Genomic DNA, 56,703 nt, shown 5'->3' with positions numbered 1-56,703 from the left:
GCCAACCTGCGCCGTGCCGAACGCAAGCTCGACCTGCTGGAACGGATCGGCGCCACCACGATGCTGGTCTGCTCGTCGGTCTCTCCCGACTGCGTCGATGACGACGATCTGGCCGCTGAACAGCTGCACGAGCTGGCCGAGCGGGCGGGTCGGCGCGGGCTGCGGATCGCGTACGAGGCGCTGGCGTGGGGACGGTTCGTGAACACGTACGCGCGCGCCTGGCGGATCGTGCGCCACGCCGGCCACCCCGCGCTGGGCCTCTGCCTGGACAGCTTCCACGTGCTCTCCCGAGGCGACGACCCCGCCGGCATCCGGGTGGTGCCCGGCGCGAAGGTCTTCCACCTGCAACTGGCCGACGCGCCGCGGCTGAAAATGGACGTGGTCGAGTGGAGCCGGCACCACCGGCTCTTTCCCGGGCTGGGCTCGTTCGACCTGGCGGCGTTCGTCGGGCACGTCCTGGCCACCGGGTACGCGGGCCCGCTGTCGCTGGAGGTGTTCAACGACGTCTACCGCCAGGCGGACCCGCGGAACGCGGCCATCGACGGGATGCGGTCGCTGCTGGCGTTGCAGGAGTCCGTGGAGAGACGGGCGCCGGCGCGGGCACGGTTGCACCTGGCGGGCCTGCCACCGGCGCCCCGCCTGGGTGGGCACGTCTTCACCGAGCTAGCCGTCGACCACGTCTCCGGACCGGTGCTGGCGCGGACGCTGTCCGCGCTTGGCTTCGCCTACGCGGGGCAGCATCGTTCCAAGCCGGTGCAGCTGTGGCAGCAGGGCGACGCCCGGGTCCTGCTCAACTTCGCACCACAGAGGACGGTCGCGCCCGGTACGGCGGCGATCTGCGCGGTGGCCGTGGAGAGCACCGACCCGGCCACGTCGGCCGACCGGGCGCAGCGGCTGCTCGCGCCGGTACTCCCCCGGGTCCGCCAGCCCGACGAGGCCGACCTCAGCTCCGTGGCCGCCCCCGACGGCACCGCGGTCTTCTTCTGCCGCACCGGCTCCGGCACCGACAGCTGGTCGCAGGACTTCGCTCCCACGCAGAGCACGCCGCCGGCCGGCGGGCTGGTGACCCGCACCGACCACATCTCCCTCACCGAGTCGGTCGACGACTTCGACCAGGTCGCGCTCTTCTACCGCTCGGTGCTCGGGCTCCGCGCCGACCCGACGACCGAGCTTGCCGCGCCGTTCGGCCTGATCCGCAGCCGCTCCGCGACCGACCCGGCGCACCAGGTGCGGATCACGCTCAACACCGCACCGCTGCGCCGCGGCGTGTGGGCACCTGCAATCCCGAACCCGCAGCACGTCGCCTTCGCCACCGACGACGCGATCGCGGCCGCCACCGCCATGCGGGCCCTCGGCGCCCCGGTGCTGAAGATCCCCGACAACTACTACGACGACCTTGACGCCCGCCTCGCGCCCCCGCCTGCGACGCTCGCGGCGCTACGCGAGAACTCGATCCTGTACGACCGCGACGAGCACGGCGAGTACCTGCACTTCTACACGGAGATGCTCGGCTCGCGGCTCTTCTTCGAGGTGGTGCAGCGCATCGGCGGATACGCCGGCTTCGGCGCGGCGGGCAGCGCCCCGGTGCGGATGGCCGCCCACCGGCAGCGGCGGCTGGTCGCGCTGCGGGACGGCTCCGACCGCCGCGAGGAGCGGGGGCGCGACTACTCGCTGGCGCACCTGACCGCACTCAGCCTGTCGCCGCCGGAGCTGGTGGAGGCGGCGGCCGAGGCCGGCTACCGGTACGTCGGGCTGCGGCTGACCCGGGTCACGCCGCAGGAGCCGCACTACCCGCTCGCCACCGACCCGGCCCTGATGCGGACCACGAAGGTGCGCCTGGCCGCCACCGGGATCGAGGTGCTCGACGTCGAGCTGGCCCGGATCGGCCCGCACGAGGACCCGCGAGACCTGGTGCGCTTCCTCGAAGCCGGCGCCGAGCTGGGCGCCCGCCACGTCATCACGCAACTGCCCGACCCCGACCGGGCCCGCAAGATCGACCGCTTCGCCGAGCTGTGCCAGCTGGCCCGGCCGCTCGGTCTCACGATCGACCTGGAGTTTCCCTCCTGGACGGAGACGCCCGACCTCACCGAGGCGACCCGGGTCCTGCGCGTCGCCGACCAGCCCAACGCCGGCATCCTGGTGGACCTGCTGCACTTCGCCCGCTCCGGGTCGAGCGTGACCGACCTGCGCGAGCTGCCGGCCGAGTGGTTCCACTTCGCGCACGTGTGCGACGCCCCCGCCGGGGTACCCTCCACACCGGAGGGTCTCATCCACACCGCCCGCTTCGAGCGGCTGTTTCCCGGCGAGGGCGGCATCGACGTGCACGGCATCCTCGCGGCCCTGCCGCCCGGCATCCCCTACGCCCTGGAGATCCCGCGGGCCACGCTCGTGGCGCAGGTGGGCGGCAAGGAGCACGCCCGGATGGCCATCGCCGCCGCGCGGGATCACCTGGACCCCGCACGGCGACGGCCGGCGGCGTAGCGGTCAGTACACCTCGACTTTGCCGGTCGGGCGGGCGCTGTGCGGGTCGTTGAAGAAGTACTCGCCCCTCTTGCGGAACGTGTACCGGTACGACTCGCCCGGCTGGAGGCGGATGTCGAAGAGCCCTTCGAAGAACTGCGTCGCCCCGTGTACGTGCACGTTGTCGGCGGGGTTGACGAAGGTGACCGTGGTGCCGACCGGTACGCGCAGGTGGGTCGGTGCCATCGCGTTGACCGCGGTGGACTCAACGGTGCCGACCTGGCCGGTGGCGGCGTTGTAGGTGCGGGCCAGCACGATGGTGTTGTCGACCGCGCTGCCCTCGACCGGGCCTCCGGAGACCGGGCGGCGCACCACCGGGGGCGGCGGCGCGGGGGCGGGCCGGCCGGTGCCACCGATCCGGAACGCCCACAGGAAGTCGCCGCGCGGGGCCGAGTCGCCGTACGGGATGCCGGTGCCGCCGGCGTACACGGCGACGTACTCGACACCGTCCACTTCGTACGCGATGGGACTGCTGCTGATCGCGGCGCCGGTCTGGAAGCGCCACAGCTCGCGGCCGTTGTGGGCGTCGAGGCAGAGCAGGTTGCCGTCTGGCTGTCCGATGTAGAGCAAGTCGCTGCCGGTGGTGAGGATGCCGTTGCCGTGCGCCAGCGAGTACGGCATGCGCCGCTTCCAGCGGACCCGGTTGGTGCTCGGGTCGACAGCCACGACGCCGCCGGTCATGTACTCTCCCGGCGGGCGCAGCCCGTTGCTGCTCTCGGTCAGCGAGTGGGCGGCGGCGACGTACCCGTAGCCGGTGTAGACCAGCTTGGTGCTGTGGCTGAACGACTGGTGGTTCCAGTCCGCACCGCCGCCGTGGCCGGGGATGGACAGGATGGGCACGTCCCAGTGCGGGTCGTAGAGGGCGCCGCGCGCGTAGTTGGGTACGGCCCGGTTGGGATCGCCAGGCACGGACGTGCCGAGCGGCTGGTCGACGACGCGGTTTTCAGTCCAGCCGCCCTGGCGCGGGAACGGCTGGGTCGGCCAGGTCTTCTGGCGCGGCTCCTGGGGCACCGGCACCTCGTCGATGCCGAGCGGGGCGGTGCCGTCGGCGCGGTCGAGGATGAAGTACATGCCGGACTTGCTGCCGTAGATGACCAGCTTGCGCATCCGGCCGCGGATGCGCACGTCGGCCAGGACCGGGGCCATGCTGTTGTCCATGTCCCAGATGTCGTGGTGCACGGACTGGAAGTGCCAGCGGTACTCGCCGGTCTTCAGGTCGAGGGCGACGATCGAGTTGGCGAAGAGGTTCTGCCCACCGCGGCGGGAGCCGTCCTGGGAGGAGTTGTTGCCTCGGGCGTTGCCGAAGGTCCAGTAACTGAGGCCGAGCTCGGGGTCGATCGCCGGATGCAGCCACGGGGTGGCGCCGCCGACCTGCCAGGAGTCGCCTTCCCAGGTGTCGTTGCCGAACTCGCCAGGGCCGGGGGTGCCCCAGAAGTGCCAGACGACGTCGCCGTTGCTCGCGTCGAGGGCGAGGGCGGCGCCGCGCGGGCCGTCGTGCGTGCCGCAGTAGAGCAGCCCGTCGTGGTAGATGACGGCGACCTTCTCCATGTTGCCGTAGCCGGTGACCTGCCGCTCCCAGGCGACCTGGCCGGTCTCCTGGTCGAGCGCGATGATCCAGCTGCCCCGGCCGTGCGTGTAGACCAGGCCCCGGCCGACGGCCACGCCGCGGCGGGTCAGCGTGCCGCGGGTCTGCTGGTACGTCCACTTGGTCTCGCCGGTGGCGCCGTCGACGGCGTGCACGTTGCCGAGCGCGGACTCGATGTAGAGCACGCCGTCGACCGCGACCGCGGTGCCCTGGTTGGTGCCGGTGTCGAGGCCGCCCTCGATCCGGTTGAGCCAGGCCGCGCCGAGCCGCTTGACGTTGCCCCGGTTGATGCGTCGCAGGGACGAGTAGTTCTGGTTGCCGAGGTTGCCGCCGACCTTCGGGAAGTCTCGGCCACCGGGCGTGGTGCACCGCACCGCGGGCGGTGCGGTCGCGGCACCGGCCGGGGCCGCCTGCCCCTGGGTGACGGCCACGCCCACCGCGGTCGCGGCGGCGCCCTTGAGGAGTTCTCTGCGCTGGATCTTTGCCATGGGTCTCCCCTGATCGAAGTGGTCCATCTAGTGGACCTATAGATCCGCTTGATGGTCGCACGCTACGCCCGCCGACACGTCGGTGACAAGAGGCAAATCACTGTCTACAAAGGATGTTGACGGGCCAGCCTCCACCGCAGACCGAGTACCGCGGCCGGCAGCCGCTGCGGCAGCGGCGCCAGCACCGCCGTCGCGCCAGGCTTCTGCCCGGTGGCGAGCGCCAGCGGCGGCACGCCCACGAAGCGGCGGGCGGCGAACCACGCGCCAAACGCGAACACCGCGGCCCCGGCGAGGCCGGCGACCAGGCCGAGCGCGCCGTACCGGCCGAGGACCGGGACCACCGCGCGTACGAACACATAGGACAGGCCGAAGAGCGCGCCGCAGGCGACCAGCGCCGCGACCGAGCCGCGGCGCACCCCTCAGAGGCCGAGGTAGATCTGGCGGACCCGGGGATCCTCCCGGAGTTGTGCGGAGGTGCCGTTCATGGCGACGACACCGTTCTCCATGACGAGGCATTCGGTGGTGACCTCGAAGGTCAGCTTCGCGTTCTGCTCGACCAGCAGGATGCTCAGCCCTTCGCGGTTGAGCTTCTGGAGCACGCCGACGATCTCCTCGACCAGCTTCGGCGAGAGGCCCATCGACGGCTCGTCGAGCAGCATCAGCCGCGGCGCCGACATGAGCGCGCGGCCGATCGCGAGCATCTGCTGCTGCCCACCGGAGAGCGCGCCGGCGAGCCGCTGGCGCATGTCGCGCAGCACCGGGAAGAGCGTGTACACCTCGTCGAGCGTCTCCAGGGTGGCGCCCTTCCACGGCCGGCTGTACGCGCCGAGGAGCAGGTTCTTCTCCACCGGCAGGCCGGGAAAGACGTGCCGCCCCTCGGGGACGTAGCCGATGCCGTACCGGACCATCTTGCGGCCCGGCACGCGGGTCAGGTCGTGCTCGCCGAACCGGATCGACCGGACCGTCCGTGGCACGAGCCCCATCAGCGCCTTGAGCGTGGAGGTCTTCCCCGCCCCGTTGGCGCCGATGATGCCGACCGACTGGCCGGGCGCGACGGCGAAGCCGACGTCCTGCGCCGCGCGGACGCCGCCATAGTGGACGGAGAGCCCGTCGACCACGAGCGAGGCTGTCCGCTCTCCTCGTCGCTCGCGGCCCGCGGTCACGATATTCGCCGAGTTTGACGATTCGCTCGCCAACTCGCTCATATGGCCACCTCCCGGGGCACGTCGATGACAGTGGAGTCGCCGAGGTACGCCTCCACCACGTCGGGCTGCACCGCCACCTCCGCCGGTGTGCCGTCCGCGATGATCCGGCCGTTGGCGAAGACCGTGACCCGGTCGCAGAGCGACATGACCAGCCCCATGTTGTGCTCGATGACGACCACCGTCACGCCAGCGCCACGGATCGAACGGACGATCTCGGCGAGCTGCCGGACCTCCTCGCCGTTGAGCCCGGCGGCCGGCTCGTCCAGCAGCAGCAACCTCGGCGAGGCGGCCATCGCGCGGGCGACCTCGACGCGACGCTGGATGCCGTACGGGAGCGCGCCGGGCAGGCTGTGCGCGAAGTCGGCCAGCCCGAAGCGGGTCAGGATCGCGTCCGCCTCGTGCCGCAGCGCGCGGTCGTGCCGCCAGACCCCGACCTGCCACAGCGCGTACCGCCAGATGCCGCTGGTGCGGGTGCGGTCGAGCGCGACGAGGAGGTTCTCCCGCACGGTGAGCGCCCGGAAGAGGCGCAGGTTCTGGAACGTGCGGGCGACGCCGGCCTGGGCGAGCCGGTACGGCCGGGCGGCCGTCATGTCCCGCCCGGCGACGGCGACCCGGCCCGCGGTCGGCTTGTAGAGCCCACTGACCACATTGAACAGCGTGGTCTTGCCGGAGCCGTTGGGCCCGACGATGCCGCGGATCTGGCCGGCCGGCACGGTGAGCGTGACGTCCTGCAACGCCTTGACGCCACGGAAGTGCTTGCTCACGCCGTCGACCGCCAGCAGGTCGCCGTCCTCGGGCGCCGGCCCCGCCTCGTACGGCTGGAAGGGCCGCAGTGTCCCGGCGGTGGCCGGACCCCCGCGCAGCCAGCCCCGGCGGCGCAGCAACGCGGCCACGCGCGCAGGCAGGCCGGCGAGACCGGTCGGCGCGAAGACGACGGTCAGCACGACCACCGAGCCGTACGCGACCTGGGCGTAGGTCGGGTAGTCGACGAGCAGCTCGCGGACCAGCGCCAGCCCGACCGCGCCGACGACGCAGCCGACCAGGCTCTGCCGCCCACCGATGATCACCATGGCGAGCAGCAGGAACATGTTCGCGATGCTGAACGTCTCCGGGGCGACGTACCGGATGAGCCCCGCGTAGAGCACGCCGGCCAGGCCGCCGTAGACGCTGGCGAGCAGGAACGCGGTCATCCGCAGCATCGGCACCTCGACACCGACCGCCCCCGCGGCGAGGGCGTCGTCGCGCATCGCCCGCATCCGCCGGCCCAGCGAGGTGCGGACCACGAAGATGCCGAACGCCAGCGCCGTGGCGAAGACGACCAGCTCCACGTAGTAGAAGAGGTACTCGCTGGAGAGGTCGACGCCGGGCAGCTCCGGCCGGGGTATCCCCGTGATGCCCTCGGCTCCCCCGGCGATGTGCGAATTGGTGACCCAGTTGGTAAACGCGAGCGCCAGCCCGAGCGTGACGATGCCGAGGTAGTGCGACTGCATGCGCAGCGCGGGCGTACCCACCAGGAGGCCGACCGCCGCGGCGGCGAGGACGGCCACGGCGGCCGAGATCCAGAAGCCGAAGCCGGCCTTGGTGGTGAGGATGGCCGTGACGTACGCGCCGACGCCGAAGAACGCCACCTGGGCCAGGTTGATCTGGCCGGCGATGCCCAGCGCGAGGCCGAGGCCGACGGCGAGCAGCGCGTACAGCAGCATCACGTTGACCACGTGGATCGCGTACGAGTCGAGCTGGTAGGGCAGCAGCCAGGCGCCCACGCCGAGCAGCGCGATCGCGCCGACGCGGTACCTCATGCGCGGTTCACCGTCCTCTCGCCGAAGATGCCGGTCGGCCGGATCATGATGATCACGGTGAAGACCAGGAACGTGACCAGCTCGGAGTAGCCCTGGAAGTGCCCGGCGGAGAAGCCGTCGAGCACGCCGATGCAGAGGCCGCCGATGATGGCGCCGGGGATGCTGCCGAAGCCGCCGAGGATCGCCGCGGCGAATCCCTTGATGCCGAGCGCGCCGCCCATGGCCGGACTCACGTACAGCAGCGGGCCGACCAGGCCGCCGGCGAGCGCCGCCAGGCTGGCCCCGATCATGAACGCGATCGCGTTGCTCCGTCCGACGTGGATGCCGACCGCCGTGGCGGCCTGGTGGTCCATCGCGACCGCCTGCATCGCCGCGCCCCGCTTGGTGCGCTGGAGGAACAGCACCAGCACGGCGGTGGCGGCCGCGGCGATGGCGAGCACCACGAGGTCGTAGGTGCGGATCCGGATGCCGAACACGTCGAGTGGCGCGCCCGGCACCGGCGAGGGCACCGCCCGCCCGGTCGCACCCCAGATGATGATGGCCAGGGCCTCGAGCACGATGCCGAAGCCGATGGTGCCGATCAGCATCAGGTCGAAGTCCTTGTTTTCCAGGGGCCGCAGGACGCGTTCGATGACGATGCCGATCAGGCCGGTCACCACCAGGGCGATCACCATCGCCAACGCGAACGGGAGCGCCGTGGAGAGGTAGAAGGTGGACGCGAAGTACGCGCCGATCATCACGACGTTGCCGTGCGCGAAGTTGACCAGCCCCATGGTGCGGTAGACGAGCGAGAAGCCCATCGCCACCAGCGCGTAGATCGCGCCGAGGCTCAGCCCGCCGATGAACGTCTGGATGGTGACCTGCATGGTTCTCCCTATGGGCGAACCGGGGCGGCGCGACCGCCGCCCCGGGGGCACGACATCGTCACGCGTCCGTGGCGGCGATCAGCTTGCCGCCGGTGATGGTCCCGATCGAGGTTTCGAAGATGCCCACGCCGGTCTCGTCGAACGCGAAGTCGCCCAGCAGCCCGGAGTGCTTGGTGGCGCGGATGGCGTCGGCGAGGCCCTTGCCGGTGGCGACGTTGCTGTTCTTCAGCGCGGTGAGCATGATCTGGGCGCCGTCGTACGCCTTGGCCCCGTGCATCTCCGCTTCCTCGCCGTGCGCCGCCAGGTACGCCGCCGCGAACGTGCGGGACGCGTCGCTGATCTCGTTGCTCAGGTACGGCGAGCTGACGATGGTGCCTTCGGCGTTGGCCGCACCCGCGGTGTCGATGAACACCGGTGTGCCCTGCGGGGCCGCACCCGCGAACGGCGCGGTGATGCCCAGGTCGCGAGCCTGCTTGACGATCAGTCCAGACTGGACCTCCTCGGCGCCGACGAAGACCAGCTGCGGGTTCTTCTGCCGGATGCCGGTCAGCGCGGCGCTGAAGTCCTTCTGGTCCGTGGTCACGACGTGGTCGGCGACCGGTGTCACGCCACGGCTCTGCAGCGCCTTGAGGAACGCGTCGTGCTCGCCCTTGCCGTACGAGCCGTTGTTGGTGATCACCGCGATGCTCTTGATGCCCTTGGTGTCCACGATGTACTTGGCGAGCGTCTCGTCGTACGTCGTGCTGGTCGGGCCGTTGAGGAACAGGAACGGACTCTTCACCGCGACCAGGCCAGGCGACTGGCCGGAGGTGATGTTCGGGATCTCCTCCTGTTGCAGGATCGGCGCCATCGCGATGGTCACCGCGCTCTCGGCCGTGCCGAGCATCGCGATGTAGCCCTCGCTGGCGATCTTGCGGGCCACGTTGGTGCCGACCGTCGGGTCGCCCTGGCTGTCGAAGACACCGAGCTCGATCTGGCGGCCGTCGATGCCGCCAGCCTTGTTCCACTCGTCGACGGCGAGCTTGACGCCCTTGAGCTCCCACGCGCCGAGCGAGCTGAGCTGCCCGCTCTGGGCGTTGACGACAGCGATCTTGATGGGGCCGTCGCCCGACGACTCGGACTCGGCGTTTTCGCCGGGCGCGGAGCACGCGGACAGCACGAGCGCGGCCGCGGTCACAGTGGACAGTATGGCGACACGTCGTTGCGCGAACAGGGACATGACACATCACCTCGTGGGGGTACGTAGGGTGGGTTCAGTCGAAGACGCCTTGGTAGATATCCTTGATGTTCCAGTGCCCGGGGGTCGGCACCGGTTCGTTGACCATCGGGACGTCGAGGACCGCCGGCCGGCGGGCCGCGACCGCCGCGCGGAGGGCCACACCGAGCTCCGCCGCGCTGGCGATGGTGTATCCGTCCGCGCCGCAGGCCCGCCCGTAGGCCGCGAAGTCGGGGCTGTAGGGCTGGCCGTCGTGGTCGAGGAAGTCGCAGCCGAAGCTGCGGCCGAAGTTGCTCGCCTGGAGGTCGGAGATCGTGCCGTGGGACCGGTTGTTCATCACCACGAAGATCACCGGCGCGCCCTGCTCCACGGCCATCGGCACGGCTGGCAGTTGGGCGCTCATCCCGCCGTCGCCGACGAGGGCGACGACCGTGCGCTCGGGCTGGGCGATCTGCACGCCGATCGCGGCGGCCGGGCCGAAGCCCATGGTGGACGCTCCGCCCGGCGTGACGAACCGGCCTGGCTCGGGCAGTTCGTAGCACTGCGCGACGCCGTTCTTGTTCCATCCCACGTCGGTGACGAGGACCGCGTCGGGCGGGAGGGCCTCGCGCAGGTCGGTGAGGATCCGCTCGGGGCGCAGCGGAAACTGGTCGCTGCGCCCGCGCTCGCGGCTCTCGGCGAAAAGGGTGGTGCGGGCGGCGTGGATCCGCTCCCGCAGGCCGGGCCGGCGGACCGGCTCGGGCCGCAGGTCGGGCACCGCGCCGGCGATCGCCTCGACCGCCTGGTTGACATCGGCGACCGCGCCGATCTCCACCGGGAAGTTGCGGCCGATCTCGGCCGGGTCGAGGTCGATCTGGATGAGCCGGCCCGGCGGGAAGCGCCAGGTGTGGCGGCGGTCCCAGGAGCTGGCGTCGGTCTCGGCGAAGCGGGTCGCCAGGGCGAGCACGACGTCGGCCTCGCGGGCGTACTCGTTTGTCAGCTCCAGCCCCCAGAAGCCGGGCATGCCCAGCAGCAGCGGATGCCGGTCGGGCAGCGTGCCCTTGGCCATCAGCGAGTGGGCGACCGGGATGTCGAGGTGCTCGACCAGCGCACGGAGCGCGGCGACGCCGCTCTCCCGGCGCAGGCCGCCGCCGAGGTAGACCAGGGGCCGCCGCGCCCCGACCAGCGCCTCGGCGATCCGCCGGGCCACGCTCCTCGCCAGGTGCGGCGCGGGGGCGTCGGCGACGAGGGGGTACGCCGCGGCGGGCGCCGGCCGGGAGAAGTGGTCCATCGGCACGTTGAGCAGCACCGCGCCGGGCCGGCCAGAGGTGGCGGTCCAGAACGCCCGCTCGGTGAAGCGGGCCAGGTCGCGCACGTGGTGCACGTTCCAGGCGCGCTTGACGAACGGGCGGAGGATGGCCGCCTGGTCCGCGTCGGCGTGCAGGTTGACCTCCTGGTGGGGGTGGCGGCCGTAGTAGTACGACGGGATGTCGCCGGAGATGACGACCATCGGCACCGAGTCGAGCGCGGCGGTCAGGACGCCGGTGACCGCGTTGGTCAGGCCCGGCCCGACGTGGGTCAGCAGGACGCCCGGCTTGCCGGTGGCCCTCGCGTACCCGTCGGCGGCGTGCGCGGCGGCCTGCTCGTGCCGGCTCATCACGAACCGGATGCGGCTGCGGCCGAGCGCGTCCAGCAGCGCGATGTTGGTGTGTCCACAGAGGCCGAACACGTACTCCACGCCGTACGACTCCAGCTGGGCGACCATCGCCTGCGCACCGGTCAGCACCGGCTCGCGCACCGCGCTCTCCGGTATGTAGTCGAGCGTCATGACTGTCCTTCCTGGCCGGTCCAGAGCGAGATGCCGCGCAGCATCAGCGTTTTCACGACCGTGTAGTCGTCGATCATGAAGCGGGGTGACTCGCGGCCGAACCCGGAGTCCTTGACCCCGCCGAACGGCACATGGTCGAGGCGGTAGTTGGACGAGCCGCCGACGACCAGGCCACCGACCTCCAGCTCCCGCCAGGCGGTGACGATGCGGCGGATGTCCGATGTGAACAGCCCGGCCTGGAGCCCGTACCGGCTCTCGTTGCAGGTGGCCAGCACCGCGTCGAAGTCGTCGTACGGCAGCACGCTCACCAGCGCGCCGAAGACCTCCTCGCGGACCACGAGGGCGTCCGCGGGCGGCCCGGCCACGACCGTGGGGACGACGGTGGCGCCGTCGCGCCGCCCGCCGGTGGTGACCGTCGCGCCGGCCCCGGCCGCCTCGGCGGTCCAGCGGACGACCCGCTCGGCGGCCTCGTCGTCCACCATGGAGCCCACGTCGGTGGCCGGATCGAGCGGGTCGCCGACCCGTAGCGCCTCGACCGCAGCGGTGAACGCGGCGACGAACTCCTCGTACCGGGAGCGGTGCACGTACACGCGCTGCACCGAGATGCAGCTCTGCCCCGAGTTGGTGTAGCCGGTGCGGGCGCAGACCCCGGCGGCGTGCGGGATGTCGGCGTCCTCGCACACGATCGTGGCCGCGTTGCCGCCGAGCTCCAGCACGAGGCGCTTGGCCCCGGCGGCCCGGGCCACCGCGGCTCCGGAGGCGGCGCTTCCGGTGAAGCTGATGACCGCCACCTCGGGTGCGGCGCACAGCTCGGCGCCGACCCGGGCGTCGCCGTGCAGCACCTGCACCGCCTCGGGCGGCATACCGGCGTCGAGCAGCAGCTCGACCAGCGCGGCGGAGACCGCGGGCGCCTGCGGCGGCGGCTTGACGATGGTGCTGTTGCCGGCCGCGAAGGAGGCGGCGAGCTTGTGCGCGAGCAGGTTGGCCGGGGCGTTGAACGGGGTGATCGCGAGCGCGACGCCGGCGGGCGCCCGGTACGTGAACGCGGTGTCGCCCGCCCCGCGCGGCCAGCCGGCGACCGGCAGCACCTCGCCGTTGATCTGGCGCGCCTCGGCGGCCGAGACCGCGAACGTGTCCGCGACCCGGTCCATCTCGCCACGCCCGTCCTTGAGCGGCTTGCCCAGCTCCAGCGCGAGCAGGCGGGCAAGCTCCTCGCGCCGGCCGGCGACCAGGCCGGCCGCGCGCTCCAGCACGGCGGCGCGGGCGGCCGGGGCGAGCCGGGCCACGACCTTCGCACCGCGCCGGGCGTACGCGCGTGCCGCCAGGACGTCCTCCTGGTCCGCCTGACGGGCGCGGCTGACCACCGCGCGCACCCACGGCCCGGTCCGCTCCGACTGCCCGCCTTCGGTGACCCACTCGCCTGCGATAAGGCATCCCACGTCGCTGACGCGGTGCTCCGGGAGGAGCTCGGGTGGGCTGTGGCGCATCGTCCATCCTCCAGATGAGATCCACTAGCCGGTCCTTCTGGACCACAGTACGGACTAGGTGTAACGTACGGGCGGCGAGGCCCGCTGGCAATAGCCGGTTCCGAAACCGTTACGGGGATGTGAATCCGTCCCGGGAGGCACGAGAACATGGAGTCCGTGACCAGACAGCAAGCACACGCATCGCGGTCCGACGCGGCCGACGCGTCCGAGGCCGGCGGCGTTCGCAGCGTGCAACGGGCCATGGACATCCTGTCGCTGCTGACCGACGCCCGCCCGGTGGTGAGCATCCGCGAGATCGTCGACGAGACCGGCCTGGCCAAAACCACCGTCATCCGGCTCGTGCAGACTCTGGAGCAGGCCGGCCTGCTCTGGGCCACCGCCAAGGGCTACACCGCCGGTCCCGGCCTGTGGCGCTGGGCCCACCTGGCCCGGCGCAGTTGGGAGCTCCCGCCAGAGACCCAGCAGCTCATGCGCGACCTGGCCGGCCGTCAGCGGGAGACCGTCAACCTCTACGTGGCCCGAGACATCTACCGGGTCTGCGTGGCCCAGCAGGAGAGCCCGCAGCCGCTGCGGCACGTCGTGCAGGTCGGCGACGAGCTGCCGATGTGGGCCGGCGCCTCCTCCAAGGTGCTGCTGCGCGACGCGTCCCCCGCCCTGCTCGCCCGCGTCGCCCGCAGCTCGCCCTACGGCGAGTCGCATGTGGACACGCTGCGCGAGTGGATCGACGGCGTCGCCAAGACCGGCTACGCGACCAGCGCCGGCGAGCGCGAGGCCGGCCTCTCCGCGGTCGCGGTGCCGGTCACCGGCCGGTCCGTGGCCGTGGTGGCCGCGCTGTCGCTCAGCGGCCCCACGATCCGCTTCACCGACGACCGGATCGCCGAGTTCGTCGACGACCTCAAGCGGGTCGCGGCGCGCATGTCGGAGCGGGGCTTCGACCATCCACTCGCGACCGCCTGACCCGCCGGCCCGGGCCCCCGCCCGCGGCGCCCCCGAAGGAGTACGCGAATGCCTGACCGTCCGCTCAGCGGTGTCCGGGTCCTCGACCTGACCAACGTCCTCGCCGGGCCGTACTGCAGCTATCAGCTGATGCTGCTCGGCGCCGACGTGGTCAAGGTGGAGTTGCCCGGACACGGCGACCTCGCGCGGCGCCTCGGCCCTGAGCCGGAGCTGAACGATGCGGGCATCGGCGCCTCGTTCCTGGCCCAGAACGCCGGCAAGCGGTCGGTCGAGCTGGACCTGAAGGACGCCGCCGGCCGGCTCCGCTTCGAGGAAATGCTGCGCGACGCGGACGTGCTGCTGGAAAACTTCCGGGCCGGCACTCTCCAGCGCATCGGCTACGGCTGGGACCGGCTGCGCGAGCTCAACCCTCGGCTGGTCTACTGCGCCATCTCCGGCTTCGGCCAGAGCGGACCGATGAGCCAGGCGCCCGCGTACGACCAGGTCATCCAGGGCCTGTCCGGGATGATGAGCATCACCGGCACCTCGGACACCGCCCCCCTGCGGGTCGGCTTCCCGGTCTGCGACTCGGTCGGCGGGCTGGTCGCCGCGCTGGCGATCACGGCCGCGCTCGCCGGCCGGGCCCGCACCGGCGAGGGCAGCCATCTCGACGTGTCCATGCTGGAGGCTTCGCTCTCCGCGATGGGCTGGGCGGTCTCCAACTACCTCGTCAGCGGCGTCGCACCCCAGCCGATGGGCGACCAGAACGCCACCGCCGCCCCCTCCGGCACGTTCGACGCCGCGGACGGCCCGCTGAACATCGCGGCCAACAAGCAGGAACAGTTCGAGACACTGTGCCAACTCGTGGGACGGCAAGACCTTCTGCGCGATCCGCGGTTCGCCGAGCGGGACGCCCGCAAGCGGCACCGGAGCGCGCTCAACGCCGAGCTGAACACCGCGCTGCGGGAGCGCCCGGCCGCGGAGTGGGAGGCGCTGCTCTCCAGCGCGGGAGTGCCTGCGGCCCGGATCCTCACCGTGCCGGAGGCCGTCGAGCTCGACCAACTGCGGCACCGCGGCTTCTTCACCGAGCTGCCGTTTCCCGACGGGTCGGCCCGGCGCCTGCGGGTCAGCGGCAACGGCGTGCTCGTCAACGGCCGTCCGCTGCGCCCGACCACACCGCCGCCCCTGCTGGGCCAGCACAACGCCGACCTGCGTCATCCCGCCACCTCCGGAGAGGCCGCATGAGCGAGCTGCGCGACGTTTCCGACTGGTGGGCCACCGGGGTCTCCCGGATCGAGCCCGGCGTGATCGAGCTGCGGGGGCGGCCGGTGCAGGAGCTGATCGGCACGACGAGCTTCGCCTCGGTGATCTGGCTGATGCTGCGCGGCCAGCCGCCCACCGAGGGGCAGGCGCGGCTGCTCGAAGCGGCGCTGGTCGCCTCGGTCGACCACGGCCCGCACGCGCCGTCGATCGCGGCGGCACGGATCGCGGCGACCTGCGGCGTCGGCCTCAACAACGCGGTCGCGACCGGCGTCAACCTGCTCGGCGACTCGCACGGCGGCGCCGGCCAGCAGTGCGTGGAGCTGCTCGGTGATGTGGTGCGCCGCCAGGCCGAGGGCGCCGAGCCGGCGACGGCCGCCGCTGACGCGGTCGCCGCCTGGCGGGTCCGGTCGCCGTACGTGCCGGGCTTCGGCCACCGCTTCCACACCGTCGACCCCCGTCAGGATCCACTGCTGTCCCTTGTGGAGGTGGCGGTGGCCGACGGCACTGTGGAGGGTGCCTACCTGCGCGCCGGGCGGGCGGTGGAGGCGGCGCTCAACACCGGTCGCGCCCGGCCGATCCCGATGAACATCGACGGCGCCACCGCGATCATCTACGCGGAGCTGGGCTTTCCGGCACCGCTGGCCCGAGGGCTCTTCGTGCTGGGGCGGAGCGTGGGGATCCTCGCCCACGCATGGGAGGAGAGCCAGCAGGGCCGGCGCAACAAGGGCCCCATGCCGCCCGACATCCTTCCCACGTACCTGGGGCCGGCGGTCACAGAGTGAGCGTGAGCCCGTCCTCCGCAACGTCCTCACCTCCCCCGACCGCGAGCGGGTTGGTGTTGTTGAGGTGGGTGTAGAGCAGCCGCCGTCCGGGCCGGGGCGGCAGTGCCCGTCGCGAGGCCGCCACCGGCAGGTGCCCCATCGCGCTCGCGGTGCGGCCGCCGCCGGTCCCCACCACCATCTCGTCCTCGCGCAGGAACGTGCCGTCCAGCACGGCACAGTCGGCACCGTCCACGAGCGACGGTACGAGCGCCGGTAGGCGGGGGGCGTACACCAGCGTGCCGCCGGTGCGCGGGTCGGTGATCCGGTACGCGACGACCCAGTCCGCGCCACCGGAGGCCGCGGCGTAGCGGGGGCGCTTCGAGCCGACCACCGTGGCGACCGCGCGCGGCCCGCCGCGGATCGGCGTCTCCCGGCGGCCGGGGCCGGGCGCCAGCTCCGGCGTGGCGAGGATCTGCGCGCGCAGGTCCGGTGAGGCGTTCAGCAGGTACCAGTGACGGCCGTCGCCACTGAGGGCGACGCAGTCCTGGGTCCGGCTCACGCCGGCCGCACGGGCGGCCGCGCAGCCGTCGCAGGCGCAGTTCCACTGTGGAACGCCGCCGCCCGCGGCGGTGCCGAGCATTCGCAACCTCATCGCGGGGGCCTCGGCATCGCCAGCGGGCGCGGTCCGCCTTCCGGAGCCGCGGCGCCGAGCCGGTCGGCGCAGCGGTGAACTCCTCCCGGCTCAGCGGTCGCGGACCGGTAGCCACGGTCCGGTGTCCCCGGAGTACGCGGTCACCTCGCGCCTGGTCTCCAGGCACTCGATCCGCCGACGCTGCCACGCTCGCCGCGCCTTGGGGTCTCGCTTTGTGGCCGCCACGGCCATCACCTCCAAGCAACAGAACCGACTTGGATCCGCTAGGTGGTGCGGTAGATCCGCTGGACGGTCTCACCGTACGGCCGCTCATGGTCGCCCCACAAGACTCGACCCCGAAACAAATCCTTCATCTCCACGCCTCAGACGCTTGCCGGACAGGTGGGCCAGGGCTATATTCGGCAAACCTCTAGACGGTACGAGCGGTCCATCTAGCGGACCATCCGTGCGACCCCATTCACCGTTGAAGGAGCCCACATGCCTAAGCGGCATACCCTGCTCGGCGCTGCCCTCGGTGCCGTGCTGACAGCCACCGTCCTGCTGCTGAGCACCGCGATCCCCACATCCGCCAACAAGCCCAAGCCCGAGGACCGCGGCGCCCAGAACCTCGGCTACTCCGACTACGGCGTCTGCCGGGGCACCAACCCCGCCTGCTACCACGACTGGGGCAACTTCGACCCCGCCAACGGGTACCGGGTGCTGGTCTACAGCCGCACCGTCGGCCCGCGCCACGCCCACCTCGGCCCAGCCCTTGGCCCCGGCCTCAATCCCCCGCTCACCGAGGCCAACGCGGCCGTCAACGGGCTGCGCAAGCTCGGCGCGGACAACGGTTTCGCCGTCGACTGGACCGAGGACGTCGCCCAGCTCTCCTCGGCCGGCTCGCTGCGGCGGTACAACGCGGTCATCTTCATGAGCACGACCCGCGACACGCTCGACGACAACGCGCAGACCGCGCTCATGCAGTACATCCGCGCCGGCGGCGGCTTCGTCGGCATCCACAACGCGTTCGGCACCGAGTACCACTGGAAGTGGTACGAAGGGCTGCTCGGCGGCGCCAACTTCTACGACCACGGCCCCAACCAGCCAGGCGTGGTGCAGATCGAGAGCCGCAAGGACGTCTCCACCGAGGGCCTGCCGCGCCGGTGGGCGTTCAGCGACGAGTGGTACAACCTCGTCCCGTTCCCGTCCCAGGTGCGGATACTGGCCACAGTGGACGAGGACACGATGGCACGCGGCACGAGGGGCGGCCTCGGCCACCCCGGGCACGGCGACAAGCACCCGGTCTCGTGGTGCCAGTACTACGACGGCGGCCGCTCCTGGGTCACCACCCTCGGCCACGCCGTCGACGCCTGGACCGCCACGCCCATGGAGGGGGACGCGTACTTCCTCGCGCACGTCCTCGGCGGCATCGAGTCCGCCATGGGCCGCGAACCGTTCTGCCGGTAACCCCGCGGCCGGGGTGTGGGGCACCCAATGGCGTGTGTCCCGCGCCCCGGTCCGGCCGCGCAGGCCGCCCTCACGCACCGCCGGCCCCGGCGTCGACAGTGGTCAGCGACCGGAAGTGGCGCAGCATCCGCTCGGCGTCGGGTGCCACGCCGGCGAAGAGGCGAAACGCCTCCGCGGCCTGGAAGACGACCATCTCCCCGCCGCCGAGCGTCCGGCAGCCAAGCCGGCGGGCGTGGAGCAGCAGCTCCGTCTCCAGTGGACGGTAGACGATGTCGGCGACCCACAGCTCCGGCCGCAGCAGCCCCAGCGGGAGCGGGACGCCCGGATGCCCGGTCATGCCGACCGGCGTCGCGTTGACCAGCCCGTCGGCCTCGCCCAGGCATGCCTCGGTCAGCTCCCGGCCGCCGCCACCGACCCGGTCCGCGCCGAAGCGCGCCGCCAGGGCGTCGACGAGTGCCGCCGCACGGCGGGCGTCCGCGTCGACGACGGTCAGCCGCTCGGCACCGAGCCACAGCACGGCGTGCGCCACGGCGGCACCGGCCCCACCCGCGCCGAGCAGCACCACGTTCTCCAGCGAGGCGCCGGGCAGGCCGCGCTCGAAGCTCTGGGTGAAGCCCGACCAGTCGGTGTTGTAGCCGATCGACACGCCCCCGGACCAGACGACCGTGTTGACCGCGCCGATCGCGGCGGCGTCCGGCGACAGCTCGTCCACGTGGCCCAGCGCCACCTGCTTGCACGGATGGGTGATGTTCAGCCCTCGGAAGCCCAACCTGCGCGCGGCGACCAGCAGGTCACCGGTCGCTCCCACCGGCAACCCCAGCTCGTCGATGTCGATCACCTGGTACAGGTAGCGCAGCCCCTGCAGGTCGGCCTCACGCTCGTGCAGCGGTGGGCTCAGCGACGTACGGATACCCGCCCCGACCAGCCCTATCAGGATCCGCCCCGCGAGGTGGGCTGCCTCCACGCCGCCTCCTAATGTACGAACTAGTACGTTAGTTATCTCGTGCGGCACAATCCTTCGTCAAGACCTCGTCAACGGCTTGGAGCGACGCGATGACGGCACCAGCCCTCCCTGACCGCCAGCGGGACGCCGACCGCACCCGCGCCGAGATCCTCGAGGTCGCCACACGCGAGTTCGCCGACCGCGGCTACAACGGCGCCCGCGTCGACGAGATCGCCGCCCGCACCCGCACCACCAAACGGATGATCTACTACTACTTCGGCGGCAAGGAGCAGCTCTACATCGCCGTCCTGGAGCGGGCATACGCCCAGATCCGCGAGGCCGAGCAAAGCATCGACGTCGACCACCTCGACCCGGTCACCGCGATCCGCCGGCTAGCGGAGATCACCTTCGACCACCACGAGGCCCACCCCGACTTCATCCGGCTGGTCAGCACCGAAAACATCCACCGCGCCGAGCACCTGGCCCGAGCGCCCGGCCTCGTCACCCTCAACACGCCCGCGATCCGCCTGATCCAGGACCTGCTCCGGCGAGGGCGATCCGCCGGCCTCTTCCGCGCTGACATCGACGCCGTCGACCTGCACATGATGATCAGCGGATACTGCTTCTTCCGGGTCGCCAACCAGCACACGTTCGGCACGATCTTCGGCCGCGACCTCATGGACCCGGCCAACCGCGAGCACTACCGCACGATGCTCGGCGACATGATCGTCGGCTACCTCACCGAAGCCCCCGGCCGAGACTCCCCCACGCCGCTAGCCACCGGGACTGAAAAGTAGCTGTGCAGGTCATCGACGACCGGAGGTTGGCGGCCGACCGCGAATGCAAGATGTCGCTCTGCGGTGTTGTAGCCGGCGAGCAGGGAGGCAACGGCTTCCTGGTTCCGACCCGCTCGGGCGGGGGAGCCAGTGGGCCAGGGACGGCATCGCGCGCCGAGTGCGGCACCGGCGCTGAGCCAGTGACCTAGTGTGCTTGGGTCGCCCAGACCGGCTGGTGGGGCTCGTCGTTGTGCACGATGATGTCGACGTGATCGGTCGGGCGGACCGTAGCGAAGTAGAACTGTTGGGAGGGGATGTAACGCTCGCGCCAGCGCCGTTCGACTTCGGCCCGAGATGACACGCGGTGCTCTCGGATCACGGCACGATCCACGGTCTTCTCGAGCGTGGTCGACACGAATATGCGCAAGTCCCACCGATCGATTAGTTCCGGGCGCATGAGGAACACGCCGTCGAAGACCAGCACGGCGCCTGCGGGGGCAGTCGTCATCGACGGGTCTTGGCCAGAGCGTGTGCTTGGCGCGCGGTGCCGGCAGTTTCTGACCTGATCGGCGGCTCAGGCGACCGCGCCGTGCAGGACCACGTGGGCGGGCGGGTCGCCGCCGAACACGACATCGCCGTGGAACGTGGCCCGGCCTTCCGGCCCGCCCAGCGTGAACGACGCCTGGCCGAACCGGCTGCCGTCGAACCGGGTCGTGCCGTGGAACTGGGCGCCGGTCAACTCGACGAACTGAGCCTCGCAGCCGCTGAGGTCCAGGTCGACGAGCGTGGCGCCACTGAGCCAGAGGTTCATGCCTGGCCACTGTCCCGGGCCGGGCCGAAGCCGCCGCGTGATGATCTCCTGTGCCTGCTGCCGCAGGCTCAGCAGCGCGACCTGCTCGGCGGTGCGGCCGTTCGCGCGCAGGTCGAACGGGATGGGGATCCGCAGAAACGCGCAGAGCGTGGCCAGAACCCGCTGCCGCAGCTCTGGCCGGTCGTCGCCGAGCTGGGCCAGAATCCCCAGGCCGGCCGCGCGGACGGCGGGATCGGCGACGGCGAGCTGCCCGGTGTACGGCGCGACCGAGGTGTCTGGGACAAGGTCACCGCCATCGGCCGGCCGCACCGTCCAGCCCAACGGCCACACCGACTCGCCGTCTTCGTTGCCGCCGGCCCAGTACGCGCCGGTGAGGTCGACGGCGGGCTGGTCGAGGTGGACCCGCCCGGCGAACCGCGCTCCGGTGAACGTCGCCGCCGCACCGAACCGGGCGTAGTAGAACCAGGCCGGCCCGTCGAAGCAGGCATCTACAAAGGACACATCGGCGGCAAAGCGCGCCCCGTCGCCGCCCTCCTCCCAGTCCTGGTAGTCCTCGATGAGCACCGCGACCGGCCACTCTGGATCGTCCTCGTTGAGCTCGTCCCACGGCGCCGGGTCGATCTCCTCGACCGTGTCCCAAGCCTCGTCGTCGTCCCACCACGTATCGGTGCCCCGACCGAACCACGCCACGCCGCTGAACGCCGCGCCGGTGAAGTCCGCCCGTGCGCGGAACCGGGCGCGGCCGAACACGGCCTGGCCGCCGAATCCCGTACCGGCGAAGGAGGCGTCGCCGTGGAAAACCGCTCGCTGGAACAGGGCATCATCGTCGAACATGGCGCCGTCGAAGACAGCGGTGCCAACGAACCGGGCGTCGGCGAACCCGGCGCCGCCGAGCCGGCAACCACGGAAATCGACATCGACAAGCGTCGCACCCGACAGGTCAATGCTGACGCCTTCCCACCCGCCGCCAGTCGTACGCAACCGGTCGGTCAGCAAGCGCAGCACCACGCGACACTCCCCGGCCGCGTCAGCGGGCGGCGTACGCAACCACGCGCACAGCGTGTCCGCGACCGGTTGACGCAACTCCGGATCGGCCGCGGCCAGCGCGATCAACGCCTCCGCCGCCGCACTCCGCGTGCCCACCTCGGCCGTCACGAACCGGTCCGCTGCCACCTGGTACACCGTCGAGGTCTCATCCACGCGCCAGAGCCTATTAGGCGGGCGCGACACGGGTGGGGAGGTGACGGTGTCGAGCAAAAGGATCAATCGGTGCCGTCCTTGCGTGCCCGCTTGCTCGGCGATCGGTTGCGGGTTTGCGGGAGAACGCTGCTCGATGATCTGTATGGCCTGTACGAGCAGGGTGAGCGGCGGCTGCGAATGCCTTCATCAGGTCACGGATCAGCAGGACGTCGTCGTGGGGAGAGGACACGCCCGCCATGGTGTCACCGCTCGCCACGCCGCCGGGGAAACGGGACGGCTCACCGACCGCTCAGTTGGCTTCGACGCGGCCACTTCGCCTCCTGGAACGGCGCCGGCGCCCGGCGCCTATCCGTTCCTCTGGACCGACGAGGTCGAGGAATTCCTGGTCGCCGCGCACCACGTGCAACCGGCGCTGCTGCACCGCGTCGACCCGTACCTGGGCCTGACCGATGCTGATGTTGCGGCGGTACAGCAGTGGCTCGAACAGCACGAGGAGGCCGGCTAATCAGCTACACCCGATGCTGCCGAGAGGTACGTCGCGGGACCTGGTTTGTCGTTGCGGGCTTCCGGGCGCGTGTCGGGTCTGGCAGGATCACTTGGAACATGACCATGCTGGACCTGTGTTACGACAGCTTGGAGGGGCTGTCGGTGGGCGACGCGTTGGGCGCCCAGTTCTTCGTTCCCGGATCTGATTTCGCTGCGCTTTTGGGCGGGCGCTTGCCGAGCGCGCCGTGGCCGTGGACCGACGATACCGAGATGGCCTGCTCGATCGTCGAGGAGTTGCGCCAGCACGGCGGTATCGATCAGGACCGTCTGGCGCGCGGTTCGCGGAAAGCTTCGAGCCCTACCGCGGCTATGGCGGTGGTGCCGTCGTCCTGCTTCGTCAGATCCGTCAAGGCATACCCTGGCGAGAGGCCGCCGCGGCGGCATTCGACGGGCAGGGATCGATGGGCAACGGCGCGGCGATGCGGGTGGCTCCGCTCGGTGCCTTCCACGCCGGCGACAGCCGCACCGCCGCGCTGGAGGCCATGCGTTCAGCGCAGGTGACCCACGCACATCCGGAGGCCGTTGTCGGGGCCGTCGCGATCGCGGTCGCCGCGGCCGAAGCCGGGTGGGCCAGGCTGACTCGCCAGCGGCTGGAGCCGGCCGAGTTGTTTGACGTGGTGCAGGCTTATCTCGTCGACGGTCGAGTCATGAACGGGACCGTTCACGCCAGACGCCTGATTGGCGTGAGTGTGGCCGAGGCCGCCTACGAACTCGGCAACGGCTCGCAGGTGCTGGCCTTAAGGCTGCCGCACTCCGCTTGCCACATCGGAGAGGGCGGTCTTCGCGGGCTCGTCGAGGCGCAGGATCGTTTCCTCGATCTCCATACGTCGTCCACTGGCGAACGAGATCTCCGTGCCCACGATCGCGAATCCCGCCCTCTGCAGCACCTTGAGCGATCTCACATTGTCACTCGCGGCGCGGGCGAAGACGGGCCGCACGCGAACCGACTCCAGGAGCAGGGCGAGCGCTCGGCCGGCGATGCCTTGCCCCCAGAAGGACCTGTCGATCCAGTAGGTGACCTCGGTATCGCCATCAACCACGAAGCTGGCGATGCTGCCGACCAGCCGTCCATCGACGGTGACCGCCCGGGTGGTCACCTCCGGCGACGTCCGGACCTTCGCCATGTGGACATCGAACGCGGTGCGGTCATCGGGATTTTCGGCCGTGAAGGCGGCCATGCGCACAGACTCGGGATCCCGCATCTGTTCGAACAAGGCATCGAGGTCGGAGTCGTCGATCGGCCGCAGCGCCACCTCAGCCACAACTACCCTCCAACGGTGGTCCAGCGACGATCAGCGGGGCGCACATACCAACATCGTCGGACAATGCGTGAGGACTCGACAGTCAGTGTGCCGATCAGCTCAGGAGTGTGGCACCGTGCAAGATGAGCGGAGACCAGGTCGGCGCGCCGGTCGTGCCGTGTTTGGGATCGACGCCGATGAAGCGGCAGCCGCCGATGCGGGTGACGGTGTATCGGGCGGTCCAGTCGACGGTCGAGCGCTGACGGATCCGTTCGCCGCACAACCAAGTCTGCCGCCGGTAGCTCACGATGGTCGAGTGGCCGTGGATCTGGCCGAAAGGAACGGGTTCTTCAGCCTGTAGCCAGGACTGGTAGACCTCCGGGCCGGCCTCGGCCCACAGCGGTCCGCGATCATGCCAGAGCAGCTCCTCCGGCCTGGTGTTGAGCAGGTCCGCGGCGGTGCCCGCGGTCACTGGTGCACCCAAAGCCCGCCACGCTTCCACGCCCAGACCGGCGTGGGTGATCAGAAGCTCCTCCCCGTCCGCGGTACGTACTGCGGCGGCCACCCGCAGCCACTCCTTCATCCACCACGTCTGCAGCAGTTCGACGTCGGCGGGGGCGAGTTTCTGCGGCCAGAACGGCTCGCCGCCGAGGTACTGCGACTCGTGGTTGCCGATCAATTGGATCCAGCCGCACCCGCCGGCGTCCAACCGCTGCCGAACGAGCGCCAGCACCCCCGAGCTGTCGGGGCCTCGGTCGATCAGGTCACCAACCTGGATCACCAGCGCGTCCGGGTCCTCGACTATCGGCCCGATCGCCTCCGCCAACTGCACGACGCACCCGCCGACATCGCCGATGATCGCGATCTTCGTCATGTCGCCTCCGTGCGGTCGACAATAGCGCCGCGGTCGAAGGTCCTTGCCGAGACCGAACCTCTCGGCCGCCTACGCCACCGTAGGGGCCGCTGCGAATCGTCGACTTCCGGGATGTGGACCCGTGAACGGTCGTCGCATTGCACCGCATCGCGCCCAGCGCCATGCGAGACACCCGCTCATGCCGCACTCCGCGCGCGGTGCTGACCGCAAAGCCCAGGCTCATGCCGCCGCCAGCGATCGCTTCGTATTGCCGCTCTGCCGGCCCAGCCGACAAGCGCATTACCTACGACGTCGCCGCCAGCCGACCGAACGGCGGATCAGGGCCCGCGCGGCCAGCAGGCCGGGACGCGGGCCGCCTTCGTCTCATGGTGGGACGGCGGATTCGCCGGCTACCTGACCGTACGCTGGACCAGCGACTATGCACCGTTCCGCGCCGCTGGCGTTCCGGAGATCGTCGACCTCAACGTGCTGCCTCAGTTTCGACGTCGAGGAATCGCTTCGACCCTCATGGACGCGGCCGAGGGTCTCATCGCGACCAGAAGTGACACCGCCGGTATCGGAGTCGGCCTGTACGCCGACTACGCCGCGGCCCACTTGATGTACCTGCGCCGTGGATACCTGCCAGACGGGCGAGGTGTGGCCTATCGCGGCGCCAACGTTGAGCCCGCAGCGTCCGTGAGAGTCGATGACGACCTCGCTCTCATGTTGATCCGCCGCCTTCGCTAGTGGCCGCTAACCTTGGCCCCGCTTCGCCGGCGCGGGTGACCGTCGGCCGGCTGGGCGGGCGTGGTGGGAGGGCTGCCGGCCTCGCTCCACACTCACGCCCGTGTGCCGCGGCGAACGATCGTCAGGCAGCCAACCGACGGGCGATGACAGGGATCACGATCGCGGCGGCGATCAGGTGTGCTAGCACGAGCGTGCACTCGGTGGCGAGATTGGCATCGACCAAAAACGGTGGTACGAGCGACAGCGCGGTGAGTGCCACCGCGGTGCGGATCCAGATGCGTGCCGGTTGGGACGCCCAACGGCGGATCGCCAGGGCGATAAGGATGCCCACGACGCTGAAGGTGAACGTGAGCTGTGTGAAGCCGAACAGCGGAATCGACTCGCCGCCGTCGGGCAGCTCGAAATCGACGCCGACGGCCATGGCGATGGCCGCGACGGCCGTCACGGTGACGGCGGCGGCAGCCGCTGCGGCCAGGCCCGGCAGGAACAGCCGGCGGCGCTGCTGGCTGCGCGTGCTGAGCTGGTCGGTGGGAGCGGTGGAGGTCATGAGCGTCCTTTCCATCTGTCTCGGTGCCAGCTCAGGCGTGGCTGGGCCGGATGTTGTGGTTGAGGTGGAAAACGTTCTGCGGATCCCAGACGGTCTTGAGGGCGGTCAGCCTGGCGAGCTTGGCGGCCGGGTACGCACGGCGTACCCCGCGTTGCCCCTCGTCGCCAGCGAGCGAGTTGACGTAGACGCCGTCGGCGTACGGGTCGAGCGCCGATCCGGCCCTGCGAGCCGCTGCCATCCGGGCGTCGTCTTCGGATGGCTCGGTCCAGCGGGAGCCGGCGCCAAACTCGAACGTGGTGCCGCGGTGACTGAACGCGGCGTCAGCGTCCGCGACGTCGGCGATCGCGCCGCCGTACGCCTGCAGGCCGACGCCGGGCAGTTGGGTACCGCCGTGCAGGTCTGTCGCGCCGCGCAGCAGGAACGCCTCGATCGCGGCGGTGGGGAACTGCCGCAGGTAGTGCGCGCTGGAGTACCGGCGGTAGGCGTGGCCGCCGGTGGTGTCGTCGCGTTGCTGGAGTTCGAGGTATGACGGGGTGGTGACCCGCTCGGCGACCGGGCGCCCGAGCGCGCGCATCGCCGGCACCAACCGGTGACCCTGTGCCGGGTCGCCGACCCATACGAAGCCGACGGTGGCGATGGGGCCGCTGGCCGTGCTGCGGACATCGGCGGTGAAGGTCGCCTGCCGCGGCGCGACGGCGTTGAGGTCCCGCCAGCCTTCGAGCACCGGCACGGCGTCCTCGGCACGGAAGTCGAACTCGGCGACCAGGGTCTGCGTTCCGGTGTGGTGCAGTTGGAAGTCGAAGTCGGTGACGATGCCGAAGTTGCCGCCACCACCGCGCAGACCCCAGAACAGGTCGAGGTTCTCGGTCCGGCTCGCGGTCACGACCTCCCCGTCGGCGGTGACCATCGTGTAGGAGGCGACGTTGTCGCAGGCCAAACCGTGTTGGCGGGCGAGCCAGCCCATGCCGCCGCCGAGGGTCAGGCCGCCGACCCCGGTGTGCGAGACGTTGCCCGCGGTCGTGGCGAGGCCGTACGGTTGCGACGCCCGGTCGAGTGCGCCGAGCAGCGCGCCGCCTTGGACCCGGGCGCGCCGCCGGATCGGGTCGACCCGAACGTCGTTCAACGGGGTCAGGTCGATCATCAGGCCGTCCGCGGGGACAGCGAGGCCGGCGACGTTGTGCCCGCCGCAGCGTACCCCGATCTCCAGGTCGAGTTCGCGGGCGAGGCGCACCGCGGCTACCACGTCGGCGACGCTCGCGGCCCGCACGATCATCCGGGGGCGACGGTCAATCATGGCGTTCCAGACAGTGCGGGCCGCGTCGTAACCCGGGTCGCCCGGGGTGAGGAGGCGGCCGTCGAGGCGAGGGCTGGTCGCTGTCGTCATATGTCTGAGCCTGACGGAAATCGGTACACCCGGTAAGGTCCGATTGCATGGGCCAAATCAGGACCAATTCGAGTACGGCGGAGGACCTGCTCATCGATGTGGACCGGTCCGCGCCCGAACCGCTGCACCGGCAGATCGCCGCCTCGATCCGGGGCAGCATCCGGGCCGGCCGGCTGCGTCTCGGGACGTCCCTGCCGCCGACCCGCACGATCGCAGCCGATCTGGGAGTGTCACGCGGCGTCGTGGTCGAGGCCTACCAGCAACTCGTCGCCGAGGGCTACCTCACCAGTCGAGCGGGCGGCTACACGCAGGTCGCGGTCGAGCCGGTTCCGGCGCCGCCGGGTCGCCGCGGCGGGGATCGGCCGGCGGCCCGGATCGACTTCGGGTACGGCCGCACCGACGTGTCGTCGTTCCCCCGGGCCGCCTGGCTGCGTTCGGTGCGCACGGTCCTCACCACCACACCGAACGAACGCTTCGCCTACCTCGACGGGCGTGGCGTGCCCGAACTGCACGCAGCCCTGACCGACTACCTCAACCGCGTCCGCGGCACGTCCGCCCGCCCGGAGAACGTCGTGATCTGCAGTGGTTACGGCCAGGGCGTCTCGCTACTGCTCCAGGTGCTCGCGGCGCGGGGCGCCCGCCGGCTGGCCGTCGAGGATCCCTCCCCGGACGACGACGCCCGCCTCGTCGCGGCCGCCGCCGGCCTGGACGTGATCGGCGTCCCGGTCGGGCCGGACGGCATTCTCGTCGAGGAACTGGAACATACCGACGCCGACGCCGTCGTACTGACGCCCTCGCACCAGTGGCCCACCGGCGGGGTCCTTTCGGCCACCGCGCGTTCCCGGGTGATCGGCTGGGCGCAGCGCCGCCGCGCCGTGGTGATCGAGGACGACTACGACGCGGAGTACCGGTACGACCGCTCGCCCGTCGGCGCCATGCAGGGGCTGGCCCCCGACACCGTCGTGTACTGCGGCACAGCGAGCAAGACCCTGGCGCCAGGGCTGCGCCTCGGCTGGCTGCTGGCGCCGCCACACCTGGTCGACGAGATCACGGCGGCCAAGGTACTGGCCGACCGCGGCTCTCCCGTCATCGACCAACTGACCTTCGCCGACTTCCTCACCCGCGGCGAGTTCGACCGGCACCTACGGCGCATGCGCCCGGTCTACCGCCGCCGCCGCGACGCACTCCTGGCCGCACTGCGCACTCGGCTGCCCGAACTGGAACCGGTCGGAGTCGCGGCGGGCCAGCACGTCGTGGCCTGGCTCCCGCACGACCTCGACGAGGCCGCGGTCGTGGCCGCCGCCGCCCGGCACGGACTGGTCGTGCAAGGTGTCTCCCGGTACCGACTGAACCTCGCCGGACCAGGCGGGCTGATCTTCGGCTACGCCACCCTCACCGAACGCGCCATCACAGACGGAGTGGAAGCCCTTGCCGACGCGGTCGCAGAGGTCCGAAACCCTCAGCGGTCCACGCAGTCGTCGCCAGAAACGGCGCCAGACCCGACGCCCTAAAAGGTCGACACATCCGCGGCAGCGGCGGCGGGCCGCGACTTCATCCCCGCGGGGTGAGGCGACCGCGGTTCGCGGGTTGCGACGATTGTTGGTGCCCCATCGGAAGGAGCGCCATGAGCGAGCCGACGACCAATGTCCCGCCGATCGTGCTGATCCACGGGCTTTGGATGACCGCCCGAAGCTGGAATCCCTGGGTGGAGTACTACCGGGCGAAGGGGCATGACGTCGTCGTGCCGACGTACCCGGGATTCGAGATCGAGGTCGAGGCGCTGCGCGAAAAGCCCGAGGTCATCGCCGAGGCGTCCGTCCCCGCAACGGTCGACCACCTCAGCGAGGTGGTCGAGAGCCTGGACCGTCCACCGATCATCATTGGCCACTCCTTCGGCGGGACTCTGACCCAAATCCTGGTCAACCGCGGGTTGGGCGCCGCCGCGGTGGTGATCGACTCGGCGCCGCCCGAGGGCGTGCGGGTGAACCCGCCGTCCCAGATCAAGTCCTTGTTCCCGTTCCTTTCGAAGCCGGCCACCCGGCACCGCGCGGTGGGCTTCACCAAGGAGCAGTTCCACTATGTGTTCGCCAACACGCGCAGCCGGGAGGAGTCCGACGCGGCGTACGACCGCTTCCACATCCCGGCGCCCGGCAACTGGGTGTGGGCCTACGGTCTGATAGCCAACTGGAAGCCGGGCCACCAGGAGACCTGGATCGACTACGACCTGGACGACCGCGCGCCGCTGTTGTTCATCATGGGCGGCAAAGACCACCTGATGCCGCCCTCGGTGAACCGCTCGAACGCGAAGAAGTACCGCAACTCCGAAGCGACGACCGAGACCTACGAGTTTCCCGACCGCCCACACTTCACCTGTGGCCTGCCCGGCTGGGAGCAGGTTGCCGACCACGCGCTCGAGTGGGCGATGAGCCACGCGCGAACCCGGCAGGCGTGATCAACCCCAGACAGCGGCAACTCACGAGCTGGTGACGTAGAAGCCGCGGGCGTCGGCGAAACCCGCCCGTAGCGGTCCAGCAGCCCGCAGGCCGTCGCCCGCCCACGCCGTCCTCGAATGGCCAAGGGAACGTGTAGGCGTCCTCCGGCTGGGTAGTCGCCTGCCATGGCTACGACACTGTGCGACCTGAACGCCGACCGCTGAGCCGCGGGCCGCTGGGCATACCTGTACCCCGATGATGTTGTTCTTGTGCGGCGACGTGATGACGGGTCGTGGCGTCGACCAGATCCTGCCGCACCCCGGTGATCGGGCGCTGTGGGAGGGATACGTGCGCGACGCCCACGAGTACGTCGCGCTGGCGGAATCGGCGCACGGCCCGATCCCCCGGCCGGTCCCACCGTCATGGCCCTGGGGTGACACCCTCCCGCGGCTGGAACAGTTTCGGCCCGACGCCCGGATCATCAATCTGGAGACCAGCGTCACTGATCGCGGCGTGCCCGCACCTGGCAAGGGCATCCACTACCGCATGCACCCCGCCAACATCGCCTGTCTCACCGCCGCGCGGCCGAGCGTGGTGAGCCTTGCCAACAATCACGTGCTGGACTTCGGTACGCAAGGCCTCGCGGACACCCTCGACGGCCTTTCCGCCGTGGGCATCCAGACCGCCGGCGCCGGGCCGGACGCCTCCAGCGCGCAGCAGCCCGCCGTGGTCCCGGTCGACGGCGGCCGTCGGGTCGTGGTCTTCGCCGCCGGTACCCGCGACAGCGGCATCCCCTCGGGCTGGGCCGCGACCGGTGACCGTGCCGGCGTCCGCCTGCTGCCCGACTTGTCCAGCCGCACCGCCGCGGAGGTCGGCGCTCAGGTACAGCGTGTCAAGCGCCGCGGCGACGTCGTAGTCTTCACCGTCCACTGGCGACCCAACTGGGGCTACCACGTCGATGACGAACAGGTCCGGTTCGCGCACGACCTCGTGGAGAGGGGCGTGGACGTCGTACATGGACACTCCTCCCACCATCCCCGGCCGATCGAGATCTACCACGGCAAGCTCATCCTGTACGGGTGCGGTGACTTCATCGACGACTACGAGGGCATCGGCGGCCACGAGCAGTACCGCTCCGACCTGCACGTGATGTACCTGCCGTCGATCGATCCGGACAGCGGTCGCCTGGCGCGGCTGACCATGATTCCGCTCCAGGCCCAGCGCATGCGGCTACGCGCGACCACCGGACCGGACACCACCTGGCTGGGCAGCCTGCTCGACCGGATCAGCCGCCCCTTCCACACCCGGATCGATCGCACCGACCAGCACACGCTCGAGGCGGTGCCCGACGGAAACCCGCCCGAGTAGCCCGAAGTCGCCAAGAGCATCGCCTCACGGGTCCTCAACAGCGACCTCACCGCGGCCGTACCGCCCGACAACCGCACCTCCGCATCGGTCAGCCGGCCCCGCGCCCAGCGGCCGGATGATCGCCGCCGCCGCGACCTGCCCCCGCCGCACGTGTTACTGGCCGGCAGCTTGGGGCATACGACCCGTGTCGGATGCCGCCGTGAGCGCGGGGGCCAGGCGGCCTGGCCCGGAAAGAGCCGCCGAGAGCGAGGGATGAGATGACCAACGCACGCGACATCATGCACGTGGGCGCCGAATGCATCGCGGCGCCGCAGACAATCGCCGAGGCGGCACGCAAGATGCGCGACATGCACATCGGGTCCCTGCCGATCTGCGACGACGAACGCCTGAACGGCATCATCACCGACCGGGACATCGTGGTCAGGTGCATCGCCGAGGGCCGCGACCCGCAGGCGATGACCGTGGGCGAACTGGCGCAGGGGATCCCCATCTCGGTCGATGCCCAAGCCGACATCAACGACGTCCTCGCCCTGATGGAACAAAACACGATCCGGCGGCTACCCGTACTTGACGACGACCAACGCATCGTCGGCATGATCAGCGAAGCCGACCTCGCCACCCACCTGCACGAACACGCCGTCGGCCAGTACACCTCAGCGGTCTACTCCGCACCACCCAACAGCTGAAACCCTCGCCGGGCAACCCACGACCGCGACCTGCCGCCTAGCTAATCCCAGCCTCGCGCCGGGCGCCATGGCGGGGCTGGTGCCGGTCGGGCTCGCTGCCGGCGGGCCAGACGACCTGAAGGCGGGACTGGCGTGCCCAGCGCTGGCTCGCCAGTGATGGTCATGAGGATTCCCTCGACGTGGGTTGGCTGGGAGAGGCCGGCTGCTCGGGGGAAGGCGGCCCGGGGTCAGTGCCACCGCGGGCCGATCGTCCGCTGGTCTCCATGGTGAGTGCGGCGGCCGCGGCCAGGATGCCGGTGGCTGCCACGAAGAGCCATGCGGCCCGGGCGGTTCCGATGTTCGCCGCGCCGGTGCCGAGGATGCCGGCCAGAATGGCCACGCCGAGCGCGAACCCGATCTGGCGGGATGTGCTGACGACACCGCTGCCGGCCGAGGCGTGTGCCGGGGGCAGGGTGGCGGTCGCCGCGGCGACCTGGTTCGGCATGGCGAGACCGACACCGACACCGACAAGCAGCCACGGTGCCAGGAAGGACGTCAGGTACGCGGGCGTGGCGTTCAGCGTGCTCGCCTGCACGGCTGCGGCGGCCGTGACCGCTAGGCTGCCCAGCGCGATCAGACGGGACGGGCTGACCCGGGGCAGCAGCCGTGCGGCGAGTATCGACGTGATCGGTACACACAGCGGGCCGACCGCGATCGCCAAGCCCGCGTGGAGAGCGGAGTAGCCCCAGGCCTGCTGGAGCCAGAGGATCGACAGCAGCAGCGCGGCGCCAAAGCCGGCGGAGAAGGCGAGGGTGGCAACGTTCGCCCAGGTGAACGACCGGACCCGGAGCAAGGTCGGCTCGATGACCGGGGAGCGATGGCGGGCGCTCCTGGCGGCGAAGGCGGCGATCGCCGCCGCCGCGGCGACGAAGCAGCCGACGACCTGTGCGGACGACCACCCCCAGTCGTTCGCCTGGACCAGGCCGAGGACGAGGACACCGACCGCGAGCACCAGAAGGCCGGCGCCGAGCAGGTCCGGCCGCGACGCGGTGAGATTGTGCCGGACCTCAGGGACATAGCGGACCGCGACAAGAACGAGCAGCAGTCCCACCGGAACATTGATCCAGAACGCCCACCGCCACGACAGCTCGACCAGCCCGCCACCCACCGCGGGGCCCAGCGCCGCGGCCAGCGCGCTGGTCAGCGCCCACAACCGGGCGCCAGCGGCGCGGCGCTGCGGTGGGAGAGCCGCCAGGAGCAGGCCGAGGCTCGCCGGGGTCATCGCCGCCGCTCCGGCGCCCTGCACGACGCGGAACGCGACCAGCGACCACACATTGTCGGCGAAGCCGCAGGCGAGGCTGGCCCCGGTGAAGACCGCGAGCCCGGCGACGAACCCCAGCTTGCGGCCATACCGGTCGCTGAGCTGCCCGAGCGGCACGAGCAACGCGGCGAAAACGACGGTGTAGGCGTTGAGCACCCAGCTCAGCTCGGCGAGGGCCGGCGCACTCCCGGCGCCGGCGAAGTCGCGACCGATCTCGTCGAAGGCGACGTTCACGATGAACAGATCGAGGCCTGCCAGGAAGGTCGCGCCGGTGAGGATGGCGGTCATCGCCCGGGGATGCTGGCTTTGGGATGGCATAGCCAGACCGTAGGGCCTGACTTTCGACAAGGCAAGTCAGGTGTAGGGTGAGAAACATGGTGTTGCAGTTGGCGGGACGACTGGCCGACCGCGGTGATGTTCCGCTCGGCGACCACTGCCCGATCGACCGCGCCCTCCACGCGCTGGCCAACCGCCCTGCGATCCTGCTCCTGCGTGAGGTGTTCTACGGCGTATCCCGGTTTGACCCCCTGGTGAAACGGGTCGGCGTCACCGAGGCGGTCGCCGCGCAGCGCCTGCGAGAACTCGTCGCCATCGGCGTGCTGGCCAAGCGGCCTTACCGCGAGCCCGGGCAACGGACGCGGCACGAGTACGTCCTGACAGACCGCGGTCGGGAACTGTCCCCGATCGTGCTCGGCCTGCTCAGTTGGGGCGAGACCCATCTGCCTGATGATCGCGGCAGCGTCGCCATGACACATGCCGGCTGCGATGCCGCTGTCCGGATCTCGCTGCACTGCGAGGCGGGCCATGAACTTCGCGAGGACGAGGTTGTCGTCACCGGCAACACCGCCGAAGGCGGCTGAGTCCCGAAGGCGGAGTCGGGAGGATCGCCGTCGAGATCGCACGAAACCGATAAGTATGCGTTTCGCATACACTTCGGTTCATGGAATCGAAACTGGAAGATGCCATCAACGAGTGGCATGCCAGCGTGAACGCTGGTGATCTCTCCCGTTCGGCGGCGGCAGTCGGTGATCCCGTCGTCGTCCTCGGCCCGAAGGGCGCGGGTCCGATCACGCCGGGTCAGTTCGCGGACTGGGTGGATCGTTCGGGGATCCGGCTCGTGCCGCGCTCGTGGCATCCGGTGAGCGAGCGGCTCATGGTGGTGGAGGAAGACGCGACTTGGCCTGACAACCAGACTCCCACTCGTGTGGCGACGGTGTTCCGCGTCGCGGGCGCGAAGGTCACGGCCGCGCTGCGGCTGCCGGATCTGAGATCAGCGCTGGAGCTGGCCTACATCTGCCGCGAGATGGCCGCGACCGAATGAGTACGGCGGGGCCGGGGCAGCTCCTGTTCGGCTTCGTGCGGCATTGGTCGCGTCGTGCGACCACGGCGGACGGTTCTGTCGCGGAGCAGGGGCGGCTCATGCTGGCGACCGAGGCAGTCGCCACTCTGGTCGGCCGTGAGGAGTCCGCGACGGTGAACGCTGTCGCTGACGAGATCGGCATCGACCAGAGCGGTGCGTCGCGTCTGGTCAAAAGCGCGGTCGACGCCGGCTACCTGACGGTGACTACGGCACCGTCGGATGGCCGCAGACGCGAAGTCTCCGTCACGTCCGCCGGGCTCACCGCGCTGAGGCAGGCCCACGCATGGCAGGAGGAGATCTTCGCCGAGCTGACGGCGGGATGGAGCCAGCGGCGACGCGACGATTTCCAGAGGGCGATGGCCGACCTCATCGCCCGGTCATACGCGATCGGCGCATGAGTCACGCCAATACGCCGTTGACGGTCGAAGGCCGTCGCCGCCTGCGTGTAACTTGCGGCGGCCGGCCCGGACACCAGCCATTCGTTAACCGGTTGCCTGACGCTCCTGGACCGCGCCGCCAACCGCGGCAAGGTCTTCACCAACCTGGCGCTGCGGCAGACCACGAACTCCACATTGGTCACTCAGACGTACACCAGGTTGCGCAGCCTCGCGCTGGCCTGGTTCACGCCCGGCTCCCGGCACCACGGCTCGGCCCCGCTACTGGACGACGGTGGACCACCGCCCGATCGCCGACCGGGACGGCCGTGCCCTGCCCACGTCCCGCTGGGCCGGCGGCGCGGTGCTCGACGGCCGCTACAGCACGGTGGGCATGACCCTCCAGGCGGCCCTGACCGACCGTGTGGGAGGCGGCGCTGGAGTGGCTGACCGCCGTACACGCCGCACCCGTCGCCTCGGTCAAACGCGTCGCAGGTGCGCATTTACGCACTTCGCTCCCCGCGTCGCCGACCCATCTGTAAACTTCCTTAAACGTTTCGATCGATGCGAACACATGGATGGGAGAAGCGATGAAGCGAGCGCTGTACAGGCTGGCGGTTGTGGCCGCGATCGCCGCCGCCTTCGGTGGTGCCGCCGCGTCACCGGCAAGCGCCGGCGTGGTCGGCGTCTACCCCAGCGCGGAGTCCTGCCACGCCTTCGGCCAGCGGGGAGTCGGCACGCTCTGGAACTACTACTCCTGCTACCAGGTAACCGGCGGCTGGGCGCTCTGGGCGCCTGGCTACTGACCACGCCAACAATTTGGCCGGCCCGGGTAGGCCGCAGGCGCGCTGCCTGCGCTTATCGCGGGTCGGCCAGGTCCGTCAACGGGCCGTGGTCGTACCAACGGACGCCGATCTCGGTCAGGCCCGGTCGCCTCCTACCGACGGTGAAACATTCGATGACACCGTTCCCACCGGACACACGCGGCTACCTTCAACGAGGCCCAGGTGCGGTGCCGCTGGAACGGTTTCTCGAAGACGGCCGCGAACCACCAGGCTGTCAGCGCGCAGACCGGCACCGCCAGCATCAGGGTGGTCCAGAAGGCCGGCATGCCCGGTGTGACATGTGGCGCCACCAGCCGGCGGCTGATTATCGAGACGATTGGAAGGTGGATCAGGTAGAGGCTGAAGGAGATGCTGCCGAGACTTCGCATGGGACGGTTGTCCAGGAGCCGCATCAGCGCGGACGATCGCTGGCTGGCCACGGCGGCCAGCAGCATGGCTATCGCGGGGCCGATCGCGAGGTCGATCCAGTAGTAGTGCGTAACCGTCCACACGGATCCTTTGACGCTTATCAGCAGTATCACGGGTGTGGCGGCGAGCGCGGCGAGCCAATGCCACGGCCACCGGCGGACCCGGTCGTTGGCGGTGAAGATTCCGGCTGCGATCAGGCCGAAGGTGAACAGCGGCGCGAGTTCCAGGGTGAACCCCGTCGCTTTCTCCGCTGCGGATATGCGAGGGTGCAGCAGGCCAGCCGCGATTACCGGCACGGTGATGGCGGCAAGTGTCGCCGCCGCGCCCGCTCGGCGGCGCATCAGCAGTAGGAGCGGGAACGCGAAGTACAGTCCTGCCTCCACCGCGATCGACCAGAAGGCACCGTTGGGCACCGGCGCGACGACGATGTCCTGCATCAGCAGGCCGTAGACGACGACCGAGCGGATGGTTGGCGGGTCGGTGAGCGGCAAGGGCGTTATGGTCGCGGCGATCGCGAGGCTGAACACCAGGGCCGCCCAGTATGGGGGCAGGATTCGCCAGGCGCGGCGCCGGGCGAATCGCAGCGTGCCGCATAGTTGCCATCCGCCGCGAGCCGGTGCGATGGCCAAGGAGAACCCTGACAGCGCGATGAAAACGACCACCGCGAGGCGGCCATGCAGCAGCCAGTTGTGCCATCCCGGTCCGGTGTTGGCCGGGTACCCAGGAAATGTCAGCAACCTACAATGGCTCACCACCACGTACAGAGCGGCAAGGCCGCGGATCGCGTCCAGCCCCGCCACCCTGCGGCGCACACTATCGCTGTCAGATGACAACACGGTCCGCGCCGACAACAGAGAGATTGGTGATCGTCTATTGTTGAACACGCAATCATCCCCTGAGTCGCTTTGCTGTTTGCTGCCTGGCGATATGAAAATTCGACGGTTGTATCGCTCAGAATTCGCTAGGAATGCGGCACAAGACCCGGTACGACGATTGGTCTATCAGGGCAGGTGCCGTGGCGGCGTTGCGAGATCTATCCAGTACTCACGTTCTGCGTGCTGGGCTCAGCGGATGCGACTTAAAACGAGTAGGTGCTGCTTGCCGCCGAGCTGCCCCACGTCGATCACATCGCCGTCCCCAGAGGACCCGTCCTGCTGCGTACCGGCAGTGTTGGTCTTCCGGTCCCACAGGTAAACGCCGGACTTGAGCCGGAGCTGGATGAATCGGCCGGTGCTGTCGAAGTACACGCTGTACATGAGGGCTGAGTCCACCGCGACGCCGGTCGCCCGCAGCGGTCGGCTCCCGTCGGTGCCATAGCTCACCAGGCTCCCTGCGGCTTGCCCGACGCAAACGCGCGGAGTGCACCCCATCATGGTGACCCCGTCCAGGGCGCGCGGCACAAGGCGCTCACCGGTGGCCACGTTCCAGAACTCGGGAGGCTCCACCGGCGCCGCCGCCCGATCCAACTCCTTCAATTCCACCTTCCGCACCGAGCGACGCACGGCCCACGGCCCGTACCGCAGGGCGTACCCCTCACTGCCGGCCACCTTCTGCGGTTCGCCGCCATCCGGAATCCGGTAGACCGCCCCGACCCCCGCATCGGGCTGGGTACTGGCGTAGAAGACTCCGCCGACCTCGGCGACCGCCACCCGCATGTCGTCCGGGCCGAACCTCGCCCGGCGCACGGCCGCGCCGCCGTCCCTGGCCGCACTCCAAACCTCGCGGTACCTGACGCCGCCCGTTTCCTGCGCCGCCACGACCCACACGATGTGATGCTCGGTTAGGTAGATGCCCGCCTGGTCGTACGCGGTATAGCCGGACGCCGGAGCCGTTGCCAGCTCCCGCGCCGCACCGGTCCGGGCGTTGAGCACCACCGGCAGGAAAGGACCCCGCTCGTCCCGCGGCACTACGAGGTAAGCGTCGCCGCCCAATGCCGCCTCGACCGAGTACCGCCGCCCGTCCGGCAACCGGAGAGGCAGCTCGACGAGCGCATCCGGCCACAGGTCGCGGTACGGCTTGGCCACGGACAGGTCGACGGTGGGCAATGATCCGGTCGGCAGCGGCGCCGCGTCGAGTGGCTGCGCCAGGTCCGGCTGCTGGGCGATGGGCAGGCCGAAGGCGGCCACCCCGGCCGTAACCGCGACCACCGCCGTGAACGCGGCGGTCACTGCGGCCATCCTGGTCCGGGCACGTCGGCGCCGGCGGGCGGCCAGCGCCGCCGAGAAACCCGCCTCGGAGTCCGGAGCGGCCAGGCCGGCAGCCCGGAACGTACGGGTCAGATCGTCCTCCAGGTTCATACGCATGCCCGGCTACCTCCCGTTGACCCGTACTTCAACCTGCGACTCGGCGACGTCGCGCAGCTTGTCCAGGCCACGGGCGGCCTGACTGCGCACCGTTCCCCGGGAAACCCCCAGCAACCGGGCGATCTCCTCGTCGCTGAGCTGCTCGTGGTAGCGCAACATGAGCACCGCCCGCTGCCGGGGCGGCAGGGCGGTCACCGCGCGCCACAGACCAAGATCACCCTCGGCCTCGGCGATGCCAGCTTCGACGTAGCTCTGCTCCGGCAGGACCCGCACCGGATGCTCCCGACGGCGCCGCCGCCACCAACTGATGTGCAACCGCGCCATCGTCGTGCGAACGTAGCCCTCCGGATCGCCCCGCGCGCTGACCTTCGACCACCGTTCGCCCAACCGCGCCAGCGCCTCCTGCGCCAGATCAGCGGCATCATGGGGATTGCCCGACAGGACGAAGCCATAGCGCAGCAGCGCCGGCGTACGGTCACGGACGAACGACCCGAAGTCCTCGACCACTCCCACCTCCCGTCGGTCCAACACGCTCGACGGGCATGAACTGTTGCACCACCCCGACATACAAATCCATCGGTACGGGCTGATGGCAGTGTCGCGCATTCAGCGGGCGCCTCTGGTCGACACGGCAGGATCGCCGGCGAGCAGCGCACTCGAAAGTTCAGCCACACGGATCTCCAGCGAACCGCTGCGGAATGCAACCCTGGCCGGGTTTCTCGATCATGCTGAGCCGGGATGAGGGGAGGGCAATCGGCACGTTGTCCACACTCACCGAGGTCTCGCCGAGGGCGACCCTGCTGTTCTGCCACTGCCAGTGGGTGTCGGCCCGCGCGGGGTGAGTCGAGCAAGTCAAGAACGACGCCGACACACGAGATGACCCTCGTCTTTCGCCAAACCAAACGTCCCAGTCGCAGATGAAGTCGAATTGAAGCCGATGATCTTCATACTTCGGCGATGACAACGTGGGGTCTGACGGGGATCCGTCGCTTCATTGCGGGATCTTGCACCTTTCTGATCGTCGTGGCGCTCACGGTGATAATCACCGGCAGCGGGGCGCGGGCGGCGGCGAGTGTGCCGGCCGGCGGGATGACAGCGGCGCAGGTGAATTCCATGTTCGCCGCGTACGGCGATGCGGGCGGTCACTGGACCGGCGGCGACAGCACCGTGTCAGTGCTGCTGCCGGATGGCCGGATGGCGTGGTTGTTCTCGGATACGTTTCTCGGTTCGGTCAATGCCGACGGTAGCCGTCCGGCGGACACGCCGATGGTGCACAACACGCTGGTCGTGCAGGAAGGCGTGCAGCTCACGACGACGTTGATGGGTGGGTCGGCCGCGTTTCCTGAGCCGCTGGTCAAGCCGAGTTCGCAGGACGAGCTGGCATGGGTCGCCGACGCCGTCGTGGAGTCCGGCGAGTTGCGAGTGCTCTACAACCGCTTCCGCCAGTTTGGGCAGGGCAGCCTTGACATGGAGCTGATGGGCACGTCGCTGGCCACCTTCTCGCTGCCCGGCCTGACCCAGACCTCACTGGTTGACCTGCCGGTGGGCAAGTCCGTCCAATGGGGATCGGCGGTGCTTGTCGACGGCTCCTACACCTACATTTACGGCACCTCAGAAGGGCTGGGCGGCATGAAGTTCGGGCACGTCGCGCGGGCCTCGGTCGGCGGTCTGGGCGGTGCCTGGCAGTACTGGACCGGCAGCGGCTGGTCGGCCACCGAGTCTGCTGCCGCCCGACTACTCAGCGGCGTCGGCAACTCGTTCGCGGTGCAGAAGGTCGGCAGTCAGTACGTGGTGGTCACGCAGGACACGAACACCATCTTCGACCCGCAGTTCGTGGCGTACACGGCGGCGTCGCCGACCGGCCCGTTCAGCGGGCCGATCCAGTTGCTGACCGCACCGGAGCAGCAGGCGGGAACAGAGAAAATCGTCTACACCGCACGGCTGCATCCCGACCTGGCCCGGCCTGGGAAGCTGCTCATGTCGTACGACGTCAACAGCCTCAACAACCCTGACAACTTCGCGGATGCCCGCCTGTATCGGCCACGGTTCGTGGAGCTGGACTGGCCGCGGCCGCAGCCGGATCCGTCGACCCTGCCAGTCGCGCCGACCGGGGTGACGGTGACAGCCGATACCGCTGGCGTCGTGCATCTCAGGTGGACCGTCATCAGTGGGGCGACCGGGTACTACGTGTACCGGCGTGACGTGACCAACGGTCAGACCCATTTCAGCCGGCAACGGCAACGGTTGGGGTCGGCGGCGGCGGACGTCGGTGGGCTCGTCACCGGTCACCGCTACGAGTTCAAGGTGACCGCCGCCAACGCCGTGGGTGAAGGGCCGTTCTCCGCGACGGTCGCGGTCACCGCCCGCGTTGAGCGCGATGCCAGTGTCATCCTGCTGGCCAACACACCGAGCGCCGTCTCGGGCTACTACATCGTGCGGTTCAAGGACAACGCGGCCGTTCGCAGCCGTGGGGTCGAGGCGTTCGCCCGCGAGCTGCTCGCCCAGTCCGGCGGCACGCTGGACCGGCTGTTTCCGCTGACGCTCAACGGGTTTTCCGCGGCACTGACGCAGGCTCAGGCCATCGACCTCGCCGGGCATCCCGACGTGCTCGACGTCCAGCAGGACCAGGTCACTTCGGTCGAGGGTGGCGGTGTGCAGGGGCCCGCGCCAGAGCCATCGTGGGGACTGGACCGCATCGACCAGCGCGATCCGTTACTGGACAAGCTGTACCACTATCCGAACGACGCCAGCAACGTACACGCGTACGTGCTGGACAGCGGCATCAAGCTGGACCACAACGACTTCGTCGGCCGGATCTCATCCGGCCGGAACACCGTCGACCAGAACATGAACTCCGACGACTGCAACGGCCACGGTACCCACGTGGCGGGCACGCTCGGCGGTTCCCGCTGGGGGGTGGCGAAGTTCGTACGCCTGCACGCGGTGAAGGTCCTCGACTGCCAGAACCAAGGTACCCAACGCATGGCCGTGGAAGGCATCGAATGGGTGCTCGCGAACCTGCAGAAGCCCGCCGTGATCAACATGAGTCTGGCCTGGCCGGCCTCGTTGCCTCGAAACCAGTCGACCCAGGTCGACAACGCGGTCAAGAAGGCAGTCGCTGCGGGGATCACGGTCGTCGCGGCCGCGGGCAACAACAACATCGACGCGTGTGGCGCGACTCCCGCCCGTGCTCCCGAAGCGATCACGGTGGCGGCGATGACGAAGGACGGCAAGCGCTGGACCAACACCAATCCACTGATAGCCAGCAACTTCGGTGCCTGCGTGGACCTGTTCGCGCCGGGGGCGGACATCGAGTCCGCGTACATCGGTGGTCCCAACGAGACAAGAACCCTGACGGGGACGTCGATGGCAACGCCGCACGTCGCCGGCGCCGCGGCCATGCTCTTGCAGGCCCACCCCGAGTACAGCCCCGCCGACGTGGCTGAGGTGCTGCTCAAGCCCGCCACCCCGGGCGCGGTGCAGGACGTGATGGGTTCACCCAACCTGCTGCTCTACATCGAGCAGCCGCCGGCACAGGGACCGACGAACCTGACCGCGACATCCAACCCCGACTCCACCATCCGGCTGCGCTGGGACGGCGTCTCCCAGCCGAACGTGCACTACGTCGTCTCGCAGCGGGACGTGACCGACGGGGACCCCGATTTCACGCCCTGGACGGAGCGGCAGACCGGGACGAGCGCCGTCGCGCACGGGCTGCAGGAGGGCCACACATACGAGTTCCGGGTGGCCGCGGCCAACAGCATGGGCACCGGGCCACAGTCCAATGTGGCCAGCGCGACCGCACGCACTCAGCCACCCGATGCTCCTACCGGGCTGGCGGCCGCCGCGAACACCGACGGCACGATCGCGCTCACCTGGCAGCCGCCCGCCGTGAACGTCTGGTACTGGGTCTACCAGCGCGACGTCACCGCGGGCGAGACGGACTTCACCAAGCTGCCGTACCCGGTCGTGGATTGCTGCGCGTTGACGGCCGCCTACCTGACGCACGGGCACGAGTACGAGTTCAAGGTCGCGGCCACCAACGTGGGAGGCGAAGGACCAGCGTCCGACCCCGCCCGGGCCACGTCGCGGTATCCGATGCCTCAGCCACCAACCGGGCTGACCGCCACGGCGGGTGACGGCAAGGCCGACCTGACGTGGGTGGCGAGTCCGACGCCCAACGTCTGGTACTGGGTCTACCAGCGCAACGTGACCGAGGCAGAGACCGAATTCACCAAGCTGCCCTACCCGGTCGCGGAATGCTGCACGATGACCGCCGCCTACCTCGACAACAACTCCGAGTACGAGTTCGCCGTCTCGGCGATCGGGCAAGGTGGCGAGTCGACACGGACCAATCTGGTGCGGGTCACGCCGCGCAAGCCGCTGCCCGGCAAGGTGACCGGGCTGACGGCGACGCCGAAGAGCGACGGCACCATCGTCCTCAACTGGAGTGAACCGGCGAACGGTCCTCATTGGTACGACGTGTACCAGCGCGACGTGACGGCGGGTCAGACGTCGTTTACGAAGATCGGGCTGCCAGTGACAGCCTGCTGCACCTTCACGGTTAGCCTACTGACCCACGCTCACCGGTACGAGTACAAGGTGGGCGCCACCAACGGCCAGGCCGGACCGTTGTCCGATCCGGTCCAGGCGGTCTCGAACTACGCCCCGCCGGCTGCGCCGCGCAACCTCACCGGACGGGCGGCCGGGGACGGCAGTGTTGACCTGGACTGGGATCCGCCATCGGCCGGCAACTTCTACTACTGGGGCTACTACCGCGACGTCACGGCCGGACAGACCGCCTTCACCAAACTCGGCCTGCCAACCGAGAAAACCAACGTGTCCATCGGACCGCTCGTCAACAACCACGTCTACGAGTTCAAGGTCGCGGCGTCCAACCAGGGCGGCGAGGGGCCGGCGTCGGACACCATCCGGGTGACCTCGCTCGGCGGGCTGCCACAGCCCCCCAGCGGACTGACCGCCCAGGCCGGCGACGGCAAGGTGACGCTGCGCTGGACCGCGAGTCCCAGCCCCAGCGTGTGGTACGCCATCGAGCACCGACCCAGCGGCGGCGCCTGGCAGCGGATCCCACTGCCGCTCACCACATGCTGCAGCTACACGATGTCGTTCCTGGACAACGGCACGACGTACGAGTTCCGGCTTCGGGCCACCAACGCCTCCGGTGACAGCGCGGCCTCGAACGTCGCCACCGCGCGGCCCATGCCGCCGCTGCCACAGCCGCCGAGCGGGCTCACCGCCCAGGCCGGCGACGGCAAAGTGACACTGCGCTGGACAGCCAGCCCGACAGCCAACGTCTACTACTGGGTCGAATACCGCGCCAACGGCGGGGCATGGCGCCGAATCAGCATTCCCGTCACCACATGCTGCACCTACACAGCATCACTGCTGACCAACGGCGTCACCTACGACTTCCGACTACGAGCGACAAACATCACCGGCGACTCAGCACCGACCAATGTGGCCACCGCACGCCCGATGCCTCCGGCGCCACAACCGCCGAGCGGGCTCACCGCCCAGGCCGGCGACGGCAAAGTGACACTGCGCTGGACAGCCAGCCCGACAGCCAACGTCTACTACTGGGTCGAATACCGCGCCAACGGCGGGGCATGGCGCCGAATCAGCATTCCCGTCACCACATGCTGCACCTACACGGCATCACTGCTGACCAACGGCGTCACCTACGACTTCCGACTACGAGCGACAAACATCACCGGCGACTCAGCACCGACCAATGTGGCCACCGCGCGGCCACTGCCTCCGGTGCCGGCAGCGCCGTCCAACCTCTGGGCGAGGGCCCAGTTCAACGCGGTCGACTTGAGTTGGACACGAAGCCCATCGCCGAACGTCATGTACTTCATCTACTTCCGCAACGTGACCCGCAACGGCGCGTGGGTCAAGGCGACGTGGCCGACGCCCGAGACGTCGATCACCATGAACCTCCTGAATTTCAATACAACCTACGATTTCCGTGTCACCGCGGCCAACGCCTTCTCCGAGAGCGCCGCGTCCAACACCGTCCGGACCACCACGCTCCGAGGTGGCTGTGTTGCCGTCGGACAGACCCCGACCTACCACGCGTACTCCGGCTACTCCGAGGTTCACGCCACCAACAGCACCAGATGCACCGGAACGGTGTATGCCGTGAACGTGACCGCGAACATGCTCAGGAAGTACTCGATCGCGCCTTGGGGTGTCTGGGAGACGCACACCGAAAACTGGGGCCCCGTGATCGTGGCCAAGACTGGATACAGCACCGCACGGATCAGTGACAGCCCCACGCCGGTCTGCGCGTACTACATGACCCAGGCCATCACCACGTGGAGATTCGCCAACGGAGACACCGGCCGGTCGGTGTCCTACTCGAGACAGGTCCTGGACGCCTGCGTCTAGCCTGCGGTCCGCTGAGCGGTCCCACCGGGGCGAGCAGCCCTGGTGGGACCGCGCTTCGGCAACAGCGTCTAATCTCGTTCCGTGACAGCGACGCGGATGGCGGGATTTGGATACAAGACGGGCTGGCTGGCGATCCGGGACGGCGGCGCGAGAGAGGTCGTCGACGCGCTCGGGGGCCGTATCGTGGGCAACGGCGCCTGGCGGGAGGGCGTCGAGCGGGCATACGCGGAGGCGGACATCGTCATCGCCACGCCTCCGCTCACCGGCGCCGGCGGCGCCACATGGTCACTTGTGGCGGGCCGATGGGTCGCGATGGCCAGTGACTACATTGACGTCGCCGCGCTTTCCGGTGCGCTCGACCGCGAGGTGCAGCTCTTCTACACTGACCGGGTCACCGAGTCACACGAGTGGACACGCGCGGTCGGCGGTCGGCTGGTGCGGTCGTTCGGGTACCTCGGCGAATCAGGCACGGTGACGCGATGGCAGGGAGATCCCCAGGAAATCGAGTTCGCGATCGGGCTGCCGGCCACGTTCGACGCCGCGCACGATTCGGTCACGGTAAGGGAGGACGACGTGATGCGAGTCGCCGCGGCGTGGAGTCTCGACCCGGCGGCCTTGGAGGGGAAGCCGGCGACCGAGCCACTCGGGGTGGCGCGACTTCCGGTGGACCCTGACCGTCAGGCGCAGCCCCGGGCCGAGCCCACCGTCGTCGACATCACCGACCTGATCGCCTCGGGACTCTCGTTCGAGGACTTCAACGACGCGATGACCCGACGTCTCCGGAAACGCTGACGGGTCTTCCTGTACCTCCGTCCTGATCGGACAGGTCGGCGGGCCGTGCCACGCTCCCGGGAAACGCCGCCTCGTGTTCCGCTCGTCACGGGCGTCCGCTTGGTCCCCGTATCGGTCTCGGCGCGGCCCTTTCCCAGTCGATGGTGGTGACCTGTGCCACCTGGGCGGGCGACGTGGTCGGTCCATCGACCACACCACCCCGCGCAAGTGGATAGGCCGTCGCCAGGTGGGTACCACCTTTGTTGAGCCCATCCATCCGGAGGTGAGTACACGATGCAACACGACCAGTTCATCGGGCAGGTGCAGGCACGGGCTCGGCTGTCCAGCCGCGGCGAGGCCGAGCGGGCCACCCGATCGGTGCTGGAGACACTCGGCGAGCGCATCCCGGAGGGCTTGGCGGAGAACCTGGCGGCACAGTTGCCGATCGAGGTCGGCGAACACCTGCGCCGCACCGAGGTGTTCAGCGGTTACGGCACCGGCGAACGGTTCGACCTGGACGAGTTCGTCGCGCGGGTATCCAGCCGGTCCGGCTTCGACGAACCCCGGGCGGCGTTCGCGGCCCGGGTGGTGTGCGAGGTTGTCGACGAGGCTACTCAAGGTGGCGTCATGGACAAGGTGCAGCAGTCACTTCCCGAGGACGTGCAGTCCCTCGTCACGGCCGGCAGCACCGGGCAGATGCACGACTGACAGTTTCCGGGACGAACGAAGCGTGACCGCCGCGACGCCTGCTGGCCGCGGCGCTCACGGTCTTGGCGGCTGGACCGCCTGACCTCGCACGTGCCCGCTCAATGCGCGATGAGCGGTTGACCCATCATCGTTCGAGGTCGGAACGTGCGGCGATGGTGTCGGCCCACCTGCGGAAGCGGCGGTAGAGGAACCCGGGCACACCGCTCCTCGCGAGCAGAACGTCCGAGTGGGTGTAGTTGGCCCATTCCCCGGTGGCTAGCGTCATGCCCGACATCCGCGCACCCACGCGGCGCCGGATGTCGTGGATCGGGCCTCGGGCGAGCGCCAGGGCCACACGAACGTCACGCCTTCCGCGCTGACGCGGACCTCGTCCGCGAACGGCCCCCTGTGCATCACGTCCGACAGCCTCACACAGCCGGTAGCACGCCGTCCCGGGTTGACGACCGGCGTCCAGCACGTAGCCCTGCGCCCGCCGCGACGGAATCGTCAGGGGCGGTACAGGTTGCGCGGTCCGGCGAGTGTGCATCCCCAGAGGGCGTTGGTCCCGGCGCGGAAGACACAGGCGTCGATCTTGACTCTGGTGATTCCGCCCCGGTAGGCGCTTCCGTCGAGGGTGAAGCCGTACCCTCGCACGTTGTTGTTGATGCTGCGGGTCTGGCGGTCGACGCGCAGCGCTCCGACGTATGCCTCGAAGATGACCTGGCTGTAGTAGCTGGCGTTGCCGCGGTCGTCCACCTTGCCGCTGACCTGGACCGACCGGTTGAGCCAGGTGATCTGCCCCCAGCCGGAGCCAATACCCACAGTGGACGGAACCCCTGCGTAGCCGGTGTCGTAGGAACGAACGGCGGCCTGTGCGGGGCTGGCGACGGCCAGCAGCGTAGCAACCACCGTCCCGGCGACGACTGCCATCTTTCCCATTGCCTTGCGCGTGGGCATTCCAGTGACTCCCTTGCCTGTACGGGTACCTGTCTCTGGCACGAGGATGTAACCAACTTACGGGCTCGCGAACATGTGCGGTGTCGGGTGAACAACCCACACCCCCGCCGCTCCAGACACAGCGCGAGACGGTAGTCCAGCCGCAGGGTCGCGTAGATCTGGTTGCGGCGGGCAAAGTCGTACGACGCGATCATCCAGGCGGTGCCGTCATCGTCCTCGTGGTACCAGTCCTGCACATCCGGCACGTGCCTCGCAAGCTCGGCCAAGAAGGCGCGCTCTTCGGCAGTGGATTCAGCGTCTCGCACAGATCGTAGTCTCGCAGGCACACCGCAAGGCCGCGGACGCGGCGAGAAACCGTTGGAGGATGGCAATCCTCCCCCTGGTCGGGTCGACCGGCGAGGCCGAGGATCGATGGTGTGTTGGTGCAGATCGTATTGTTCGACGGGTTCGACCCACTCGATGTCATCGCGCCGTTCGAGATTCTCGCCGCCGGAAGCGCCGCGGCCGGAGGCGTCCTGGCGGTGGAGCTCGTCTCCGCCGACGGCCCGCGGGAAGTGGTCAGCGGCACCTCCGGCCTGACGCTGCGAGCGACCGCGAGCCTGGATCCGGACCGGCCGGGCTACGTCGTCGTACCCGGTGCGAGCGGCCCCACGACCGGCGACCCCGACCAAGGCGTGGTGACGATCCCCGTGCTCCTGGCCCGCTTCGCCGAGTCGGCCGCGGCACCGCTGCTGCTCGCCGCCCTCCGCAACCCCGATGTGACTGTCGCGACCGTCTGCGGCGGTTCACTCGCCCTGGCCATGGCCGGCCTGATCGAGGGGCGCCACGCGGTGACGCACGAGCTTGGCATGGACGTGCTCGACGCGACGGGCGTACACACGGTGCCGGCCCGCGTCGTCGACGACGGCGACCTCATCAGCGCGGGCGGCGTCACGTCCGGCCTGGACCTCGGGCTGCACATCCTGGAGCGCGAGTTTGGCCCACGGGTCGCGCACGCCGTCGAAACCCTGTTCCAGTACGAACGGCGCGGCGTCGTGTGGCGCGACGCCGGCCGCACGCCCATCACGATCTGAACGGAAGCCGTCTTGCATCCCATCGTCGGCACCTGGGACTTCACCCTGAAAACCCCGATCGGCACGCTGAACGCCGTCTATGCCTTCAGTGACACGGAGGGCGTGGTCGCCGGCACCGCCTCGACACCGTCGGAAACGGTACCGCTGGCCGCGCTCGCCTGCGACGGACCGCGAGTGACCTGGCGGCAGTCGGTGACCCGTCCGATGCGCCTCAACCTCGACTTCGACGTGGTCGTGGCCGGTGAAACCCTGACCGGCCACTCCCGTGCGGGGCGCCTACCCCGCACCACGGTCACCGGCACGCGCCGCGCAGACCAGCGAGGCTGAACGCGAGGCGAGGCGGAGCCGCCCCGACCCTAGACCTCGAGTCGGTGGGGAACGGCGTCGCGCCGGCCGGATGTCAGGACTCGGCTCAGGCCACGCCCGAGCAGTTCGAGCTGCTGCGCCGGCAGGTCCAGGACGAATCGCTTCTCAACTGGCAGGCCCAGCGTCGCTGCCGCGTCTTCCGCGAACACAAGCCTCAGCTCGCCACCGGTGATCCCGCATTCGCGCACGCCGCCGTAGTGCGTGGCCTGGCCGGGGTCGACCACCAGGCAGTACGTATCCATGCCAAGCTCGATATCTTGCTCGTCGTCGGCGTCGAGGCACTCCATGAACAACAAGGACCAAGACCCAGGATCGGTGCTCTCGCGTACGCCCACGACGTAGACGTCACCGTCATCCTCGCCGGCGTCACGAAGTACGTCCGGCGCCCAGCCCATATCGCCCACAGCGCTCCTTCCACGGGAACAGCCGAGTCTAGACGGATCGGCACCAGGCGCGCGGACCCTTCGCAGGCGTTCAGCCGGTGCCGTGTACGGCGTCCGGGTGAGTTGTGGCAGCGGCCACGGGGCGATCCACCGCTGTACGCCGTCCGGGGTGAAATGGAGGCTCCCAGCGGTCCAGCAGGATCACGGCCAGGTCGGGGTCGTCCTCCCGCAGGCTCTGCCGCCAGCGGCGGTCCCAGTGCTCGCAGCCTGGGTCAGCGCCCGACCGCCAGTTTCGCCAGACACCGCCGGTGCTTGCCCCCAACCGCCGGATTCATGCGGCGCCGGATGCACCGGGGCGGACCTGGAACGACCGCGTGCTCATGGCCGCCGGCAGCGCGCCTTCCGCCCGAGCTGCCGGCCGCACCGCCAGCGGATCATGTACCGTCGCTCGGCTGTGCGGCTGGCGGCGGATCCGCTGGCGAGGGCTTGGACGGCCCCGCGTCTGGCGGCGGTGCCGATACCGGCGACCGCGCGGGCGACGAGCGTCGGTCCAGCGCGACGGCGCGGCGCCGCCGGTCATGCCAGTACCAGAGCGTGACCAGCAGGACCGCGCTCCCGGCGAGCATGATGATGACGCCGGTCGCCTTCACGTTGATCCACCAGGGATTGAGCTCGAGCGCGAACGTCAGCACGGCGCCGAGCGCGATCAGAAAGATTCCCCCGCCGATACCCACCACCAAAGCCTCCGCCGCCAGGGCCGGACTCACCGACGTATCGCGGGAAACCACGCTGACGGTGTCCGCCCTCGTGACCGCCGGGCGGTGCGGCCTCCAGCTCCAGGCAGGCCAGCCCATACGCGACGACGCAGCCCGTCGATGTCGAGCAGCCGGGAGAAGTCGCGGGTCCGTCCGTCGACCACCGTCTCCCAGCCGGCCGAGTCGGCGTCCACATCGAACGTCGAGCCGTGCATCCCCGGCCGCGGCGGGCCGTGACGACCTCGCCGTCGGTACTGCGCGACGGCGCGATCGATCAATGACGGTACGTTCAAGATTTGCCTCCACGGCGACCCGTGTCGGCCCGGTGTCGCCTATCCGCTGGCGCGGGCTCCCCCACCGCGGGCTCCGTCCAGGAACACCGCGGCCAGCACACGGGCCAACTCGTCCTCGGTGAGCGGTCCGTCCGGGTCGAACCAGAAAATCGACCAGTTCAACAGGTTGAGCAGGCCGAGTGTCAGGTACTTGGCCTCGATGTCGGCCCGCACCACGCCTGCCGCCTGCGACTCCTCGATGATCGTGCGGATCAGCTCCTCGTACTGATCGCGCTGCCGGATCACGGCCGCCTTGCGCTCCGCGGAGAGCGCCTTGAGCTCGACGAGCATCGTGGCGTGCGAGTCGCTGTCGGTCAGGGCACTGATGAGATGGCGCTTGATGACCACCTCCAGCTTGCGCTCCACAGGCGCCGCGGCGGTGGCCTTGCGCACGGCTTCCTCGATGTGGGTCAGCGCCGAGCTGCAGATCTGGTAGAGCAGATCGTCCTTGCCGTTGATGTAGTGGTAGAGCGACCCGCTCTGGATGCCCAGCCGAGTGGCCAGCTCGCGAGTGCTCGTGCGCGCGTAGCCAAGCCGCCGGAACATCGCCGCCGCGACCGGGATCACCCGGTCACCAATGGCGACGTCGCTGACAACGGTCTTCCGTTCACGCGGCATGACAGGGATGCTAACAGCGGCCCTTTTCTCTACCAAGCGCTCGATAGGCAAGCCGTCGCTGATCCGGCGCCGAGTCCGCGCATATCTTGGGAGATAACGGACGAGAAGCCCCGGTATTTGCGTGATCATCGTCGTCTTGACATCGCCGACCGCGCCTGGACATGCTGGACCCAATCGAGCGACCGTTAGGCCGGGTACCCGTCCTCGCGCCGGCGGTCCCTCCCGCATCATTCGAGGATTGCCGTGGCTATCGACTTCACCATCCCTGTCGAGGTTGACCGGCTGCGCTCCCGCGTACGCGACTTCGTCCGAGACGAGGTCGCCCCCCGCGAGGCGCGGATCTTCGCGGACGGCGGGCCGGACGACGAGGTACGCCTCGACCTGCAGGCCCGTGCCCGCGAGGCCGGCCTGCTCTCGCCGCACCTGCCCACTCGCTGGGGCGGGCTCGGCCTGGACGTGCGCGGCCAGAGCATCGTGTTCGAGGAGGCCGGCTGGGCGCTGCTCGGCCCGCTCGCGCTCAACTGCGCCGCCCCCGACGAGGGCAACGGCCACCTGCTGAGCAAGGTCGGCACGCCGGAGCAGCAGGAGCGGTACCTCGGTCCCCTGGCCCGCGGCGAGATCCGCACCGCGTTCGCGATGACCGAGCCACCACCGGGCGCCGGCTCCGACCCGTCCGCGCTCGCCACGACCGCGCGCCAGGTGGCCGGGGGCTGGCGCATCGACGGCGAGAAGCGGTTCATCACCGGCGCCGACGGGGCCGCCGTCACCATCTGCATGGCCCGGCACGACGACCGGCCCGGCGCGACGATGTTCCTGGTCGAGGCGGACAACCCCGGCCTGCGCCTGGTGCGGCACATGGAGACGATCGACCGCATCAGCGTGGGCGGCCACGCGGTGGTCCGCTTCGAAGACTGCTTCGTGCCGGACGACGCGGTCCTCGGCGAGGTCGGCAAGGGCTTCCGCAACGCCCAGGTGCGGCTCGGCCCGGCGCGGCTGACGCACTGCATGCGCTGGCTCGGCGCGGCCCGGCGGGCGCACGACATCGCGGTCGAGCACGCCGCCGACCGCCGCCTCTTCGGCGACCGGCTGGCCGACCACGGCATGGCCCGGCAGGTCATCGCCGACAACGTGATCGACCTGACCACCGCGCAGACGCTCATCTGGCGGGCGGCCTGGGCGCTGGACTCCGGCGACCCGGCCCGCGACCTCACCTCGATCGCCAAGGTCCAGGTCAGCGAGGCGGTCGGGCGGATCGTCGACCGCAGCGTCCAGCTCGCCGGCGGGCTCGGCGTGGCGGAGGAGAGCCTGCTCGGGCGCATCTACATCGAGGTGCGTCCGTTCCGCGTGTACGACGGGCCGTCCGAGGCACACCGCTGGGCCCTGGCCCGCCGAGTCGTACCCCGCGAGGAGGGTCGCCCTTGATCGAGGAACCCGCCACCGTGCACTCCGCCCGGGCATCGACTTGGTCGCGGTGCGGGCCTGGCTGGCCACCGCCCTGCCCGACCTGGAGATCCACTGGCATCCACGCGCGGCACCTGTCCAACAACACCGTCGGCGAGGGCTTCGACGACGTGGGGCCCGCCGTGCCGGTACTCGTGGAGCGCGGCCTGCGCCGCCTCGCCGGCGGCGATCCACGATGAGCCGTACCGCGCTTGTCACCGGCGCCACCGGCGGCATCGGGCGGGCCGTCGCGACCGCGCTCGCCCGCGCCGCGTAGGCCATCACCGTCACGGCCCGGCACGAGGACCGCCTGCGGGCGCTCACCGCCGAACTCGCCGCCCTCGGCGCGACCGTCCGCCACCGCCCCGAGCCTTCGAGGTGACGGTGGGGCGGCTTAGGCTGTTGTGGACGACAGCGGTGGTCCGGTCCTGCGGGCTCGTGCCGGCGTCACCACGGGGAGGGACCGATATGACCGGCGCGACCGTCAGGATCCTGGCTGTGCTCGCCACCGCATCGCTGTTCACCACCGCGTGCGCCGGCGCGGACGAAGGCGGAGGGCAGCCGTCCGAGGCGAAGCCCAGAGCCGACGTGGAAGCGGCGATCCGCACCGAGGTCCAGGCGCTCGCCGACCTGGCCCGCGGCACCGTGACGAACTGGCAGGTCAAGACCTCACGCTGCGACATCGCCAACCCCGGCCGCTCCTGGGCCCTGAGCGGCACGGCCCGGATCCCCCTGTCCCCGGACAGCCAGGTGGCGACCGTAGGCGCGATCCGCGACCGGTGGCATCGCGATGGTTGGCAGTTTGGCGAGTCTCGCGTGGCGCCCGACGTGTCCCTGCCCGACACGGTCACCGGCTCGCTCCTCGCCGGTCACCCGAGTGCCCACTTCAACGTCTCGGTGACCAGCCGCTCCGCGCAGGACCACCTCGCCGTTGGATTCGGCTCCGGCTGCTACCAGCCGGCCAGGGGCGAGGACCCCGCCAACGGATAGCGGTCTCGGCCGAGCGCCGCGCGCCGAGACCGGCTCAGGAACGTCAGGCGACGGCCGGGGCTATCCGAGGCGGGAGAAGACTCCGATGCCGTTGGGGATCGCCCGCTCGACACCGCCCGAGGGGTGGTTGCGTACCGCGACGGCGGGCTCGCCGACCTTGCGTGCGACCAATGTGGACGACCCGCCGCCGTCCAGGTTCACCGCGCTCGCCGCGCCGAAGTCCCGCATCAGCTGCGCGAGTTCCGCGATGGTGAGGCCGGCGCTCGCGCCATCGAGCGCCATCAGGTAGAGGCGACGCCCGTCCTGGCTGACCCCGGCCGAGGAGCGGATGGCCGCGGTGGTCGCGTTCAGCCCCGCCAAGGGCTGTCCGTCCCGCAGGACCGGGAACCCGCCGACCGCGAACCGGAAGGGGATGTACGTGTTGGGAGCCAAGTCGTAGTCGACCCGCACGCGGTCGCCGGGCTCCAGCTCGCGGAGGGTGTCGGCGCCCTCCTCACGGCCGACGAGGACCACGGTGTCGCGGGCGATCGCGCCCTCGCCGGGCTCGGTGGTGGCCTGCACCACCTTGCCGCGGCGCACCGTCAACTCGTACGTGTTGTCGCTGCACGGAGCCTCGCGTGTGGTGTCGGTGCCGCACGTGGAGCGCTTGCGCGACGGGGTACCCCATTCGCTGTCGAAGACGCCGATGCCGTTCATCGGCAGCGCGTACTGGTTGAAGCCGTCGATGGCGAACCCGCCGCGCGTGGTGTGGGCCTTTCCTTCGAACGCGACCGTCGCGAGCCGGCCCACGCGGTCGACGCCGACGCCGATGACATCCCGCGTCGAGGTGCCCGCCGGCAGCCCTGGGCCGAACCGCTGCCGGTCCGGCACCGCCGCCTTCAGGTCGCGCCCGCCGCCGATCGCGGGACCGACGGCCGCGCCGGTCACCGGAACGCCGGGCTGGGTATTGCTGACGTTGAAGAAGTCGCCGTTGACGGCCGCGATCGCACGCCGTTCGTTCGCCTGTGTGGACAGCGGCGCCCGCGCCGCGACCGCGCCCGCGGTCAGCAGGTCCACCACGACGAACGGATTGCGGAGGTCGACCTCGACGAGGTGACCGTGTACGACTCCGCGTGCGGTGGTGCGGGTGAACTCCTCGTAGGTGACGCCCGGCGCGAGCCGGTCGGACGACACCGTCGCCGCGGCCGGGCTCGGCAGACCCGCCACCACGAGCAGGCCGATGACCAGCGACGCCAACGCCCAACGAACGGTGCGGGCCGGATGAGCACGGTGCAAGATGAGCCTCCAGGGTCGAGCCGTTTGATCATCGCCACGCTCCCTGGCCAACTTGATCAGCACGCGAATATCCGTGGGACTGGCGGTGACCGTGACGGCACCGGCACCTGACAGGTGAAGCGTGCCCGGCCACTAACCTGATTGAGCCGAGCGCTACCCGCGCGCCGGACGTGGCGCCGCGCGGGAGTCGCGGAGGGTCATCAGCCCACGCGGGCCGGCTCGCGCGCCTCGGTGCTGATGTCGAGCATCCCGCGCCGGCCGGCCCACCGCTTGAAGACCAGGGTGGCGAACGGCGGTATCCCGCAGGCCAACGCCGCGCCGGTCGCCAGCAGGCTCCAACGGTGTGCTCGGGCGGTGACCAGCGCCAGCGCGCAGTACGCCATGAACAGCGCGCCGTGGATCGGCCCGAAGACCTGCACGCCCAGCTCGTTACCGGGCGGGCCGTACTTCAGCGCCATCCCGGCCAGCAGGCCAGCCCAGGAGAACGCCTCCGCGATCGCCACCACCACGAACAGTCGGGTCACCTTGTCACGCACCGGGCCAGCGTACTTGCGGAAGCTCCTGCCACCGCGGGCCGGCGGGGTGCGCTTGACAGGCACGTTCACTTGGGGGATATTCAACCTCAGAGTTGATTAACCAGATGGTTGAATTAGGTGGTGACGGTGGATCGGCTGAGCGAGGTGTTCGGCGCACTCGCCGACCCGACCCGGCGGGCGATCCTGGCCCGGCTGGCAGAGGGCGAGGCGACGGTAAACCAGATCGCCGAGCCGTTCCCGATCAGCCTCCAAGCCGTCTCCAAGCATCTGAAGGTGCTGGAGCGGGCCGGGCTGATCACCCGCGGCAGGGAGGCCCAGTGGCGGCCGTGCCGGCTCGACGCCGGGCCGCTGCGCGAGGTGGCCGAGTGGATCGTGACGTACCAGCGGTTCTGGGAGCAGCGCTACGACCATCTCGGCGAATACCTGAAACAACTCCAGCAGGACCGGACACGACAGGAGACCTGAGATGAACGAGCTGATGGTGACCCTCCCCTCCGACCTGGAGGTCAAGATGGTGCGCGTGTTCGACGCGCCGCGCGCGCTGGTCTTCGAGGCGCACGCGAGGTGCGAGCACCTCAAGCACTGGTGGGGCCGGGGCAATCCGCTGGACTGTCAGATCGACTTCCGCCCGGGCGGCGGCTACCGCTTCGTCGAGCACGCCCCAGACGGGGATTACGCGTTCCGCGGTGAGTACCGGGAGATCAAGGCGCCGGAGCGGATCGTGCAGACCTTCGAGTTCGAGGGCATGCCGGGTCACGTGTGCCTGGAGACCCTGGAGTTCACCGAGGAGGGCGGCAAGACCACGGTCACCGGCGTCACGCGCTTCGACACGCGGGAAGACCGCGACGGCATGGTCGCCTCCGGCATGGCGGACGGGGCCCAGCAGTCCTACGACCTACTGGCCGCGCACCTGGCCAAGCTCACCGAGGGCAGTGACGGCTGACCCGCCGGTCAGTCCTGGGAAACAATCCGAAAAGGAGTGGAGACGATGGGTAAGTCGATCATCACGACGCAGATGTCCGCGGACGGCAGCATCGGGCCGTCCATCGGCTGGTACAAGCCCGACGGCGAGCACGAGGCCGCGAGCGAGGACGACATCCGGCTCGCCGACGCGATGCTCCTGGGCCGCAAGACCTACGAGGCGCTCGCCCCCATCTGGATGGCGACCAGCGGCGCGTTCGCGGACAGGGTCAACGCCCTTCCCAAGTACGTCGTTTCCAGCAGCCTGAGCGGCCCGCTGGAGTGGAACGCGACCCTGCTGCGAGGTGACCTCGCCACCGAGGTGCACCGGCTCAAGGAGCACCACGCCGGCAACCTGCTCACCTACGGCTGCGGTGAGTTCGCCTTCGCCCTGGTCCAGCACGGCCTCGCGGACGAGGTCCACTTCTGGGTCCACCCGGTCGTGTGGGCCGAGTCGGCGCGCCCGTTCCACGGCCTCGGCCGCGTGCGGATGCGCCTGAAGGACTCCACCACGTTCGCCAACGGCGTCCTGCGGCAGCGATACCAACCCCTGTCAGTCGACGCCTAGGAAGATCTTTCGCGGTCGAGGTTCGCGCTTTCCGGCGCGGTTCGATTCCGGCGTGACAGAGGGAGCTGCCGCGGTGCCCGTCGCGCTCCTGACCGCTGCTCCCGCAGCCGCACCCCCCGCGTCCCCAAGATCCCGACCCGGCCCGGCGCGGACGGGCCTCGGGCCGCCCCGGGCGCAGGCCGGGTCCGTGTTCAAGAGAGCTGTCGAGTTGGGCGCACCAACGCGTCCACCTCCCGCCGAATCGCCGGCACACTCCCTCAGCTCCGCGATCGGTCGGGACAGTTCGTCGGACCGGCGGCCGGTCCGTCCACCGGGCAGGGCAACCCCTGGATCAAGACGAGTTATGGCCGCTATGACGCCACAGGTCGTCTAACTCGAAAATCGACGGTGACCGGACGCGCGGCAGCGTCCCGCGTCGCGAAGCGG

The 56,703-nt window shown here is 70.1% G+C and carries 53 protein-coding genes and 2 pseudogenes (1 of these 55 only partly in view); 28 read left to right on the top strand and 27 right to left on the bottom strand.

The features are described 5' to 3' along the window. Positions 1-2,481, top strand: the 3' portion of a protein-coding gene (locus ACFFIA_RS05610) for a TIM barrel protein (RefSeq protein ID WP_377246428.1). 282 nt of this gene lie to the left of the window's left edge; 2,481 of the gene's 2,763 nt are visible here — the last part of the coding sequence; its start codon lies off the left edge, out of view; it ends in the stop codon at positions 2,479-2,481. Positions 2,482-2,484: 3 nt separating this feature from the next. Here ACFFIA_RS05610 and ACFFIA_RS05605 read toward each other — a convergent pair whose 3' ends face one another. From ACFFIA_RS05605 to ACFFIA_RS05570, 8 genes are all read right to left on the bottom strand, one after another. Continuing rightward, on the bottom strand, positions 2,485-4,593 hold the full coding sequence (locus ACFFIA_RS05605; protein ID WP_377246425.1) for an outer membrane protein assembly factor BamB family protein: 2,109 nt from the start codon (positions 4,591-4,593) through the stop codon (positions 2,485-2,487). 104 nt (positions 4,594-4,697) lie between these two features. Further along, on the bottom strand, positions 4,698-5,009 hold the full coding sequence (locus ACFFIA_RS05600; RefSeq protein ID WP_377246422.1) for a hypothetical protein: 312 nt from the start codon (positions 5,007-5,009) through the stop codon (positions 4,698-4,700). Between the two features lie 3 nt (positions 5,010-5,012). Beyond that, positions 5,013-5,798 carry an ABC transporter ATP-binding protein gene (locus tag ACFFIA_RS05595; protein WP_377246419.1) on the bottom strand — a complete coding sequence of 262 codons (786 nt, stop codon included), beginning with the start codon at positions 5,796-5,798 and terminating at the stop codon, positions 5,013-5,015. Further along, a complete protein-coding gene (locus ACFFIA_RS05590; protein WP_377246416.1) occupies positions 5,795-7,597 on the bottom strand; it encodes a branched-chain amino acid ABC transporter ATP-binding protein/permease in 1,803 nt (600 codons plus the stop codon). The genes ACFFIA_RS05595 and ACFFIA_RS05590 overlap by 4 nt, the downstream gene beginning before the upstream one ends. Beyond that, positions 7,594-8,463, bottom strand: a complete 870-nt coding sequence (locus ACFFIA_RS05585; protein ID WP_377246413.1) for a branched-chain amino acid ABC transporter permease — start codon at positions 8,461-8,463, stop codon at positions 7,594-7,596. Before ACFFIA_RS05585 ends, ACFFIA_RS05590 begins: the two co-directional genes overlap by 4 nt. A gap of 58 nt (positions 8,464-8,521) precedes the next feature. After that, on the bottom strand, positions 8,522-9,682 hold the full coding sequence (locus ACFFIA_RS05580) for an ABC transporter substrate-binding protein (RefSeq protein ID WP_377246410.1): 1,161 nt from the start codon (positions 9,680-9,682) through the stop codon (positions 8,522-8,524). A gap of 34 nt (positions 9,683-9,716) precedes the next feature. After that, positions 9,717-11,486 carry a thiamine pyrophosphate-binding protein gene (locus ACFFIA_RS05575; protein ID WP_377246407.1) on the bottom strand — a complete coding sequence of 590 codons (1,770 nt, stop codon included), beginning with the start codon at positions 11,484-11,486 and terminating at the stop codon, positions 9,717-9,719. Beyond that, positions 11,483-12,973, bottom strand: coding sequence for an aldehyde dehydrogenase family protein (locus tag ACFFIA_RS05570; RefSeq protein WP_377246404.1), 1,491 nt, complete (start codon positions 12,971-12,973; stop codon positions 11,483-11,485). The genes ACFFIA_RS05575 and ACFFIA_RS05570 overlap by 4 nt, the downstream gene beginning before the upstream one ends. 156 nt (positions 12,974-13,129) lie before the next feature. On the opposite strand from ACFFIA_RS05570, the gene ACFFIA_RS05565 reads away from it, so the two are divergent. The 3 genes from ACFFIA_RS05565 to ACFFIA_RS05555 are packed head-to-tail and all read left to right on the top strand — an operon-like array spanning position 13,130 to position 15,954. Then, positions 13,130-13,930, top strand: a complete 801-nt coding sequence (locus ACFFIA_RS05565) for an IclR family transcriptional regulator (RefSeq protein ID WP_377246401.1) — start codon at positions 13,130-13,132, stop codon at positions 13,928-13,930. A gap of 48 nt (positions 13,931-13,978) precedes the next feature. Beyond that, positions 13,979-15,154, top strand: coding sequence for a CaiB/BaiF CoA transferase family protein (locus ACFFIA_RS05560; RefSeq protein WP_377246398.1), 1,176 nt, complete (start codon positions 13,979-13,981; stop codon positions 15,152-15,154). Then, entirely contained in the window at positions 15,151-15,954 is an 804-nt protein-coding gene (locus tag ACFFIA_RS05555; RefSeq protein ID WP_377246395.1) for a citryl-CoA lyase, read from the top strand. Before ACFFIA_RS05560 ends, ACFFIA_RS05555 begins: the two co-directional genes overlap by 4 nt. On the opposite strand, the gene ACFFIA_RS05550 is transcribed toward ACFFIA_RS05555, so the two are convergent. Both ACFFIA_RS05550 and ACFFIA_RS05545 read right to left on the bottom strand, forming a co-directional pair. Then, a complete protein-coding gene (locus ACFFIA_RS05550) occupies positions 15,944-16,585 on the bottom strand; it encodes an MBL fold metallo-hydrolase (protein WP_377246392.1) in 642 nt (213 codons plus the stop codon). The genes ACFFIA_RS05555 and ACFFIA_RS05550 overlap by 11 nt on opposite strands. 90 nt (positions 16,586-16,675) lie before the next feature. Then, a complete protein-coding gene (locus ACFFIA_RS05545) occupies positions 16,676-16,810 on the bottom strand; it encodes a hypothetical protein (protein WP_377246389.1) in 135 nt (44 codons plus the stop codon). 252 nt (positions 16,811-17,062) lie between these two features. Here ACFFIA_RS05545 and ACFFIA_RS05540 point away from each other — a divergent pair, with 252 nt between their 5' ends. Continuing rightward, positions 17,063-18,031, top strand: a complete 969-nt coding sequence (locus ACFFIA_RS05540) for a ThuA domain-containing protein (RefSeq protein ID WP_377246386.1) — start codon at positions 17,063-17,065, stop codon at positions 18,029-18,031. A gap of 70 nt (positions 18,032-18,101) precedes the next feature. On the opposite strand, the gene ACFFIA_RS05535 is transcribed toward ACFFIA_RS05540, so the two are convergent. Further along, positions 18,102-18,995 carry a shikimate dehydrogenase gene (locus ACFFIA_RS05535; protein WP_377246383.1) on the bottom strand — a complete coding sequence of 298 codons (894 nt, stop codon included), beginning with the start codon at positions 18,993-18,995 and terminating at the stop codon, positions 18,102-18,104. Between the two features lie 89 nt (positions 18,996-19,084). Here ACFFIA_RS05535 and ACFFIA_RS05530 point away from each other — a divergent pair, with 89 nt between their 5' ends. Then, positions 19,085-19,771 carry a TetR/AcrR family transcriptional regulator gene (locus tag ACFFIA_RS05530; RefSeq protein ID WP_377246380.1) on the top strand — a complete coding sequence of 229 codons (687 nt, stop codon included), beginning with the start codon at positions 19,085-19,087 and terminating at the stop codon, positions 19,769-19,771. Between the two features lie 184 nt (positions 19,772-19,955). On the opposite strand, the pseudogene ACFFIA_RS05525 reads toward ACFFIA_RS05530, so the two are convergent. Together ACFFIA_RS05525 and ACFFIA_RS05520 are read right to left on the bottom strand one after the other, a co-directional pair. Continuing rightward, positions 19,956-20,264: pseudogene (locus ACFFIA_RS05525) on the bottom strand (nucleoside/nucleotide kinase family protein); the annotation flags it as partial. A 60-nt stretch (positions 20,265-20,324) separates the two neighbouring features. Beyond that, positions 20,325-21,761 carry a pentapeptide repeat-containing protein gene (locus ACFFIA_RS05520; protein WP_377246377.1) on the bottom strand — a complete coding sequence of 479 codons (1,437 nt, stop codon included), beginning with the start codon at positions 21,759-21,761 and terminating at the stop codon, positions 20,325-20,327. Between the two features lie 160 nt (positions 21,762-21,921). On the opposite strand from ACFFIA_RS05520, the gene ACFFIA_RS05515 reads away from it, so the two are divergent. Beyond that, positions 21,922-22,266, top strand: coding sequence for a hypothetical protein (locus tag ACFFIA_RS05515; RefSeq protein WP_377246374.1), 345 nt, complete (start codon positions 21,922-21,924; stop codon positions 22,264-22,266). A gap of 98 nt (positions 22,267-22,364) precedes the next feature. Continuing rightward, positions 22,365-22,924 (top strand): annotated as a pseudogene (locus ACFFIA_RS42580) (ADP-ribosylglycohydrolase family protein); the annotation flags it as partial. 120 nt (positions 22,925-23,044) lie between these two features. Here ACFFIA_RS42580 and ACFFIA_RS05495 read toward each other — a convergent pair. Both ACFFIA_RS05495 and ACFFIA_RS05490 read right to left on the bottom strand, forming a co-directional pair. Then, positions 23,045-23,569 carry a GNAT family N-acetyltransferase gene (locus ACFFIA_RS05495; RefSeq protein ID WP_377246368.1) on the bottom strand — a complete coding sequence of 175 codons (525 nt, stop codon included), beginning with the start codon at positions 23,567-23,569 and terminating at the stop codon, positions 23,045-23,047. A gap of 94 nt (positions 23,570-23,663) precedes the next feature. Next, on the bottom strand, positions 23,664-24,422 hold the full coding sequence (locus ACFFIA_RS05490) for a metallophosphoesterase (protein ID WP_377246365.1): 759 nt from the start codon (positions 24,420-24,422) through the stop codon (positions 23,664-23,666). 246 nt (positions 24,423-24,668) lie between these two features. Here ACFFIA_RS05490 and ACFFIA_RS05485 point away from each other — a divergent pair, with 246 nt between their 5' ends. Then, a complete protein-coding gene (locus ACFFIA_RS05485) occupies positions 24,669-25,148 on the top strand; it encodes a GNAT family N-acetyltransferase (RefSeq protein ID WP_377246491.1) in 480 nt (159 codons plus the stop codon). Between the two features lie 121 nt (positions 25,149-25,269). Here ACFFIA_RS05485 and ACFFIA_RS05480 read toward each other — a convergent pair whose 3' ends face one another. Next, positions 25,270-25,695, bottom strand: coding sequence for a DUF6069 family protein (locus ACFFIA_RS05480; protein ID WP_377246362.1), 426 nt, complete (start codon positions 25,693-25,695; stop codon positions 25,270-25,272). A 31-nt stretch (positions 25,696-25,726) separates the two neighbouring features. Continuing rightward, positions 25,727-27,079 (bottom strand): FAD-binding oxidoreductase, encoded by a 1,353-nt coding sequence (locus tag ACFFIA_RS05475; RefSeq protein ID WP_377246359.1) that lies wholly within the window; start codon positions 27,077-27,079, stop codon positions 25,727-25,729. Positions 27,080-27,126: 47 nt separating this feature from the next. Between ACFFIA_RS05475 and pdxR the strand changes: the two genes are divergently transcribed. The 4 genes from pdxR (at position 27,127) to ACFFIA_RS05455 (ending at position 31,565) form a co-directional block, all read left to right on the top strand. Further along, positions 27,127-28,590: a MocR-like pyridoxine biosynthesis transcription factor PdxR gene (gene pdxR / locus ACFFIA_RS05470; RefSeq protein WP_377246356.1), complete on the top strand. Its 1,464-nt coding sequence runs from the start codon at positions 27,127-27,129 to the stop codon at positions 28,588-28,590. A 113-nt stretch (positions 28,591-28,703) separates the two neighbouring features. Then, a complete protein-coding gene (locus ACFFIA_RS05465; RefSeq protein ID WP_377246353.1) occupies positions 28,704-29,531 on the top strand; it encodes an alpha/beta hydrolase in 828 nt (275 codons plus the stop codon). A 235-nt stretch (positions 29,532-29,766) separates the two neighbouring features. Further along, positions 29,767-30,879 (top strand): CapA family protein, encoded by a 1,113-nt coding sequence (locus ACFFIA_RS05460; protein ID WP_377246350.1) that lies wholly within the window; start codon positions 29,767-29,769, stop codon positions 30,877-30,879. Positions 30,880-31,136: 257 nt separating this feature from the next. Continuing rightward, the gene (locus ACFFIA_RS05455; RefSeq protein ID WP_377246347.1) at positions 31,137-31,565 is read left to right on the top strand and encodes a CBS domain-containing protein; all 429 of its coding nucleotides are present in this window, start codon (positions 31,137-31,139) and stop codon (positions 31,563-31,565) included. A gap of 160 nt (positions 31,566-31,725) precedes the next feature. Here ACFFIA_RS05455 and ACFFIA_RS05450 read toward each other — a convergent pair whose 3' ends face one another. After that, positions 31,726-33,183 carry an MFS transporter gene (locus ACFFIA_RS05450; protein WP_377246344.1) on the bottom strand — a complete coding sequence of 486 codons (1,458 nt, stop codon included), beginning with the start codon at positions 33,181-33,183 and terminating at the stop codon, positions 31,726-31,728. 56 nt (positions 33,184-33,239) lie between these two features. Here ACFFIA_RS05450 and ACFFIA_RS05445 point away from each other — a divergent pair, with 56 nt between their 5' ends. From ACFFIA_RS05445 to ACFFIA_RS05430, 4 genes are all read left to right on the top strand, one after another. Next, a complete protein-coding gene (locus ACFFIA_RS05445; RefSeq protein ID WP_377246341.1) occupies positions 33,240-33,725 on the top strand; it encodes a winged helix-turn-helix transcriptional regulator in 486 nt (161 codons plus the stop codon). Between the two features lie 80 nt (positions 33,726-33,805). After that, complete coding sequence (locus ACFFIA_RS05440; RefSeq protein WP_377246338.1) at positions 33,806-34,186, top strand: hypothetical protein; 381 nt, start codon at positions 33,806-33,808, stop codon at positions 34,184-34,186. A gap of 98 nt (positions 34,187-34,284) precedes the next feature. Next, the gene (locus ACFFIA_RS05435; protein WP_377246335.1) at positions 34,285-34,623 is read left to right on the top strand and encodes a MarR family winged helix-turn-helix transcriptional regulator; all 339 of its coding nucleotides are present in this window, start codon (positions 34,285-34,287) and stop codon (positions 34,621-34,623) included. A 566-nt stretch (positions 34,624-35,189) separates the two neighbouring features. Continuing rightward, positions 35,190-35,405: a hypothetical protein gene (locus ACFFIA_RS05430; RefSeq protein ID WP_377246332.1), complete on the top strand. Its 216-nt coding sequence runs from the start codon at positions 35,190-35,192 to the stop codon at positions 35,403-35,405. Between the two features lie 131 nt (positions 35,406-35,536). On the opposite strand, the gene ACFFIA_RS05425 is transcribed toward ACFFIA_RS05430, so the two are convergent. From ACFFIA_RS05425 to ACFFIA_RS05415, 3 genes are all read right to left on the bottom strand, one after another. After that, positions 35,537-36,652: an acyltransferase family protein gene (locus ACFFIA_RS05425; RefSeq protein WP_377246329.1), complete on the bottom strand. Its 1,116-nt coding sequence runs from the start codon at positions 36,650-36,652 to the stop codon at positions 35,537-35,539. Between the two features lie 264 nt (positions 36,653-36,916). Beyond that, positions 36,917-38,155 carry a hypothetical protein gene (locus ACFFIA_RS05420; protein ID WP_377246326.1) on the bottom strand — a complete coding sequence of 413 codons (1,239 nt, stop codon included), beginning with the start codon at positions 38,153-38,155 and terminating at the stop codon, positions 36,917-36,919. A gap of 6 nt (positions 38,156-38,161) precedes the next feature. Continuing rightward, entirely contained in the window at positions 38,162-38,662 is a 501-nt protein-coding gene (locus ACFFIA_RS05415) for a SigE family RNA polymerase sigma factor (protein ID WP_377246323.1), read from the bottom strand. 450 nt (positions 38,663-39,112) lie between these two features. On the opposite strand from ACFFIA_RS05415, the gene ACFFIA_RS05410 reads away from it, so the two are divergent. From ACFFIA_RS05410 to ACFFIA_RS05400, 3 genes are all read left to right on the top strand, one after another. Continuing rightward, positions 39,113-44,566 carry a DUF5005 domain-containing protein gene (locus ACFFIA_RS05410; RefSeq protein ID WP_377246320.1) on the top strand — a complete coding sequence of 1,818 codons (5,454 nt, stop codon included), beginning with the start codon at positions 39,113-39,115 and terminating at the stop codon, positions 44,564-44,566. An 81-nt stretch (positions 44,567-44,647) separates the two neighbouring features. Further along, a complete protein-coding gene (locus tag ACFFIA_RS05405; protein ID WP_377246317.1) occupies positions 44,648-45,358 on the top strand; it encodes a hypothetical protein in 711 nt (236 codons plus the stop codon). 273 nt (positions 45,359-45,631) lie between these two features. Then, positions 45,632-46,045 (top strand): DUF2267 domain-containing protein, encoded by a 414-nt coding sequence (locus tag ACFFIA_RS05400; RefSeq protein WP_377246314.1) that lies wholly within the window; start codon positions 45,632-45,634, stop codon positions 46,043-46,045. Between the two features lie 486 nt (positions 46,046-46,531). On the opposite strand, the gene ACFFIA_RS05395 is transcribed toward ACFFIA_RS05400, so the two are convergent. Then, a complete protein-coding gene (locus ACFFIA_RS05395) occupies positions 46,532-46,954 on the bottom strand; it encodes a hypothetical protein (protein ID WP_377246311.1) in 423 nt (140 codons plus the stop codon). A 434-nt stretch (positions 46,955-47,388) separates the two neighbouring features. Between ACFFIA_RS05395 and ACFFIA_RS05390 the strand changes: the two genes are divergently transcribed. Together ACFFIA_RS05390 and ACFFIA_RS05385 are read left to right on the top strand one after the other, a co-directional pair. After that, positions 47,389-48,054, top strand: coding sequence for a DJ-1/PfpI family protein (locus ACFFIA_RS05390; protein WP_377246488.1), 666 nt, complete (start codon positions 47,389-47,391; stop codon positions 48,052-48,054). Between the two features lie 12 nt (positions 48,055-48,066). Continuing rightward, complete coding sequence (locus ACFFIA_RS05385) at positions 48,067-48,381, top strand: hypothetical protein (RefSeq protein WP_377246308.1); 315 nt, start codon at positions 48,067-48,069, stop codon at positions 48,379-48,381. Between the two features lie 29 nt (positions 48,382-48,410). On the opposite strand, the gene ACFFIA_RS05380 is transcribed toward ACFFIA_RS05385, so the two are convergent. From ACFFIA_RS05380 to ACFFIA_RS05370, 3 genes are all read right to left on the bottom strand, one after another. Beyond that, complete coding sequence (locus tag ACFFIA_RS05380; RefSeq protein WP_377246485.1) at positions 48,411-48,815, bottom strand: Imm10 family immunity protein; 405 nt, start codon at positions 48,813-48,815, stop codon at positions 48,411-48,413. Between the two features lie 422 nt (positions 48,816-49,237). Then, positions 49,238-49,570, bottom strand: coding sequence for a hypothetical protein (locus tag ACFFIA_RS05375; RefSeq protein ID WP_377246305.1), 333 nt, complete (start codon positions 49,568-49,570; stop codon positions 49,238-49,240). 320 nt (positions 49,571-49,890) lie between these two features. Then, positions 49,891-50,508, bottom strand: a complete 618-nt coding sequence (locus ACFFIA_RS05370) for a TetR/AcrR family transcriptional regulator (protein ID WP_377246302.1) — start codon at positions 50,506-50,508, stop codon at positions 49,891-49,893. A 243-nt stretch (positions 50,509-50,751) separates the two neighbouring features. On the opposite strand from ACFFIA_RS05370, the gene ACFFIA_RS05365 reads away from it, so the two are divergent. The 3 genes from ACFFIA_RS05365 to ACFFIA_RS05355 all read left to right on the top strand — a co-directional run bounded on the left by ACFFIA_RS05365 (position 50,752) and on the right by ACFFIA_RS05355 (position 52,938). Continuing rightward, positions 50,752-51,930: an acyl-CoA dehydrogenase family protein gene (locus ACFFIA_RS05365; protein ID WP_377246299.1), complete on the top strand. Its 1,179-nt coding sequence runs from the start codon at positions 50,752-50,754 to the stop codon at positions 51,928-51,930. Continuing rightward, entirely contained in the window at positions 51,927-52,148 is a 222-nt protein-coding gene (locus ACFFIA_RS05360) for a hypothetical protein (protein ID WP_377246296.1), read from the top strand. Before ACFFIA_RS05365 ends, ACFFIA_RS05360 begins: the two co-directional genes overlap by 4 nt. A 268-nt stretch (positions 52,149-52,416) precedes the next feature. Next, positions 52,417-52,938, top strand: a complete 522-nt coding sequence (locus ACFFIA_RS05355; protein ID WP_377246293.1) for a hypothetical protein — start codon at positions 52,417-52,419, stop codon at positions 52,936-52,938. A gap of 60 nt (positions 52,939-52,998) precedes the next feature. Here the strand turns inward: ACFFIA_RS05355 and ACFFIA_RS05350 are convergent, their stop codons facing one another. Beyond that, on the bottom strand, positions 52,999-54,174 hold the full coding sequence (locus ACFFIA_RS05350) for a phosphodiester glycosidase family protein (RefSeq protein WP_377246290.1): 1,176 nt from the start codon (positions 54,172-54,174) through the stop codon (positions 52,999-53,001). A gap of 239 nt (positions 54,175-54,413) precedes the next feature. After that, on the bottom strand, positions 54,414-54,749 hold the full coding sequence (locus tag ACFFIA_RS05345; RefSeq protein WP_377246287.1) for a DUF3817 domain-containing protein: 336 nt from the start codon (positions 54,747-54,749) through the stop codon (positions 54,414-54,416). Between the two features lie 120 nt (positions 54,750-54,869). Between ACFFIA_RS05345 and ACFFIA_RS05340 the strand changes: the two genes are divergently transcribed. Genes ACFFIA_RS05340 through ACFFIA_RS05330 form a run of 3 tightly spaced genes read left to right on the top strand, consistent with a single transcriptional unit; the run spans position 54,870 to position 56,277 of the window. After that, entirely contained in the window at positions 54,870-55,214 is a 345-nt protein-coding gene (locus ACFFIA_RS05340) for an ArsR/SmtB family transcription factor (protein WP_377246482.1), read from the top strand. A 1-nt stretch (position 55,215) separates the two neighbouring features. Then, positions 55,216-55,692 carry an SRPBCC family protein gene (locus ACFFIA_RS05335; RefSeq protein WP_377246284.1) on the top strand — a complete coding sequence of 159 codons (477 nt, stop codon included), beginning with the start codon at positions 55,216-55,218 and terminating at the stop codon, positions 55,690-55,692. A 45-nt stretch (positions 55,693-55,737) separates the two neighbouring features. Then, positions 55,738-56,277, top strand: coding sequence for a dihydrofolate reductase family protein (locus ACFFIA_RS05330; protein ID WP_377246281.1), 540 nt, complete (start codon positions 55,738-55,740; stop codon positions 56,275-56,277). Positions 56,278-56,703: the final 426 nt, after the last annotated feature.

Origin of the sequence: Phytohabitans kaempferiae, from assembly GCF_042433955.1 — a bacterium.
GTDB classification, from domain to species: Bacteria; Actinomycetota; Actinomycetes; order Mycobacteriales; family Micromonosporaceae; genus Phytohabitans; species Phytohabitans kaempferiae.
Note: the sequence above shows the minus strand (reverse complement) of the source record. Positions and strands in the feature narration are given on the sequence as shown.

Coding starts and splice junctions, on each gene's coding strand:
- ACFFIA_RS05605 (WP_377246425.1), bottom strand. CDS start 4,593: ATGGCAAAGATCCAGCGCAGAGAACTCCTCAAGGGCGCCGCCGCGACC.
- ACFFIA_RS05595 (WP_377246419.1), bottom strand. CDS start 5,798: ATGAGCGAGTTGGCGAGCGAATCGTCAAACTCGGCGAATATCGTGACC.
- ACFFIA_RS05590 (WP_377246416.1), bottom strand. CDS start 7,597: ATGAGGTACCGCGTCGGCGCGATCGCGCTGCTCGGCGTGGGCGCCTGG.
- ACFFIA_RS05585 (WP_377246413.1), bottom strand. CDS start 8,463: ATGCAGGTCACCATCCAGACGTTCATCGGCGGGCTGAGCCTCGGCGCG.
- ACFFIA_RS05580 (WP_377246410.1), bottom strand. CDS start 9,682: ATGTCCCTGTTCGCGCAACGACGTGTCGCCATACTGTCCACTGTGACC.
- ACFFIA_RS05575 (WP_377246407.1), bottom strand. CDS start 11,486: ATGACGCTCGACTACATACCGGAGAGCGCGGTGCGCGAGCCGGTGCTG.
- ACFFIA_RS05570 (WP_377246404.1), bottom strand. CDS start 12,973: ATGCGCCACAGCCCACCCGAGCTCCTCCCGGAGCACCGCGTCAGCGAC.
- ACFFIA_RS05560 (WP_377246398.1), top strand. CDS start 13,979: ATGCCTGACCGTCCGCTCAGCGGTGTCCGGGTCCTCGACCTGACCAAC.
- ACFFIA_RS05555 (WP_377246395.1), top strand. CDS start 15,151: ATGAGCGAGCTGCGCGACGTTTCCGACTGGTGGGCCACCGGGGTCTCC.
- ACFFIA_RS05550 (WP_377246392.1), bottom strand. CDS start 16,585: ATGAGGTTGCGAATGCTCGGCACCGCCGCGGGCGGCGGCGTTCCACAG.
- ACFFIA_RS05540 (WP_377246386.1), top strand. CDS start 17,063: ATGCCTAAGCGGCATACCCTGCTCGGCGCTGCCCTCGGTGCCGTGCTG.
- ACFFIA_RS05530 (WP_377246380.1), top strand. CDS start 19,085: ATGACGGCACCAGCCCTCCCTGACCGCCAGCGGGACGCCGACCGCACC.
- ACFFIA_RS05490 (WP_377246365.1), bottom strand. CDS start 24,422: ATGACGAAGATCGCGATCATCGGCGATGTCGGCGGGTGCGTCGTGCAG.
- ACFFIA_RS05480 (WP_377246362.1), bottom strand. CDS start 25,695: ATGACCTCCACCGCTCCCACCGACCAGCTCAGCACGCGCAGCCAGCAG.
- ACFFIA_RS05475 (WP_377246359.1), bottom strand. CDS start 27,079: ATGACGACAGCGACCAGCCCTCGCCTCGACGGCCGCCTCCTCACCCCG.
- pdxR (WP_377246356.1), top strand. CDS start 27,127: ATGGGCCAAATCAGGACCAATTCGAGTACGGCGGAGGACCTGCTCATC.
- ACFFIA_RS05465 (WP_377246353.1), top strand. CDS start 28,704: ATGAGCGAGCCGACGACCAATGTCCCGCCGATCGTGCTGATCCACGGG.
- ACFFIA_RS05460 (WP_377246350.1), top strand. CDS start 29,767: ATGATGTTGTTCTTGTGCGGCGACGTGATGACGGGTCGTGGCGTCGAC.
- ACFFIA_RS05455 (WP_377246347.1), top strand. CDS start 31,137: ATGACCAACGCACGCGACATCATGCACGTGGGCGCCGAATGCATCGCG.
- ACFFIA_RS05450 (WP_377246344.1), bottom strand. CDS start 33,183: ATGCCATCCCAAAGCCAGCATCCCCGGGCGATGACCGCCATCCTCACC.
- ACFFIA_RS05445 (WP_377246341.1), top strand. CDS start 33,240: ATGGTGTTGCAGTTGGCGGGACGACTGGCCGACCGCGGTGATGTTCCG.
- ACFFIA_RS05440 (WP_377246338.1), top strand. CDS start 33,806: ATGGAATCGAAACTGGAAGATGCCATCAACGAGTGGCATGCCAGCGTG.
- ACFFIA_RS05435 (WP_377246335.1), top strand. CDS start 34,285: ATGCTGGCGACCGAGGCAGTCGCCACTCTGGTCGGCCGTGAGGAGTCC.
- ACFFIA_RS05430 (WP_377246332.1), top strand. CDS start 35,190: ATGAAGCGAGCGCTGTACAGGCTGGCGGTTGTGGCCGCGATCGCCGCC.
- ACFFIA_RS05420 (WP_377246326.1), bottom strand. CDS start 38,155: ATGCGTATGAACCTGGAGGACGATCTGACCCGTACGTTCCGGGCTGCC.
- ACFFIA_RS05410 (WP_377246320.1), top strand. CDS start 39,113: ATGACAACGTGGGGTCTGACGGGGATCCGTCGCTTCATTGCGGGATCT.
- ACFFIA_RS05400 (WP_377246314.1), top strand. CDS start 45,632: ATGCAACACGACCAGTTCATCGGGCAGGTGCAGGCACGGGCTCGGCTG.
- ACFFIA_RS05395 (WP_377246311.1), bottom strand. CDS start 46,954: ATGGCAGTCGTCGCCGGGACGGTGGTTGCTACGCTGCTGGCCGTCGCC.
- ACFFIA_RS05380 (WP_377246485.1), bottom strand. CDS start 48,815: ATGGGCTGGGCGCCGGACGTACTTCGTGACGCCGGCGAGGATGACGGT.
- ACFFIA_RS05370 (WP_377246302.1), bottom strand. CDS start 50,508: ATGCCGCGTGAACGGAAGACCGTTGTCAGCGACGTCGCCATTGGTGAC.
- ACFFIA_RS05355 (WP_377246293.1), top strand. CDS start 52,417: ATGACCGGCGCGACCGTCAGGATCCTGGCTGTGCTCGCCACCGCATCG.
- ACFFIA_RS05335 (WP_377246284.1), top strand. CDS start 55,216: ATGAACGAGCTGATGGTGACCCTCCCCTCCGACCTGGAGGTCAAGATG.
- ACFFIA_RS05330 (WP_377246281.1), top strand. CDS start 55,738: ATGGGTAAGTCGATCATCACGACGCAGATGTCCGCGGACGGCAGCATC.